Source organism: Streptomyces sp. NPDC027189 (assembly GCF_055566975.1).
Genome location: NZ_JBVHRI010000010.1, coordinates 227,700 through 285,370, shown reverse-complemented (window position 1 = coordinate 285,370; position 57,671 = coordinate 227,700). Strand labels below are relative to the sequence as shown.

General features: G+C 70.1%; 46 protein-coding genes and 1 pseudogene (1 of these 47 only partly in view). 16 read left to right on the top strand and 31 right to left on the bottom strand.

The window, feature by feature from the left end:
- The 16 genes from ACZ4RZ_RS25240 to ACZ4RZ_RS25165 all read right to left on the bottom strand — a co-directional run.
- Positions 1–61, bottom strand: the start of a protein-coding gene (locus ACZ4RZ_RS25240) for a sugar phosphate isomerase/epimerase family protein (protein ID WP_467747766.1). Its footprint begins 1,106 nt before the window's first position; only the first 61 of its 1,167 coding nucleotides appear in the window; it begins with the start codon at positions 59–61; its stop codon lies off the left edge, out of view.
- 189 nt (positions 62–250) lie between these two features.
- Positions 251–1,678, bottom strand: a complete 1,428-nt coding sequence (locus tag ACZ4RZ_RS25235) for a nucleotide pyrophosphatase/phosphodiesterase family protein (protein ID WP_467747765.1) — start codon at positions 1,676–1,678, stop codon at positions 251–253.
- Positions 1,675–2,844, bottom strand: coding sequence for a metabolite traffic protein EboE (gene eboE / locus ACZ4RZ_RS25230; RefSeq protein ID WP_467747763.1), 1,170 nt, complete (start codon positions 2,842–2,844; stop codon positions 1,675–1,677). Before eboE ends, ACZ4RZ_RS25235 begins: the two co-directional genes overlap by 4 nt.
- Before the next feature lie 3 nt (positions 2,845–2,847).
- Positions 2,848–3,696: a TatD family hydrolase gene (locus ACZ4RZ_RS25225; protein ID WP_467747762.1), complete on the bottom strand. Its 849-nt coding sequence runs from the start codon at positions 3,694–3,696 to the stop codon at positions 2,848–2,850.
- A complete protein-coding gene (locus tag ACZ4RZ_RS25220) occupies positions 3,696–4,469 on the bottom strand; it encodes an EboA domain-containing protein (RefSeq protein ID WP_467747761.1) in 774 nt (257 codons plus the stop codon). Before ACZ4RZ_RS25220 ends, ACZ4RZ_RS25225 begins: the two co-directional genes overlap by 1 nt.
- Entirely contained in the window at positions 4,466–5,389 is a 924-nt protein-coding gene (locus ACZ4RZ_RS25215) for a sugar phosphate isomerase/epimerase family protein (RefSeq protein ID WP_467747759.1), read from the bottom strand. The genes ACZ4RZ_RS25220 and ACZ4RZ_RS25215 overlap by 4 nt, the downstream gene beginning before the upstream one ends.
- Positions 5,386–6,642, bottom strand: a complete 1,257-nt coding sequence (locus tag ACZ4RZ_RS25210) for an SCO3242 family prenyltransferase (RefSeq protein WP_467747757.1) — start codon at positions 6,640–6,642, stop codon at positions 5,386–5,388. Before ACZ4RZ_RS25210 ends, ACZ4RZ_RS25215 begins: the two co-directional genes overlap by 4 nt.
- Positions 6,643–6,713: 71 nt before the next feature.
- Complete coding sequence (locus ACZ4RZ_RS25205; RefSeq protein ID WP_467747755.1) at positions 6,714–7,847, bottom strand: inositol-3-phosphate synthase; 1,134 nt, start codon at positions 7,845–7,847, stop codon at positions 6,714–6,716.
- Positions 7,848–7,973: 126 nt separating this feature from the next.
- Entirely contained in the window at positions 7,974–9,350 is a 1,377-nt protein-coding gene (locus ACZ4RZ_RS25200) for a ThuA domain-containing protein (protein ID WP_467747753.1), read from the bottom strand.
- A gap of 17 nt (positions 9,351–9,367) precedes the next feature.
- A complete protein-coding gene (locus ACZ4RZ_RS25195) occupies positions 9,368–11,866 on the bottom strand; it encodes a PQQ-dependent sugar dehydrogenase (RefSeq protein ID WP_467747752.1) in 2,499 nt (832 codons plus the stop codon).
- A 94-nt stretch (positions 11,867–11,960) separates the two neighbouring features.
- Entirely contained in the window at positions 11,961–12,965 is a 1,005-nt protein-coding gene (locus ACZ4RZ_RS25190; protein WP_467747750.1) for a sugar phosphate isomerase/epimerase family protein, read from the bottom strand.
- Between the two features lie 13 nt (positions 12,966–12,978).
- Entirely contained in the window at positions 12,979–14,184 is a 1,206-nt protein-coding gene (locus tag ACZ4RZ_RS25185) for a Gfo/Idh/MocA family protein (protein ID WP_467747748.1), read from the bottom strand.
- A 124-nt stretch (positions 14,185–14,308) separates the two neighbouring features.
- The gene (locus ACZ4RZ_RS25180) at positions 14,309–15,358 is read right to left on the bottom strand and encodes a substrate-binding domain-containing protein (RefSeq protein WP_467747747.1); all 1,050 of its coding nucleotides are present in this window, start codon (positions 15,356–15,358) and stop codon (positions 14,309–14,311) included.
- A gap of 20 nt (positions 15,359–15,378) precedes the next feature.
- The gene (locus ACZ4RZ_RS25175; RefSeq protein ID WP_467747829.1) at positions 15,379–16,368 is read right to left on the bottom strand and encodes an ABC transporter permease; all 990 of its coding nucleotides are present in this window, start codon (positions 16,366–16,368) and stop codon (positions 15,379–15,381) included.
- A 109-nt stretch (positions 16,369–16,477) separates the two neighbouring features.
- Positions 16,478–18,031 (bottom strand): sugar ABC transporter ATP-binding protein, encoded by a 1,554-nt coding sequence (locus ACZ4RZ_RS25170; protein ID WP_467747745.1) that lies wholly within the window; start codon positions 18,029–18,031, stop codon positions 16,478–16,480.
- Between the two features lie 116 nt (positions 18,032–18,147).
- Complete coding sequence (locus ACZ4RZ_RS25165) at positions 18,148–19,329, bottom strand: ROK family transcriptional regulator (protein WP_467747744.1); 1,182 nt, start codon at positions 19,327–19,329, stop codon at positions 18,148–18,150.
- A gap of 229 nt (positions 19,330–19,558) precedes the next feature.
- Here ACZ4RZ_RS25165 and ACZ4RZ_RS25160 point away from each other — a divergent pair, with 229 nt between their 5' ends.
- Positions 19,559–20,896 (top strand): low temperature requirement protein A, encoded by a 1,338-nt coding sequence (locus tag ACZ4RZ_RS25160; protein ID WP_467747742.1) that lies wholly within the window; start codon positions 19,559–19,561, stop codon positions 20,894–20,896.
- Positions 20,897–20,900: 4 nt separating this feature from the next.
- Here ACZ4RZ_RS25160 and ACZ4RZ_RS25155 read toward each other — a convergent pair whose 3' ends face one another.
- The 4 genes from ACZ4RZ_RS25155 to ACZ4RZ_RS25140 all read right to left on the bottom strand — a co-directional run bounded on the left by ACZ4RZ_RS25155 (position 20,901) and on the right by ACZ4RZ_RS25140 (position 24,263).
- Positions 20,901–21,578, bottom strand: coding sequence for a GntR family transcriptional regulator (locus tag ACZ4RZ_RS25155; RefSeq protein WP_467747740.1), 678 nt, complete (start codon positions 21,576–21,578; stop codon positions 20,901–20,903).
- Between the two features lie 158 nt (positions 21,579–21,736).
- The gene (locus tag ACZ4RZ_RS25150; protein ID WP_467747738.1) at positions 21,737–22,675 is read right to left on the bottom strand and encodes a beta-ketoacyl-ACP synthase III; all 939 of its coding nucleotides are present in this window, start codon (positions 22,673–22,675) and stop codon (positions 21,737–21,739) included.
- 159 nt (positions 22,676–22,834) lie between these two features.
- A complete protein-coding gene (locus ACZ4RZ_RS25145) occupies positions 22,835–22,963 on the bottom strand; it encodes an MFS transporter small subunit (protein ID WP_467747737.1) in 129 nt (42 codons plus the stop codon).
- On the bottom strand, positions 22,935–24,263 hold the full coding sequence (locus ACZ4RZ_RS25140; RefSeq protein WP_467747735.1) for an OFA family MFS transporter: 1,329 nt from the start codon (positions 24,261–24,263) through the stop codon (positions 22,935–22,937). The genes ACZ4RZ_RS25145 and ACZ4RZ_RS25140 overlap by 29 nt, the downstream gene beginning before the upstream one ends.
- Positions 24,264–24,516: 253 nt before the next feature.
- On the opposite strand from ACZ4RZ_RS25140, the gene ACZ4RZ_RS25135 reads away from it, so the two are divergent.
- The 4 genes and pseudogenes from ACZ4RZ_RS25135 to fdhD all read left to right on the top strand — a co-directional run bounded on the left by ACZ4RZ_RS25135 (position 24,517) and on the right by fdhD (position 27,929).
- Positions 24,517–25,488, top strand: a complete 972-nt coding sequence (locus ACZ4RZ_RS25135; RefSeq protein WP_467747733.1) for a 2-dehydropantoate 2-reductase — start codon at positions 24,517–24,519, stop codon at positions 25,486–25,488.
- A complete protein-coding gene (locus ACZ4RZ_RS25130; protein WP_467747732.1) occupies positions 25,485–26,888 on the top strand; it encodes a molybdopterin oxidoreductase family protein in 1,404 nt (467 codons plus the stop codon). The genes ACZ4RZ_RS25135 and ACZ4RZ_RS25130 overlap by 4 nt, the downstream gene beginning before the upstream one ends.
- Before the next feature lie 29 nt (positions 26,889–26,917).
- Positions 26,918–27,058, top strand: a pseudogene (locus ACZ4RZ_RS25125) (2Fe-2S iron-sulfur cluster-binding protein); the annotation flags it as partial.
- 7 nt (positions 27,059–27,065) lie between these two features.
- Positions 27,066–27,929, top strand: coding sequence for a formate dehydrogenase accessory sulfurtransferase FdhD (gene fdhD, locus ACZ4RZ_RS25120; protein ID WP_467747730.1), 864 nt, complete (start codon positions 27,066–27,068; stop codon positions 27,927–27,929).
- 115 nt (positions 27,930–28,044) lie between these two features.
- Here the strand turns inward: fdhD and ACZ4RZ_RS25115 are convergent, their stop codons facing one another.
- Positions 28,045–28,488, bottom strand: a complete 444-nt coding sequence (locus ACZ4RZ_RS25115; RefSeq protein ID WP_467747728.1) for a MarR family winged helix-turn-helix transcriptional regulator — start codon at positions 28,486–28,488, stop codon at positions 28,045–28,047.
- A 148-nt stretch (positions 28,489–28,636) separates the two neighbouring features.
- Here ACZ4RZ_RS25115 and ACZ4RZ_RS25110 point away from each other — a divergent pair, with 148 nt between their 5' ends.
- From ACZ4RZ_RS25110 to ACZ4RZ_RS25095, 4 genes are all read left to right on the top strand, one after another.
- On the top strand, positions 28,637–29,554 hold the full coding sequence (locus tag ACZ4RZ_RS25110; RefSeq protein WP_467747726.1) for a quinone oxidoreductase family protein: 918 nt from the start codon (positions 28,637–28,639) through the stop codon (positions 29,552–29,554).
- A gap of 239 nt (positions 29,555–29,793) precedes the next feature.
- Positions 29,794–30,036 carry a hypothetical protein gene (locus ACZ4RZ_RS25105; RefSeq protein ID WP_467747725.1) on the top strand — a complete coding sequence of 81 codons (243 nt, stop codon included), beginning with the start codon at positions 29,794–29,796 and terminating at the stop codon, positions 30,034–30,036.
- 89 nt (positions 30,037–30,125) lie between these two features.
- Complete coding sequence (locus ACZ4RZ_RS25100) at positions 30,126–32,039, top strand: exo-alpha-sialidase (protein ID WP_467747723.1); 1,914 nt, start codon at positions 30,126–30,128, stop codon at positions 32,037–32,039.
- Positions 32,040–32,049: 10 nt separating this feature from the next.
- Positions 32,050–33,288, top strand: a complete 1,239-nt coding sequence (locus ACZ4RZ_RS25095) for a hypothetical protein (protein WP_467747722.1) — start codon at positions 32,050–32,052, stop codon at positions 33,286–33,288.
- Here the strand turns inward: ACZ4RZ_RS25095 and ACZ4RZ_RS25090 are convergent.
- Positions 33,221–34,270: a bile acid:sodium symporter family protein gene (locus ACZ4RZ_RS25090; protein ID WP_467747721.1), complete on the bottom strand. Its 1,050-nt coding sequence runs from the start codon at positions 34,268–34,270 to the stop codon at positions 33,221–33,223. The genes ACZ4RZ_RS25095 and ACZ4RZ_RS25090 overlap by 68 nt on opposite strands.
- A 136-nt stretch (positions 34,271–34,406) precedes the next feature.
- Between ACZ4RZ_RS25090 and ACZ4RZ_RS25085 the strand changes: the two genes are divergently transcribed.
- The gene (locus ACZ4RZ_RS25085) at positions 34,407–35,288 is read left to right on the top strand and encodes a LysR substrate-binding domain-containing protein (protein WP_467747719.1); all 882 of its coding nucleotides are present in this window, start codon (positions 34,407–34,409) and stop codon (positions 35,286–35,288) included.
- A 42-nt stretch (positions 35,289–35,330) separates the two neighbouring features.
- Positions 35,331–35,864 (top strand): GNAT family N-acetyltransferase, encoded by a 534-nt coding sequence (locus tag ACZ4RZ_RS25080; protein WP_467747717.1) that lies wholly within the window; start codon positions 35,331–35,333, stop codon positions 35,862–35,864.
- Positions 35,865–35,919: 55 nt separating this feature from the next.
- Here the strand turns inward: ACZ4RZ_RS25080 and ACZ4RZ_RS25075 are convergent, their stop codons facing one another.
- The gene (locus ACZ4RZ_RS25075) at positions 35,920–36,900 is read right to left on the bottom strand and encodes an Lrp/AsnC family transcriptional regulator (RefSeq protein ID WP_467747715.1); all 981 of its coding nucleotides are present in this window, start codon (positions 36,898–36,900) and stop codon (positions 35,920–35,922) included.
- Positions 36,901–37,012: 112 nt separating this feature from the next.
- Here ACZ4RZ_RS25075 and ACZ4RZ_RS25070 point away from each other — a divergent pair, with 112 nt between their 5' ends.
- The 5 genes from ACZ4RZ_RS25070 to ACZ4RZ_RS25050 all read left to right on the top strand — a co-directional run bounded on the left by ACZ4RZ_RS25070 (position 37,013) and on the right by ACZ4RZ_RS25050 (position 45,510).
- Positions 37,013–38,497, top strand: a complete 1,485-nt coding sequence (locus ACZ4RZ_RS25070; RefSeq protein ID WP_467747714.1) for an MFS transporter — start codon at positions 37,013–37,015, stop codon at positions 38,495–38,497.
- Between the two features lie 336 nt (positions 38,498–38,833).
- The gene (locus ACZ4RZ_RS25065) at positions 38,834–40,660 is read left to right on the top strand and encodes an AMP-dependent synthetase/ligase (RefSeq protein ID WP_467747712.1); all 1,827 of its coding nucleotides are present in this window, start codon (positions 38,834–38,836) and stop codon (positions 40,658–40,660) included.
- 98 nt (positions 40,661–40,758) lie between these two features.
- Complete coding sequence (locus ACZ4RZ_RS25060) at positions 40,759–42,015, top strand: ABC transporter substrate-binding protein (protein ID WP_467747710.1); 1,257 nt, start codon at positions 40,759–40,761, stop codon at positions 42,013–42,015.
- Between the two features lie 22 nt (positions 42,016–42,037).
- A complete protein-coding gene (locus ACZ4RZ_RS25055) occupies positions 42,038–44,734 on the top strand; it encodes an ABC transporter permease subunit (protein ID WP_467747708.1) in 2,697 nt (898 codons plus the stop codon).
- The gene (locus ACZ4RZ_RS25050) at positions 44,731–45,510 is read left to right on the top strand and encodes an ABC transporter ATP-binding protein (protein ID WP_467747706.1); all 780 of its coding nucleotides are present in this window, start codon (positions 44,731–44,733) and stop codon (positions 45,508–45,510) included. Before ACZ4RZ_RS25055 ends, ACZ4RZ_RS25050 begins: the two co-directional genes overlap by 4 nt.
- On the opposite strand, the gene ACZ4RZ_RS25045 is transcribed toward ACZ4RZ_RS25050, so the two are convergent.
- From ACZ4RZ_RS25045 to ACZ4RZ_RS25010, 8 genes are read right to left on the bottom strand one after another with little or no spacing between them, the layout of a single operon-like run.
- Positions 45,507–47,534 (bottom strand): PQQ-dependent sugar dehydrogenase, encoded by a 2,028-nt coding sequence (locus ACZ4RZ_RS25045; RefSeq protein ID WP_467747704.1) that lies wholly within the window; start codon positions 47,532–47,534, stop codon positions 45,507–45,509. The genes ACZ4RZ_RS25050 and ACZ4RZ_RS25045 overlap by 4 nt on opposite strands.
- An 11-nt stretch (positions 47,535–47,545) precedes the next feature.
- Positions 47,546–53,134, bottom strand: coding sequence for a glycosyl hydrolase family 28 protein (locus ACZ4RZ_RS25040; RefSeq protein WP_467747703.1), 5,589 nt, complete (start codon positions 53,132–53,134; stop codon positions 47,546–47,548).
- An 11-nt stretch (positions 53,135–53,145) separates the two neighbouring features.
- Positions 53,146–53,925, bottom strand: coding sequence for a heparin lyase I family protein (locus tag ACZ4RZ_RS25035; RefSeq protein WP_467747702.1), 780 nt, complete (start codon positions 53,923–53,925; stop codon positions 53,146–53,148).
- 4 nt (positions 53,926–53,929) lie between these two features.
- Positions 53,930–55,156, bottom strand: coding sequence for a glycoside hydrolase family 88/105 protein (locus ACZ4RZ_RS25030; RefSeq protein WP_467747828.1), 1,227 nt, complete (start codon positions 55,154–55,156; stop codon positions 53,930–53,932).
- A complete protein-coding gene (gene pqqE, locus ACZ4RZ_RS25025; RefSeq protein WP_467747701.1) occupies positions 55,150–56,229 on the bottom strand; it encodes a pyrroloquinoline quinone biosynthesis protein PqqE in 1,080 nt (359 codons plus the stop codon). Before pqqE ends, ACZ4RZ_RS25030 begins: the two co-directional genes overlap by 7 nt.
- Positions 56,226–56,480, bottom strand: coding sequence for a pyrroloquinoline quinone biosynthesis peptide chaperone PqqD (gene pqqD / locus ACZ4RZ_RS25020; protein WP_467747699.1), 255 nt, complete (start codon positions 56,478–56,480; stop codon positions 56,226–56,228). The genes pqqE and pqqD overlap by 4 nt, the downstream gene beginning before the upstream one ends.
- Positions 56,477–57,292 (bottom strand): pyrroloquinoline-quinone synthase PqqC, encoded by an 816-nt coding sequence (pqqC, locus tag ACZ4RZ_RS25015; RefSeq protein WP_467747697.1) that lies wholly within the window; start codon positions 57,290–57,292, stop codon positions 56,477–56,479. The genes pqqD and pqqC overlap by 4 nt, the downstream gene beginning before the upstream one ends.
- 18 nt (positions 57,293–57,310) lie before the next feature.
- Entirely contained in the window at positions 57,311–57,454 is a 144-nt protein-coding gene (locus ACZ4RZ_RS25010) for a pyrroloquinoline quinone precursor peptide PqqA (RefSeq protein ID WP_467747696.1), read from the bottom strand.
- Positions 57,455–57,671 lie beyond the last annotated feature (217 nt).

Genomic DNA, 57,671 nt, shown 5'->3' with positions numbered 1-57,671 from the left:
TGACGCCGAGAGTGCGACGCAGGGCGTCGCCGGTTCCGGATTCGTCGTTGAACGCGGTCACGGTTTCTCTCTTTCGGATCGGTGTTCAGCGGTGGCGGGTGCCGAGCGGTCTGCCGCTCGGCACCAGGTCGGATGCCTGCCGAGCGCGCGCCGGACGCGTGCCGGACGCGTGCCGGACGCGTGCCGGACGCGTTGTCAGTGGCGCGTGTTTCACTTTCTGTAGTCGCTCGTCACGGCTTGTCAGGCCTCGTCAGGTGAGGCCGGCCAGGTCGAGCAGCAGGGATTTCACTTCGGTGGCCGCGACGCGGCCGGTGACTGCGCGGGGGGTGGAGCAGATGATGAGCGGACCTTCGTCGTCGCTCATGGGAAGGCGGCCGTGGCTGCCTCGAATAGGTGAGGGGTCCAGGGGCACGACCGCCATGCGGTAGCGCATGCCGAGCTTCTTGCGGGCCAGAGCCGTGGCCGCCTTCACCTTGACGTACGGGTCGAGGGGATCCATGAAGAGTTCGACCGGGTCGTAGCCGGGTTTGCGGTGGATCTCGACGAGCTGCGCAAAGTCGGGCGCGTGGGCGTCGTCGAGCCAGTAGTAGTACGTGAACCAGGCGTCCGGCTCCGCGACGGCGACGAGTTCGCCGGAGCGCGGATGGTCGAGGTGATGGGTCTTCTTGCCCTCGTCGTCGAGGAGTTGCTCGATGCCGGGCAGGTCGGCGAGCGCCGCCTTCGCGACCTCCAGGTCCTCGGGCCGTCGCACGTAGACGTGGGCGATCTGGTGGTCGGCGACCGCGAAGGCACGAGAGGCCATCGGGTCGAGGTACTCCATGCCGTCCTGCGTGTGCACTTCGAGGAGTCCGGCGCGACGCAGGGCGCGGTTGATGTCGACGGGGCGGTCCGCGCGCGTGATGCCGTACTCGGAGAGCGCGACGACGGTACGGCCTTCGCCCCTGGCGTCGTCGAGGAGGGGAGCCATGGCCGCGTCGAGGTCCGCGGCCGCCTGGAGGGAGCGCGGGTCGTCGGGGCCGAAGCGCTGCAGGTCGTAGTCGAGGTGAGGGAGGTAGCAGAGGGTCAGGTCCGGCCGACGGGTGCGGTTGATGTGCCGGGTCGCGTCGATGATCCAGCGGCTGGAGACGAGGTCGGCGCCGGGCCCCCAGAAGTGGAAGAGGGGGAACGTGCCCAATTTCTCGGTGAGTTCGTCGTGCAGAGCCGGGGGCCGGGTGTAGCAGTCGGGTTCCTTGCGGCCGTCGGCGTAGTAGACGGGACGGGGAGTGACGGTGATGTCGGTGTCGGCGCCCATGGCGTACCACCAGCAGATATTGGCGACCGTGTAGCCGGGGTGCGCGCGCCGCGCGGCGTCCCACAGCTTGTCGCCGGACACCAGGCCGTTGTGCTGACGCCACAGGAGTACGTCGCCGAGCTCGCGGAAGTACCAGCCGTTGCCGACGATGCCGTGCTCGCAGGGGTGGGTGCCGGTGAGGAAGGTGGACTGGGCGGCGCAGGTGACGGCGGGCAGGACGGTGCCGAGCGGGGCACGGGAGCCGGACTGGCCGAGGGCCTTGAGGTGCGGCATGTGGTCGAGGAGACGGGGGGTGAGGCCTACGACGTCCAGGACGAGGAGAGGGGTGGGACGGGAGTGCTCGCTGGAGTGCTCGGGCTGGCCTGTCGGTGCCGGCGGCTGGGTCACGGCAGCTCCTTGAGGCCGAGGTCGGTCAACAGGTCACGAGCGAGGGTGAGTTCGGCGGCGATGCCGTCGGCCAGCTGGGCGCGGGCGCGGGGGCGCAGCTCGGGCGGGAGGGTCTGCCAGGTGTAGGTCTCGACCTCCAGATGGCGGGTGAGCGGATGCGGGCCGCCGACGAGGTGGGCCAGCGCAGCCCGGAGTACGGGGAGTGTGGAGGTGAGGGGCGCGGCGGGGGCCGCGTGCAGCGGGACGTGGAAGTGAGCGCGCCATGGGGAGGCGTCGGGCAGGGCGTTGCCCGTCAGTGCTTCGCCGAGATCGTCGGTGCCGCGCAGGCCGGCGGATGTCCGGATGCGGGTCTGGTGCAGGAAGCGGGGTTCGTCGAAGGCGGCGAGGGCGGTGCGGACTTCGGGGAGATGGGGGTGTTCGGCGTGCAGGGCGGCTGAGAGCTGCGATTTGACGACGGGGACGCGGGCTTGCGCGAGCGCGTCCAGGGCGTGGTGCGGGTCTTCGAAGGAGGTGGCGAGGTGGCAGGTGTCGACACAGATGCCGATGCGCTCGTGGCCGATCGCGGTGAGCGGGGCAAGGGCGTCGGTGGTGGTCTCGACGATGCAGCCGGGTTCGGGTTCCAGGCCGACGCGGATGGAGCGGCCGGTGAGTTCGTGCAGGGCGTCGAGGCGTTCGGCCAGCGTGCTCAGCGCGGCGTGTGCGGTCGCGGACCGCTCGCCGTCGTACGCCGTGCGCCAGGCGAGGGGCAGTGTGGAGATGCTGCCCTCGGTGACGTCGTCGGGAAGGAGCTGGGCGAGGACACGCGCCAGGGAGGTCGTATGGGCGAGCCGCTCCGGGTCTGCCCAGTCCGGCTTGTAGACGCGGTACTTGACCTCTTCGGCGCCGAAGCCTTCGTACGGGAAGCCGTTGAGGGTGACCACTTCGAGGCCACGGCGGTCGAGTTCGGTGCGCAGACCGCGCAGCGCGGACGGGTCGCCGACCAGTGTGCGGGCGGCGTCCTTGGCGAGCCACAGTCCGATGCCGAGGCGGTCTCGTCCCAGGCGTCGGCGGACGGGTTCGCAGTGGTCGCGCAGCTGGGCGAGGACGCCGTCGAAGGTCTCGGCCGGGTGGACGTTGGTGCAATAGGCGAGGTGGACGGTGGAGCCGTCGGGGTGGCGGAAGCGCATGGCTCACTCCCCGCCGCGGAGGATCGAGTTGCCTTCGTGGGTGACGTCCGTCGTCGTGGCCCGGAGATTCAGCCGCCCGCTGAGCCCGTAGAAGGCCACGGGGTTGCGCCACAGCACCCGGTCGACCTCGTCGTCGGTGAACCCGGCCTTCAGCAGGGCGTCGCCGACCCGGCGGGTTTTGAGGGGGTCGCTTCTCCCCCAGTCCGCGGCCGAGTTGACGAGCACCTGCTCCGGCCCGTACTCCCGCAGGACCGCGACCATCCGCTCCTCGTCCATCTTGGTGTCCGGATAGACGGAGAAGCCCAGCCAGCAGCCGCTGTCCTTGGCCTCCTTGACGGTGGTCTCGTTGAGGTGGTCGATGAGGACCCGGTCCGGGGTGAGCGCGGACTCGCGGACAGCCTCCAGGGTGCGGCGCAGGCCGGCCAGCTTGTCGCGGTGCGGGGTGTGAACGAGCGCGGGCAACCCGTGGTCGGCGGCGAGCTGCAGCTGGGCGGCGAGCGCGGTGTCCTCGGCGGGGGTCATCGAGTCGTAGCCGATCTCGCCCACGGCAACGACCTGGTCCTTGACGAGATACCGGGGCAACTCGTCGAGAACGGGGACGCAGCGGGGGTCGTTCGCCTCCTTCGGGTTGAGGGCGAGCGTGCAGTGGTGGGCGATGCCGTACTGGGCGGCGCGGAAGGGTTCCCAGCCGAGGAGCGAGTCGAAGTAGTCGAGGAAGGAGGTGGGTGAGGTGCGGGGCTGGCCGAGCCAGAAGGAGGGCTCGACGACGGCGCGGACGCCCGCGGCGTGCATGGCCTCGTAGTCGTCGGTGGTCCGTGACGTCATATGGATGTGGGGGTCGAAGATGCGCATCAGGACTCCTTGCCGGAGGGGCCGGACGTGCCGCGGGCGCCGGGGCTTCGGGACGTGCCGGGGCTGCCGGACGTGCAGGTGGGGGTGGCCGAGGGCTCGGTCAGGGCCAGGACGCGGTACAGGTCCTCGGGTACGGGACGGCCCGCGGCGGCGCGTTCGTCGGCGTAGTCGCCGAGCATGCGGGCGAGTTCGGCGTCGGCGTGGGCGCGTTGGGGCAGGTCGGCCACCTCGTCGACGGGGACGCCGGTGAACAGGCACTTCAGGACGGCGTGGCGCCAGTTGTGGGGGTCCAGGTGCAGGGCGGCGTACGGGCCGACAGCGGCCGCGAGGAGTCGGGTGTCATTGGTGCGCAGCGCGTCCTCGACGAGCGGCAGTGCGTCGGGTCCCGGCACGAGGTGGGGCAGGGCGTGCAGGACGGCTCGGCGTTCGGCGGCGGTGCCCTGGCGGTAGACGCGGGTGAGTGCGTCCGGATCGGCGCGGGCGGCGTGCAGGAGGAGTACGCGTGCGGCGTCGGCGTACTCCGGCCCGCACCGGCGCCCGGCCTCGGCGATCCGCAACTCCCAGACGGAGATGGGGCCGTGGGTGCCGGGGTGGGCGGCCGCCTCGTCGAGGGCCTGGTCGAGCCAGGCGCGAGCCGCGCCGCCGAGATGGGTGTTCAGGCGGGCGTGCAGGGCGGCGAGGGCGGACTGGGCCCGGTGGCCGATCTGGCTGTGCCGAGTGCCCTCGATGTTGTGGCCGCCCTGGCTGTGCTGGGCTCGGTGCGGGTGGTTCACGGGGTTCTCCCTTCGGGGCCCTCGGGGATCGCCCGGGCCGCGCGGTGGAGGAACGGGAGGGACTGCTCGGCGAAATGGGGGCCCGCGTGGGAGTGGCGGGGCAGTTCGACGACGGTCAGGGCCTGGTATCCGGTGGTGGCCAGGGCTTCGAGTACGGGCGGGAAGTCGATCTCCCCGTCCCCGAACGGGAGGTGTTCATGGATGCCGCGGCGCATGTCCTCGATCTGGACGTGACGCAGCCAAGGGGCGGCGGCGCGTACGCAGTCGGCGAGAGGAAGGGGTTCGAGGCACTGGCAGTGGCCGATGTCGAGGGTGAGTCCGAGCGCGCCCGGATCGCCGAGTGTTCGGCGCAGGCGGTGGAAGTCGGCGAGGGTGGCGAGCAGGTGGCCGGGCTCGGGTTCGACGGCGAGGGGGACGCCGGCGCGGGCGGCGGCGTCCAGCACGGGGGCGAGCGCCTCGGCCAGGCGTTCCCACGCGGTGTCCGCGTCCGTGCCGGCCGGGGTGATTCCACTGAAGCAGTGCACGGCATGGGCGCCGAGGTCGGCGGCGACCTGGACGGCCCGGATGAGCAGACCGACGCGGCGCGCGCGGTCGTCCGGGGCGGGATCGAGGAGCGAAGGACCGTGTTTGCGCCGTGGGTCGAGGACATAGCGGGCGCCGGTCTCGACCGTGACACCCAGACCGAGCGCCGCCAGCCTGTTGGCCACCTTCCCAGTGCGGGCGGCCAGGTCCGGGGCGAGCGGATCCAGGTGCATGTGGTCGAGGGTCAGGCCCACGCCGTCGTAGCCGAGGTCGGCGAGGAGTGCGAGGGCGTCGTCGAGTCGGAGGTCGGTGAGGCCGTTGGTGCCGTAGCCGAAGCGGAGAGGCTGGGGGGCCGGGGCGGGGCCCGCGTGGTCGGCCGTGCGGGGGCTCGGGATCATGTGACGCTCACCTTCCTCGCGAACTTGCGGGCCGCTGGGGCGAGCGCGGCGGTCAGCAGGGCGGTGACGGGGGCGCCCGCGCGGGCGGCGAGGGTGGCCTGGAGGGGGATCATGGCGCGGATTCCGCCGCCGACGGCGCGTTGGGTGAGCGCAGGTGAGGGGTTCAGGGCGGCGTGGAAGAGCGGGCGGGCGGAGGTCGCCGCGTAGGCGAGGGTGAGGGCTGCGCGCAGCGTGTCTGTCACGGGGTGCGGGAAGGGGCCCGGGGCAGGAGCGGCACCGCGTGCCGGGCCGAGTCCCACGCCGGTACCGACGCCGGCCTGGTCCGGGCCCATCGAGGCGTCAACACGCCCTGGTTGCACGGCTGCTGGGTCATCGCCGATCGACCGGCTCGCACTTGCCGCACCGTTCGACAGACCCCAGGCCAGCACACCTGTCGTGGCCAGCGCGGCCAGCGGTGCCGCCGGCGAACCGCCCTGCGTCTCGCCGCGCGACACCGTGGTCACCGCGAGGGTGTGGGTGGCCAGGGTGAGAGCGGAAGGAAGGGCGCGGCGGGCGGTGCGAGTGACGGTGGTCGAGGCCCGGGGCAGGTCCTGGCCCTGCGCGGCACGTCCGGTGGTCGCCGGACCGAAGAGCCGGTCCCGGCCGCGAGCCGTACCGGCGGTGGCCGCGGCGCCGAGGAGTACGTCCAGGCCGCGCGCGGCTGCCATCGCCACAGGTCCGGCGGGGGTTCGTTTGAGCGTGAGGTCGTACGCCCAGACGGTGGCCGCGAGGGGCGCGGCGATCGCGAGGGAGGGGCGGCCGGCGCGGGCCGCCAGGGCGAGGCCCGCCGCGGTCAGGGCTCCGGCCGCAGCGAGTGCCTTGGCCGGGTGTATGCGGCCGGAGGGCAGCGGGCGGTGCGGACGTTCCACGGCGTCCTCGGCTCGGTCGGCCCAGTCGTTCAGGGCCATGCCCGCTTCGTACAGGCAGAGGGAGGAACCGATGGCGAGCAGGGTGCGGGAGTTCGGGCGGGCGCCTACGGCAGCGGCCCCCGCGAGGGCGTCTCCGGGGACGGTGAACAGAGCGGGCAGACGCAGAAGCTCAGCCCAGGCCCGGGCCTTCGCCCGCGTCCCCCGGCCCAGCCCGGCCGATGCGCCCGCCCGGACCGACCCGGCCGACCCACTCGCCCGGACCGACCCGGCCGACCCACTCGCAGGGGCCAACGCGGCCGACGCACCCGCCCCGGCCGGCCCGACCAGCGCGCTCCCCTTGGCCAACCCGGCCACCGCGCTCGCCACAGCCGACGCAGCCGACGAGCCCGCCTCAACCGCCCCAGTCCTCCACAACCTCACCGGCCCTCCCCAGCGAGGCCCCGAAGGCGTCCCGCGAACCCCGCCAGTGCCGCGTACTGCTCGCCCAGGGCCGAGGGGCTCTCCCCCATCGGGTCCTTGAAGTAGAAGCCGAGTTCGCTCAGCGGGCCGGTGAGGCCGGCCTCGTGGGCGCGGGTAGCCAGGCGGGCGAGGTCGAGGACGAGTGGGGCCGCGAGTGCGGAGTCGCAGCCCTGCCAGGTGGTCTGGAGGATCATGCGCGTGCCGAGGAAGCCGTCGAAGGCGATGTGGTCCCAGGCGGTCTTCCAGTCGCCGAGGGAGGGGACGTCATCGATGTGGGTCTCACCCTCGGGGGCCGCGCCCAGGGTGTCCGCGAGTACGCGCTCCTTGCCGGCGTTCTTGGCCCTGGCGGCGGCCGGGTCGGCGAGGGCGGCTCCGTCGCCGCCGCCCAGGAGGTTGGTGCCGGACCAGGCGCGGACCGTCAGCGCGCGCTGGGCGAACATCGGGCCGAGCACCGACCGGAGCAGCGTCTGGCCGGTCTTGCCGTCACGGCCCGCGTAGGGCAACCCGCTGGACTCGGCCAAGATCGCGAGGGCCGGGTGGTGCAGGCCCGTGGAGGGGGTGAAGTTCACGTACGGACAGCCGGCCCGCAGCGCCGCCGCCGCGTACAGCGAGCTGGGTGGCAGCGCGGTCCCGGCGGCAGCGGGCTCCGTGGAGGCCACGTTCACCACCACCGCCCGGGTCAGGCCGCAGCGGCGTATGAAGTCCCGTATGTCCGTGGCGAAGGCGTCCACGAGGTCGGCCTGCTCGCGGGTGTCGCCCGGGACGGGCCCGCCCGGGCTGATCTCCCGGTCGGCGGCCTCCAGTTCGGCCGCGATCGCCGACGGGAGGCCGTGCGGGAGCACGCCACCCGCGACCAGGGCCTCGGCCCGCTTCGGGAGCGGGCAGCCCACGGTGTCGTGGCCGCCGAAGACGAGAGACGAGAGGGCGGGCAGGTCGCAGTCGGCGAAGAGACCGGTTTCGGTGACCATGCCCGTGGAGGCGTGCAGCCCGGCGGTGACGGCCGCGCAGCCCGCGATGACGGTGGTGGCGACGGAGCCGCGCGCTCCGATCAGCCACACCCCCACCCGGGAATCGGAAAGGGACGCGGACATGGGCAGCCTCCTTGTCGTACGTCAGTCAGGAGATTCATCAGCCAGGAGTTGCAGCGGCCGGGAGATACGTCTCCCGGGAGAGGCGAGACGGCGGGCGGGAGTACGGCGCCTCCCGCCCGCCGCCGCTCAGTCGCCCGGCGAAGCCGTGTACGCCATGGGCTTCGAGGGCAGTTCCTTGATCCGGACGTTACGGAAGGACACCTGGTCGTCGGCTCCGTGGTTCTGGATGCCGACGTGCCCGTCGCGCAGGCTCCGTGCCGGATCGGTGTTGGTGAAATCGTTGATCTTCACGCCGTTGAGCCAGACGCGGAGCCGTTCGCCCTCCACGCGGATCTCGTACGTGTTCCACTCCCCCGGCGGGTTCAGCGCGCGGTCGCGCTGGTCGATGTCGGCGGACTGGAAGCTGTATACGGCCCCCGTGGTGCGATCGGGGGTGTCGGTCGCGTCGATCTGGACCTCGTAGCCGTTGTTCACGGCCGACCAGGGGTCGTCGGAGGCCGGGAAGCCCACGAAGACACCGGAGTTGTCGTCCCCGGCCACCTTCCAGTCCAGCTTCAGCGAGTACGAGCCGAAGCCCGCATCGGAACCGGAGTCCGAGCCGGCGTACCAGAGCATCCCCAGACCGCCGTTCGACGTCAGCGTGCCGTCGTCCGACAGCGAGAACGAACCCGGTCCCGCCTGCTTCCACGCCGACAGTGACTCCGCCGTGCCGTCGAAGAGCGGCCGGTAGCCGTTCTCCGGGCGGCAATCGGCCTGCGCGGCACCGATGGCGTACCGGATGCCGCCCAACAGGTGGTCACGGAAGGCCGGTTCGGCGTAGGACTCCTTGGTGTGGCCGCCCCCGGTGTAGAAGGCGCGGCCGCCCTGGTACTCCTGGCACCAGGCGATCGGATGGTCGCCGCTCATCGTGCCGCCGGTGTACGACGACTCGTCGAGCGAGGCCAGGACATGGGCCCGGTCCCGTGGATTGGAGCGGTAGTTGTACCACTCGTCCGTGCGGTCCCAGGCCTTCGGCAACCCCGAGGTCGCCGGGTGCGCCCGGTCCTCGACGTCGACCGTCGCGGGCTGGATCGCGGGGTGCGACTGGAAGTACGCGCCCGCGAGACCGCCGTAGAAGGCCCAGTCGTACTCGGTGTCGGCGGCCGCGTGGATGCCCACATAGCCGCCGCCTTGCTTGATGTACCGCTCGAAGGCGGCCTGTTGGGTGTCGTCGAGGACGTCACCGGTGGTGGAAAGGAACACCACGGCGTCGTAGCGGGCGAGGTTCTTCCTGGTGAAGTCGCCCGCGTCCTCGGTGGCGTCGACCGCGAAACCGCCGGTCGCCCCCAACTCGCGTACGGCCGCGATCCCTTCCGGGATCGAGTCGTGCCGGAAGCCGGCGGTCTTGGAGAAGACCAGGACCCGGCTCTCGTCGGCTCCCTTGGAGGCGGCCGGTCCCGACACACAGCCGATGAGCAGAGCGGCCGCGGCGCCCACCGTCAGCATCTGCGCTGATGTGCGCATGCCTGTCACACCTCCCGTCAGCTCGTAGTGAAGGTGAAGTCGTCCACGTCGTAGAGCGCGCCGGTTCCGCTCCCCTTGAAGACGAGGTAGAGCGTGGTGGTGCCGCGCGGCGCACCGGAGAGATCCGCGGTCACGTCCTGGAAGGTGTCCCAGCCTCCGGTCACCGGCACGGTCGCGGTGCCCAGCAGCCGGCCGGTGGCGGAGCCCGCACGGACCTCGAGGGTGCCGCCCGATCCGGCGGAGGAGATGCGTGCCGTGATCTTCGTAGCGTTGCTCAGGACGTACGGCTTGAAGGAGATCCAGTCGCCGTTGTTGATGTCGCCCACCGTCTTGCCGCCGTGTGCGGTGGCCTTCGACTGGACGGTGATGCCCGAGGCGTTGCCGTAGTGCTCGGCCTGGCGGTGCCTGGGCTGGGCGACACTCTGGTCGTGGCTGGTCAGCGCGGCCTGGCCGCCGCCTCCGCCGTCGGTGTACTCCGCGTCGAAGACTCCGAAGATGTTCGCGTCGTCGTCATGCCCGTTGCCCGCGCCGGTCTCGATGGTGCCGGAGCAGCCGTTGGCGGAGGTGATCAGGTGGCCGTGGCTGTCGTGGCCGAGGATGAAGTTGACCTTCACCTTGGCGCAGTCGATCGTCCCGTCCTCCGGGTCGGTCACCTTCACCTTGAAGGGCACGGCGTCCCCGAAGCTGAACAGCTGGCCGTCCCTGGGCAGTTCGAGCGTCACCTTGGGCGCGGTGTTGCCGACCACGACCTGCACGCTCGCGCTGCCTGTGCGCCCGCTCGCGTCCTTTGCCGTCACGGTCGCCGTGTACGTGCCGTTCTTCTTGTACGTGTGCGTCGGGTTCGCCGCGGTCGACTTGCCGCCGTCGCCGAAGTCCCAGCTGTAGGTGAGGGCGTCACCGTCCGCGTCGGACGAACCGGCCGAGGAGAAGCTGACCCTGAGCGGGGCCTGTCCCGAGGTGCGGTCGGCCGCGGCCTGGGCTACGGGTGAGTGGCCGTCGGTGGCGTTCTCGATGCGGTAGAGGCCCGAGTTCTCGTCACCGCCGAACCAGGCGGTGCCGTAGTCGAGGACGTACAGCGCGCCGTCGGGACCAAACGCCATGTCCATCACCTGGGTGCCCGTCCACGGGAAGGCGTTGATGGACTGCACGGTGCCGCTGCCGTCCGACACGATCCGCTTGATCCAGCGGCGGCCGAACTCTCCGGCGAAGAAGTTCCCGTCGTACGCCTGCGGGAACTTCACCGGCGAGTCGAGGGAGGCGTCGTAGTGGTAGACCGGGCCGCCCATCGGGGACTCCGAGCCGCTGCCGAACTCCGGGACGGACCCGCCGTCGTACGGGATCCAGGCGGGCTGGGCCGGGGGCAGGTCGGTGAGACCGGTGTTGTGCGGCGAGTTGTTCTTGGGCGCGTTGCAGTCGAAGCTCGAGCCGGAGGTCTTCGTAGCGAAGTCGTAGTCCACGAAGGCGTCGTTCTTGCCCGTGCAGTACGGCCAGCCGAAGTTGCCGGGGCCGGTCACGCGGGCGAATTCGACCTGGCCGCCGGGGCCGCGCGCCGGGTCGGCCGCGCCCGCGTCCGGGCCGTAGTCTCCGACGTAGACGATGCCCGTCGCCTTGTCGACGCTGAAGCGGAACGGGTTGCGGAAGCCCATCGCGTAGATCTCGGGGCGCGTCTTGTCCGTGCCGGGCGGGAAGAGGTTGCCGTCGGGTATGGAGTACGAGCCGTCGGCGTTCACCTTGATGCGCAGGATCTTGCCGCGCAGGTCATTGGTGTTGCCGGCCGAACGCTGGGCGTCGAAGGCCGGGTTGCGGTCGGCGCGCTCGTCGATAGGGGTGAAGCCGTCCGACTGGAAGGGGTTGGAGTCGTCCCCGGTGGAGAGGTAGAGGTTCCCCGCCGCGTCGAAGTCGATGTCGCCGCCGACGTGGCAGCAGATGCCGCGCGAGGTCTGTACGTCGAGGATCTTCTTCTCACTGGCGTTGTCCAGCGTGCCGTCGGCCTTGAGAACGAACCGCGAGAGGCGGTTGACGCCGTCGAAGGCCGCGAAGTCGGCGGCTGTGCCGGTCTCCGGGGCGTCGCCCGCCGGGGTGTTCAGGGGCGGCGCGTAGTAGAGGTAGATGTAGCGGTTGGTGGTGAAGCCGGGGTCGATGCCTACGCCCTGCAGGCCTTCCTCGTCGTGCGCGTACACGTCGAGCTTGCCCGCGATCTTGGTGTTGCCCGCCGCATCGGTGAGGCGGAGTTCGCCGTCGCGCGAGGTGTGCAGGACCGAGCGGTCAGGGAGCACGGCGAGCGACATGGGCTCGCCGACCTCGGGCTCGCCCTTGGCGAGGGTGACCTGCTGGAAGTCCTCGGCCGCGGCGGCCGTGGTGTCACCCGGGTCGGCGACGGCTGCGCCGGCCTGAGGTGCGGTGAGGGTGAGGGAAGCGGCCGCGAGCAGCGCACCGCTCAGCAGGGCGAGTGCCCCGCGGAGTCTTGGACGTCTCGAGTGGCTTGTGTTCTTCCTGTTGCTGGCGTTCGGGTGCACGAAATGCCTCCATGAAGGGGCTGGTCGTACTGGGCGGGTGCGATACGCCGGGGTGCGCCGTCACCCCGGAATGCGATGAACTCTCCGACGGGGCCTAGTCGTTGCCGCCGAATGCCGCGTCGAACGAAGCCGACGGCGGCTCGAAGTCGTATGCCTTGAGGCGGGTCAGGGCCTCGGGGGCGCCTTGGAGCCGGTCCATGCCGGCGTCCTCCCACTCGACCGAGATGGGGCCCGCGTAGTCGATGGAGCGCAGCATGCGGAAGACGTCCTCCCAGGGCACGTCGCCGTGGCCCGCGGAGACGAAGTCCCAGCCGCGGCGCGGATCGCCCCAGGGCAGGTGCGAGCCGAGACGGCCGTTGCGTCCATCGAGCCGCTTGCGGGCTTCCTTGCAGTCCACGTGGTAGATCCGGTCACGGAAGTCGTAGAGGAAGCCGACCGGGTCGAGGTCCTGCCACACGAAGTGCGACGGGTCGAAGTTCAGGCCGAAAGCAGGGCGGTGGTCAACTGCCGCCAGTGCCTTGTGCGTTGTCCAGTAGTCGTACGCGATCTCGCTCGGGTGGACCTCGTGCGCGAAGCGCACGCCCTGCGCGTCGAAGACGTCCAGGATCGGGTTCCAGCGCGTCGCGAAGTCCTCGTAGCCGCGCTCGATCATCGATTCGGGGGCGGGCGGGAACATCGCGACCAGGTGCCAGATCGCCGAGCCGGTGAAGCCGATGACGGTGTCGACGCCGAAGGCCGCTGCCGCGCGGGCGGTGTCGGCGATCTCGGCGGCGGCCCGCTGCCGTACGCCCTCGGGTTCGCCGTCGCCCCAGATGCGGGCCGGCAGGATCGCCTGGTGGCGCTCGTCGATGATGGCGTCGCAGACGGCCTGGCCGACCAGGTGGTTGGAGATCGCCCAGCACTTGAGGCCGTACTTGTCGAGGAGTGCGTGCCTGGAGTCGATGTACGCCGGGTCCGCGAGCGCCTTGTCGACCTCGAAGTGGTCTCCCCAGCAGGCGAGTTCGAGTCCGTCGTAGCCGAAGTCGCGGGCCAGGCGGCAGACCTCTTCGAGGGGCAGGTCGGCCCACTGGCCGGTGAAGAGCGTGAAGTTGCGCGGCATTCCCAAGGCCTCCTCAGACCGCGATGGGTGTGTAGACGGAGTTCTTCTCGGCGCTCTCCTCCACCGCCGCCAGCACGCGCTGCACCTGCAGCCCGTCGGCGAAGGACGGCACCGGTGAGCGGCCGGCCGCGATGGCGTGCACGAGATCGCGGGCCTGGTGCACGAACGTGTGCTCGTAGCCGAGGCCGTGGCCCGGCGGCCACCAGGCGTCCAGGTAGGGGTGGTCGGGCTCGGTGACGAGGATGCGCCGGAAGCCCGCGTGCGCGCCGGGTTCGGTGTGGTCGTGGTACGAGAGCTCGTTGAGCCGTTCCAGGTCGAAGGCCAACGAGCCGCGCTCACCGTTGAGTTCGATGCGCAGGGAGTTCTTCCGCCCGGTCGCGAAGCGGGAGGCCTCGAAGGAGGCGAGGGCGCCGGAGGCGAAGCGGGCGGTGAAGAGCGCCGCGTCGTCGACCGTGACGGTGCCTACGCCACCCGCCTCCGACACGGCGGACAGCCCGCTCGACGCTCCACCGGGCAGCGGCCGCTCCCGTACGAACGTCTCAGTGAGCGCCGAGACCCCGACGAGCGGCTCGCCCGCCAGATACTGCGCGAGGTCGACGATGTGCGCGCCGAGGTCACCGAGCGCTCCCGATCCCGCGAGCTCCTTGCGCAGGCGCCAGGTGAGCGGGAACTGCGGGTCCACCAGCCAGTCCTGAAGGTATGTCACCCGCAGGTGCCGCAGGGTGCCCAGGCGTCCCTCGGCGACCATCCGCCGGGCGAGCGATGTGGCGGGCACCCGCCGGTAGTTGAATCCGACCATGGCCAACTGGCCGCGCGTGAAGGCCTCTTCGGCCGCCGTCGCCATCGCGACGGCCTCCTCGACCGTGTTCGCGAGGGGCTTCTCGCACAGCACGTGCTTGCCCGCGGCCAAGGCGGCGACGGCGATCTCCGCGTGGCTGTCACCGGGGGTGCAGATGTCGACGAGGTCGACGTCGTCGCGGGCGATCAGGGCGCGCCAGTCGGTCTCGGCCGCCGCCCAGCCGTGCCGGTCCGCCATCGCTCGCACGGCCTGTCCGTCACGGCCGCAGACGGCGGCGAGGACCGGGCGGCGCGGCAGGTCGAAGACGCGGCCCACGGTGCGCCAGCCCTGTGAGTGGGCGGCGCCCATGAAGGCGTAACCGACCATGCCCACGCCCAATGGCGGCTTCTCGGCCTCGTCGCCCTGGTGCGGCTGTCCCATGCGGATGTCCTCCTCGTCGTCGTGGCGCGGTGGGGGGTGGGGCCTGACCCCGGTGGGACCTGATCCGGTGCGAACTGATCCAGTGCGAACTGATCCGCCGGCCAGGTCCCTGGGGCAGGGCGCATCACTTGAAGCCGGTGGCCATGTACTGCTGGACGTTGTCCTTGTCGACGACGGCCGAGTAGAGGGTGAGCGACGCCGGGATCTCGAACTCGGCGAGGCCGCCGATGCCCTTGCCCTGGCCGAGCGCGCGGGCGAGGTCGATCGCGGACGCGGCCATGGTCGGCGGATACAGGACGGTGGCCTTGAGGACGCTGTTGTCGGCGTCGATGGCCTGGAAGGCGGAGAGGGCGCCGGCGCCGCCGACCATCAGGAAGTCGTCGCGCCCGGCCTGCTTGATGGCCCGCAGCGCGCCCACGCCCTGATCGTCGTCGTGGTTCCACAGTGCGTCGAACTTCGACTGGGCCTGCAGGAGTTGGGCCATCTTGGCCTGCCCGGACTCGACGGTGAACTCGGCGGCCTGGCGGGCGACCTTCTTGATGTTCGGGTAGTTCTTCAGGGCCGCGTCGAAGCCCTGGGTGCGCTGCTTGGTGAGCTCCAGGTTGTCGAGCCCGGCGAGTTCGATGACGCGGGCGCCCTTCTTGTCCTTGAGCTTCTCGCCGATGTAGTGACCGGCGTTGAGACCCATCCCGTAGTTGTCTCCGCCGATCCAGCAGCGGTACGCCTGCGGTGAGTTGAAGATCCGGTCGAGGTTGACGACGGGAATGCCCGCGCGCATCGCCTGCAACCCGACCTGGGTGAGCGCCTTGCCGTCGGCGGGCAGCACGACCAGGACATCGACCTTCTTGTTGATCAGCGTCTCGATCTGGCCGATCTGCGCGGCCGTGTCGTTGGAGCCCTCGGTGATCTCCAGGGTGACGTCCGAGTACTTCTTGGCCCGGCTCTTGGCGTTGTCGTTAATGGCGTTGAGCCAGCCGTGGTCGGCCTGCGGGCCGGCGAAGCCGATGGTGACGTGCTTGCCGGGCTTGTCGTCGGCGGCCGGCTGGCTGTTCGCGGCCGTCTTCTCGTCCTTGGTGTCATTGCTGGTGCAGCCGACGAGGAGGGCGCCGGCCGAGACGGCGGCGGTCCCGAAGAGCAGTCCTCTGCGGCTCGTGAGGCTCGTGGGTTCTGGCATGGCGGTGGGCCCTTCCCGTGTCAGGTCGTGCTTGCTGTGCGCCGCTGGACCAGGACCGCGGCGACGATGATCGCGCCCTTGGCGATCTGCTGGACGTCGCTCTGGAGGTTGTTCAGCGCGAAGATGTTGGTGATCGTCGTGAAGATCAGGACACCGAGCACCGAGCCGGTGATGGTGCCGCGTCCTCCGCTGAGCAGAGTGCCGCCGATGATCGCGGCCGCGATGGCGTCGAGTTCGTACAGGTTGCCGTTGGTGTTCTGGCCCGAGCCGGACAGGATGATCAGCAGGAAGGCGGCGATGCCGCAGCACAGTCCGGAGAGCAGGTAGAGGTACAGCCGCTGGCGTCGTACGTCGATGCCGGCGAGCCGTGCCGCCTCCGCGTTGCCGCCGACGGCGACCGTGCGCCGCCCGAAGGTCGTGCGGTTGAGGATCAGCCAGCCGATGACCGTGACGACGGCGAAGACGAGCACCAGCGGCGGTATGCCGAGCACGTACGAGTCGCGCTCGCCGAGTTTCAGGATCCCGTCGATGGTGACGATCTGCGTCTTGCCGTCCGTGATCTGGAGGGCCAGGCCGCGGGCCGAGGCGAGCATGGCGAGCGTCGCGATGAAGGGGACCATCGCGCCGTACGCGATGAGCAGTCCGTTGACCAGGCCGCAGCCCACGCCGACGAGCACCGCGGTGAACAGGACACCCGCGAATCCGTACTCCTGTGTGGCGACGGTGGTCGCCCACACCGAGGAGAGGGCGACGATCGCTCCGACCGACAGATCGATGCCGCCGGAGGTGATGACGAAGGTCATACCGACGGTGACGACGCCGATCACCGACGCCTGGGTGAGGACGAGTTGGAGGTTGCGGGTGTCGAGGAACTCGTCGGGCTTGGTGACGCCGCCGATGACGATCAGGGCGGCGAGCACGCCGAGGAGCGAGAGGGTGCGGACGTCGGCCCGGATCGCCAGGGCGCGTGCCGGGCCACCCCGGCCGCGAACAGCCTCGGAATCGGCCACTCGTTCGGCCGCTGGTCCTGTCGGGTGCGGTTTGCTGAGCACGAGCAACTCCCGTCATATGACTGCTAAGTTGGCGACATGCCTTCGGGCAGCGGTCAGGTCTTGGCCGTCATGAGGTCGTTCCGCGGCCGAGTGAGAAGCCGTCTCCTTCGGGAGAGGGAGGAGTCACCACGAGGTCGAGTACGCGAAACTCGTCCAGTTCCCGCGAAGGGCCGGAGTGGATCACCCGGCCCTCGCGGAGAATCATCACCCGGTCGGCCAACCCCAGAACTTCGGGAATCTCACTCGAGACCAGCAACACGGCGAGGCCTTCGTCGGCGAGCCTGCGGATGACCGCGTACAGCTCGGCGCGGGCACCGACGTCGACCCCGCGGGTCGGTTCGTCGAGGAGCAGGACGCGGCAGCCGCGCAGCAGCCAGCGCGCCAGGACGGCCTTCTGCTGGTTGCCGCCGGACAGCGTCCGGATGGGCACCGACGGGTTGTCGGGGCGCAGGGAGAGCTCGCGGGTCGCCGCCCGCGCCGCACCGCGTTCGGCACTCCGGTCGATCCAACCCCCGTGCGCGAAGCGGGACATGGAGGACACCGACACGTTGCGGGTGACGGACTCCAGCATCAGCAGGGCCTGTGCCTTGCGCTCCTCCGGGGCGAGTCCGAGTCCGGCACGGACGGCGGCGCGTACGCTGCCGGGGCGCAACGCCCGTCCGTTGACGCTGACTCGACCGGCCATCGGCTTCCGTGCCCCGTAGATCGTCTCCAGGATCTCGGAGCGCCCGGAGCCGACGAGCCCTGCCAGGCCGACGATCTCACCGGGGCGCAGGTCGAGGTCGAGTGGCGCGAACTCCCCGGCACGGGCCAGTCCTTGGACCTTGAGCACGGGCTCACCGGGTGGCCGTGACCGGGGCCGGTCCGGGAAGACGTACTCGACATTGCGCCCCGTCATCAGCGCCACGACCTCACGCGTCGGCGTGGACTTCGCGGGCAGTCCGCCCGCCACCGCGCGCCCGTCCTTCAGCACGGTGACGCGGTCGCCGATGCGGCGGATCTCCTCGAGACGGTGCGAGATGTAGACGACGGCGACGCCGTCCGCGGTCAGATCGCCCACGATGCGGAAGAGGTTGTCGACCTCGTCGGGGTCGAGGGCCGCGGACGGCTCGTCCATGACGATCAGGCGTACGTCGTGGGAGAGCGCCCGGGCCATCGAGACGATCTGCTGCTGGGCCGCGGACAGCTCCCCGACGAGCCTTCCGGGGTCGATCTCAGGATGCCCAAGTCTCTTGAGCAGGCTGGCAGTTGACGATCGTGCCGCCTTTCCCCGCACGACGAAACCGGCGGCCGTGGGTTCATGTCCGAGGTGGACGTTCTCGGCCACCGACAGGCCCTCCACCAGGTCGAGCTCCTGGTAGATGGTGGCGATGCCGAGGCGCATGGCGGCGATCGGCGACCTGAGGGTGACCTGTTCGCCGCGCCAGCCGATGGTGCCCTCGTCGGGCTGGTGGGCGCCGGCCAGGACCTTGATGAGCGTGGACTTTCCGGCGCCGTTCTGGCCGAGCAGACAGTGCACTTCGCCGGCCTGGACGTCGAGGTCGACGCCGTCGAGGGCCCGGACTCCGGGGAACGACTTGGTGATGCCGGACATGGTGAGCAGCGGTGGTTCTGGTGCCATGGCGGTTCCCCTTGGCGGGCGTGCGGGCCGGTTGCAGGGCAGGGCGCTTACACGAGCAAGCATGTTCAGGGCGTGGCAGAGCAGGGCGCTGTGCTGGTGATCTACGGATGACGTGATTACGCGGGTGAGAACAGGTGGTCGCTGATCAGCCGGGCCCCGCCGATCACGCCGGCGGTCGGGCCCAACTCCCCGAGAACGATGGGCAGGTTGCCGGTCGCCAGAGGCAGCGACTGGCGGTAGACCTGGGTACGGATCGCGGCGAGCAGCGTGTGGCCGAGGCCGGTCACACCGCCGCCGATCACCACCAGGCCGGGGTTGAAGAACGACACGAGTCCGGCGATGACCTGACCCGTACGGTTGCCGCCCTCGCGGATCAGATCGAGCGCGGTGGCGTCGCCCGCGGCGGCCGCGGCGGCGACGTCGACGGCGCTCAGGGCGCCGTTCGTCTCCAGACGCGTGGCGAGTTCCGCCGAGCGGCCCTGCTGGGCCGCCTCCACGGCGTCGCGCGCCAGTGCGGCACCGCTGAAGTGGGCCTCCAGGCAGCCCCGGTTGCCACAGGCGCACGGACGTCCGTCGGGCACGGCCTGGATGTGCCCGATGTCGCCCGCGCTGCCCGTCGTACCGCGGTAGACCTCACCGCCGACGACGATGCCGCAGCCGATGCCCGTGCCGATCTTGACGCAGAGGAAGTCGCCCACGGAGCGTGCGACGCCCGCGTGCTGCTCCCCCATGGCCATCAGGTTCACGTCGTTGTCGACCATGACCGGGCAGCCGAGTTCCTGGCTGAGCGCCTCACGGACCGGGAAGCCGTCCCAGCCGGGCATGATCGGCGGGGCGACCGGGACGCCCTCGGGAAAGCGGACGGGCCCCGGTACGCCGATTCCGGCGCCGTCGAACCCTTCAGCGAGCCCCGAAGCCCTCAACTTGGCCGCCATGGACAGGACTTGCTCAAAGACGGCGACCGGGCCCTCGCGTACGTCCATGGGCTGGTTGATGTGCCCCAGGACTTCCAGTTCCGCGTTGGTGACGGCCACGTCGATCGAGGTGGCGCCGATGTCGACGCCGAGGAAGCGCAGGGCCGGTGCGAGTCGGATGTTGTGGGAGCGGCGGCCGCCACGGGATGCGGCGAGTCCGTCGGCCACCACGAGCCCGGTCTCCAGGAGCCGGTCCACCTCGACGGCCAGCTTCGACCGCGAGAGGTCGATCTGATCGCCCAGCTGGGCCCGGGAGTTGGGGCCGCCGTCACGCAACAGGCGCAGCAGCCGGGCCTGGTGCGCGTTCGCGGGTCGTGCCGTCATACGTCTCACGAGCCCCTCCCCGCCTCAATCGGCCTGCGTCTGTCAAGTTCCGGCCACTTCACCGGTCTTGCTTTCGAGGGGAACGTAGCAGCGGCTGCCGCGAGTGGGAAGAAGTCGCACACGAATTGCCGCCAACTTTCTCCACTCGCAGGACAAAGGGAGGTCCGCACACCACGAGGGAGGTCGCCTACATACGATCTGCGCAGCGATCGGTTTCGGGGGGGACCTCATGAGCACGGCAGAGGACGAGGCAGGACACCCGGCCCTGGACACGGCAGGACGCACGACCGGGGACGAGACGGGGAACGCGGCCGGGGACGAGGCGGGACCCACGGCCGTGGACGGGACGGGGAACGCGACCGTGGAAGAGGCCGGGCGCACGGCCGTGGACGAGGCCGGGCGCAGAGTCAGCACCCTGGAGCTCTTCTTCGACCTGGTCTTCGTCTTCACGCTCACCCAGCTCACCGTGCTGCTCACCGCCGACCTGTCGTTCGCGACGGCGGCGCGCATCGCGCTGATCTTCGTGGTGCTGTTCTGGATGTACGGCGCGTACGCGTATCTCACCAACCAGGTGCCGCCCGACCGGCCTTCCCGACGGATCCTCCTGATGCTGGGCATGGGCGCGTTCCTGGTGTGTGCGCTCGCCATCCCGCGGGCCTTCGACGACGGCGGAGTCGTCTTCGGCCTCGGCTTCCTGGCCGTCGTGCTCGTGCACAGCGCGCTCTACACCCGTAGCCACGGCCGCGATGTCGTCTGGTACGCGGTGCCGAACTCCCTGGCCGCGCTGTCGGTCACGGCGGCGGGGCTGTTCGACGGACTCGCCGCCGACGGGCTGTGGCTGCTCGCGCTGGTGCTGCAGTTCGTCACGCCCTTCTTGGCGGAGCACGGTCCACGGCGCCGGGACGGGCGTGAAGCCGCCTTTCTGCGCACGCAGTTGGGCGGTCTCGACCCGGCGCACTTCGTGGAGCGACACGGGCTGCTGCTGATCGTCGCGTTCGGCGAGTCGGTCATCGCGATCGGTATCGGCATCGGTGATCTGCCGCTGACGGTGGGCCTGTTCGGCGGGGCCTTCCTCGCCCTCGCGCTGGCGATCGCGCTGTGGTGGACGTACTTCGTGCGCGACGAGCACGGTGCGGAGGCCGTGTTCTCGGCGACCCCGCCGGACCGGCGCTGGCGCCTGGCGATGAACGCGTACTACTACGCGTTCCTGCCCATGCTGCTCGGCATCGCCTATCTCGCGGCGGGCGTGAAGAAGACCCTCGGGCATCTCACCGAGCATCTGCACTCCGGCCCGGCCCTCGCACTCGCCGGCGGGGTGGCCCTCTTCCTCTCCGGCGACGTGGCGTTCCGCGCCGTGCTGCGGCTGTTCCCGGTGAGCTTCCGCGCGGCCGCGGTGCCCGTCACCCTGGCCACCGCGCTGCTCGGCGTCCGGCTGTCGGCGGTCGCCGAACTCCTCGCGCTGGTGGGCGTGTTGGTGGCGATGCTGGGGGCGGAGGCGCGATGGTCACCGTGCCGGGCCGGCGCGGACGCTCCGCAGAGCCCCGATTCGCCGACGGCCGTGGCCTGATCCGCTACTTCTCCCGCTCGTGGTACATCTTCCGCGTGTGTTCCGTGTGGGCGCGCATGACCGCCGTGGCGCGCTGCTCGTCGCGGTCCGCGATCGCCGCGATCAGCTCACGGTGCTCGATCCAGGACTGGTGGCCGCGCTGCCGGGCGACCGGTGTGTAGTACCAGCGGACCCGCCGGTCGACCTGCGCGGCCAGCTCGGCGAGGACCGTGTTGCCCGCGAGCTCCATGACCTTGGCGTGCAGCCGGGCGTTCATCGCGACCGCGCCGTCCACATCGTCGGCGGCCACCGAACGCTCACCCTCCTCGCAGAGCTCCTCGAGCGCGGTGATGGCCTCGGAACTCGCGTTGGCGGCGGCGAGCCGGGCGGCCTCGGCCTCCAGGAGCGTACGGACCGTGAGGAGCTGGTCCGCCTCCTCCTCGGTCGGTTCGTGCACGAACGCGCCCTGGGCGGGCCGCAGATCGACCCAGCCCTCGGTGCTGAGGCGCTGCAGTGCCTCGCGCACGGGCTGCCGGGACACCCCGAGGTGCCCGGCGAGTTCGCTCTCGACGAGGTGCTGGCCCGGCTGGAGGGCGCGGGTGGTGATGAGTTCGAGCAGCGCCTCGTAGACGCGGTCGCGGAGCGGGCCGGGCCGTTCGAGCTTGGGCACGGCACCCTGCGGCAGTCCTGTCGTCGACAACATGACGGTCCCTCCTGGGCAGCGCCGTCGCTGCAATATGAAAGCCAATTATGAATTGTCTTTCGCCTACAGTCTACGGCGCACAAACGCCAGGAGACACCGGAGTTGGGCTCGTCACACCTGGGCGTACCAGGGGGCGTACGAGGGAGGGTACGAGCAGTTCACGGGCAGCGGACGACCTGTCCCGCGTACGACAGATTCCCGCCGAAGCCGAAGAGCAGGACGGGGTCGCCCGAGGAGATCTCCCCGCGCTCGACGAGCTTGGAGAAGGCGAGCGGGATGCTCGCGGCGGACGTGTTCCCGGAGTCGGTGACGTCCCGCGCGACGACGGCGTTGACCGCGCCGATCTTCACGGCGAGCGGCTCGATGATGCGCAGGTTCGCCTGGTGCAGGACGACTGCGGCAAGGTCCTCGGGGGCGAGGCCGGCGCGCTCGCAGGCCTGGCGGGCGATGGGCGGGAGCTGGGTGGTGGCCCAGCGGTAGACGCTCTGCCCCTCCTGGGCGAACCGCGCGGGCGTGCCCTCGATCCGGACGGCGTGCCCCATCTCGGGCACCGAGCCCCACAGCACGGGCCCGATCCCAGGCTCGCCGGAGGCTTCGACCACCGCGGCCCCGGCCCCGTCGCCGACGAGCACACAGGTCGTACGGTCGCTCCAGTCCGTCACGTCGGACATCTTGTCGGCGCCGATGACCAGCGCGCGGGTCGCGGCACCGGCCCGCACGGCGTGGTCCGCGGTGGCCAGCGCGTGCGTGAAGCCCGCGCAGACGACGTTGACGTCCATGGCGGCCGGCGACGGGATGCCGAGGCGGGCGGCGACCCGCGCGGCCATGTTCGGGGAGCGATCGACGGCCGTGGACGTGGCGACCAGGACGAGGTCGATGTCGCCCGGGGTCAGGCCCGCCGCCGCGAGCGCCTTGGCGGCGGCGTGCGCGGCCAGCTCGTCGACCGGCTCGTCGGGCCCGGCGATGTGGCGCGTGCGGATGCCCACCCGGCTCCTGATCCACTCGTCGCTGGTGTCGACCAGGCCCGCCAGGTCCTCGTTGGTGAGTACCTTGGCGGGCTGGTAATGGCCGACGGCGGCGATCCGTGAGCCGTTCATGAGTGGTCCCCCTCGTTGCCTTGGGTAGCGGGATCCACCAGTCTGATCAGTGACTCACGGGTACGACGGCAGGTGATGCCACAGGAATGGGACGCCAGGCTTGTCGGCTTCTGTCAGACCCTCGGACGCCCGAACACCTCCAGCACACATGCCCAGGCATCACCCCGTGAACAGCTGCTTGGCCTTCAATACCAGCTCGTACAGGCCATAGCACAGGGGCACGCCCACCCACAGCCAGGCGAACGCGATCAGATTCCGCCTACTGGGCGGACTGCTCTCGCTGGACATCGACGGCCTCCCTCGGTGCGGGAATGTGGTGCCGGACATGGACGGGTCGTACCAGCTCGTTGGCGACGAAGCCGACCGCGAGCAGGCCGATCATGATCAGGAAGGAGAGGCCGTACAGGGACGAGCCGTGCTTGCCCGCCTCCTCCTGGTGGTCGGCGATCCAGTTGACGATCAGCGGACCGAGGACGCCCGCCGTGGACCAGGCGGTGAGCAGCCGGCCGTGGATCGCACCGACCTGGTAACCGCCGAAGAGGTCCTTCAGGTACGCGGGAATCGTCGCGAAGCCGCCGCCGTAGAACGAGAGGATCACCAGCGCGCAGATGATGAACAGCGGCTTCGAGGAGTCCCCGAACCAGGCGATCAGCGCGTACATCAGCGCGCCCACCCCGAGATAGACCCGGTAGATGTTCTTGCGTCCGATCAGGTCGGACGTCGACGACCAGCCGATCCTGCCGGCCATGTTGGCCGCCGACAGCAGCGCGACGAATCCGGCGGCCGCGGAGACGGACACCGGCGTGGACGTGTCCGCGAAGAAGTCCGTGATCATCGGCGCGGCCTTCTCCAGGATGCCGATGCCCGCGGTCACGTTCATGCAGAGCACGACCCACAGGCACCAGAACTGCGGGGTGCGCACGGCGTTCCTGGCGGAGACCTGCACGCCGTCGAGCGCGCTCGGCGCGGACGCGACCGGCTTCTCGCCACGCGGCACCCGCACCAGCAGCACACCGAGCGACATGAAGACGGCGTACGTCAGTCCGTGCACGAGGAAGGCCAGCGCGATGCCGGAGGAGTCGGAACCGAACGACTTCAGCATCTGCGTGGACCACGGCGAGGCGATCAGCGCGCCGCCGCCGAAGCCCATGATCGCGATGCCGGTGGCCATGCCGGGCCTGTCCGGGAACCACTTGATCAAAGTGGAGACGGGTGAGATGTAGCCGATGCCGAGGCCGATCCCGCCGACGAAGCCGTAGCCGAGGACGATCAGCCAGTACTGCTCGGTGGCGGCGCCGAGGGAGGCGATCAGGAAGCCGGAGGAGAAGCAGACGAGGGCGACGGTCATCGCCCAGCGCGGCCCGTTGCGCTCGACGAGCGTGCCGCCGAACGCGGCGGACAGGCCGAGCATGACGATGCCGAGCTGGAAGGGCAGCGCGCTCTGGGTTCCGCTGAGGCCGAGCGCGGATTCGAGCGGCGGCTTGAAGACACTCCAGGCGTAGGCCTGGCCGATGGAGAGGTGGACCGACAGAGCGGCCGGCGGGACGAGCCAGCGGCTCCAGCCGGGCGGTGCGACAGGGGGACTCATGATCCCGAACGATAGGAAGCGGTTCCCCGAGGGGGAACCCGCACAACCGAAACTGGTCGACCGTATGCGATGAGCGGTACCCCTGGCGCGACGAACGGTCGGCGGGGCCCGGCGAACGGTCTCCTGAACGTCGCGCGAAAGACCCCCGAGTGGGACCCAGCCCTTGCTGCAAGTCATTCCATCCTGTAGACAATATTTCGTCGACAGAGTTCGGCAGTTCCTCGGTACCCTCGACCGAACGGAGCGCCACACAGTGAAAGTCGCCGTTCTCGGCGCCGGTGCGATCGGCGCCTACGTCGGCGCCGCGCTGCACCGCGCAGGCGCCGATGTGCACCTCGTAGCCCGTGGACCGCATCTGGCGGCCATGAGGCAGCACGGAGTCAGAGTCCTCAGCCCGCGCGGAGACTTCACCGCGCGCGCCCACGCCACCGACGACCCGGCCGAGATCGGTCCGGTCGACTACGTCTTCCTTGGCCTGAAGGCCAACTCGTACGCGGCGTGCGGGCCGCTGATCGAGCCATTGCTGCACGACACCACGGCGGTCATCGCCGCCCAGAACGGCATCCCCTGGTGGTACTTCCACCGGCACGGCGGTCCGCACGACGGCCATCGCATCGAGAGTGTGGATCCGGACGGCGCGGTCAGTGCGGTGCTCGCGCCCGAACGGGCCATCGGATGCGTGGTCTATGCCGCGACCGAGCTGGAGGGACCGGGCGTCGTACGCCATCTCGAAGGCACCCGGTTCTCCATCGGCGAGCCCGACCGCTCCCTCTCCGCGCGCTGTCAGGCGTTCAGCGAGGCCATGCAGGCCGGCGGGCTCAAGTGCCCGGTCGAGCAGGACCTGCGCAACGACATCTGGCTCAAGCTGCTCGGCAACATCTCCTTCAACCCGATCAGCGCGCTGGCCCGCGCGACGATGCGGCAGATGTGCCTGCACGGCGGAACGCGCAAGGTCATCGAGATCATGATGACCGAGACGCTCGCGGTCGCCGAGGCCCTCGGCTGCAAGGTGGGCGTCTCCATCGAGCGGCGCCTGGCCGGCGCCGAGCGCGTCGGCGACCACCGCACCTCCACGCTCCAGGACCTGGAGCGTGGCAAACCGCTCGAACTCGACGTGCTGCTCGCGGCCGTCGTGGAGCTGGCGGAGATCACCGAGGTCCCGGTGCCGACGCTCCGAACCGTGCACGCCATCTCGGATCTGCTCGCGCTGCGGACCGCGGCATGAGCGGACACACCCCGGAGGTCTCCGCCAGGCTCACACACCCCCTGGTCCGGGACTCGCGCGACGAACCCTTCCGGCAGGCCGACTGGGACGAGGCGCTGACCCGCGTCGCCCAGGGGCTGAGCCGGGCGCGCGGCGCCTTCGGAATGTTCTCCCGCGCTCCCGCGACGAGTGAAATGAACTACGTGGCAGGGAAGTTCGCGCGTGTCGTCATGGGCACGAACCACGTGGACTCCCGCAACGGGCTTGTGCTGAACGCCGGCACCGACGTCCCGATGGCCCACGCGATCGGCCGGGAGATCATCCGGGCGGGCCTCGCCGACCACGCCCACATCGAACGGACGACGACGGGCTTCGAGGAGTACCGGCAACTCGTCGAGCCCTGGACCCCCTCGCTCGCCGAGAAGGTGACGGGCGTACCGGCCTCCGCCATACGGGAGTTGGCGCGCGCGTACGCCCGCGGCGAGCGCGCCCGGCCGCGCTGGACGCCGGGCGGCACGGAGCACCACAACGGCACGGACACCGTGGGCGCGCTGAGCAATCTGTCCCTGCTGACCGGGCGCGACCACGGGCCGAGCCCGACGGAGATGTTCGAGGCCATGGAGGAGGGCACACTCAAGGCCGTCTACTGCGTCGGGGAGGACCCGGTGCAGTCGGCGGCCGACAGCGAGCGGGCGATACGGCGGCTGCGCGGCCTCGACTTCCTCGTCGTGCAGGATGCCTTCCTGACGAGGACGGCGGAGTCGGCGGACGTCGTGCTGCCCGGGACCGGCGGGTGGGCGGAGACGGACGGCACAGCCCCCCGCAGCGAGCGCCGAGTTCAGCGGGTCCGCACGGCGGTCACCCCGCCGGGCGAGGCCCGCGACGACATCGACATCATCCGCGACCTTGCCACGCGCCTCGGCCACGACTGGAAGTACGCGGACGCCGAGGCCGTCCACAACGAGCCGCGTCCGAAGCCCCCGGGCGAGCCGGATCTGCGCACGCCCTTCCGGCTCGTCCGGCACGACCCACCGGTCGACCTGACGGACGAGCGGTACCCGATCCGGCTCACCACGGGGCGCCGCCTCGACTCGTACAACACCGGTGCGCAGAGTGGCAGTTCCGTGTCCCCATCACGGCGCGGCGAGTGCGTCGAGCTGTGTCCGGAGGACGCGGAGCACTACGGCGTGGTCGTCGGCGAGGAGGTCCAGGTCCGCTCACGGCGTGGCTCGGTCATTGCGCCCGTGTGGGTGGACACGGCGCTGCGGCCCGGGCTGGCGTTCACGACCACGCACTTTCCGGACGAGGTGGACACCGACCGGCCGACGACCCAGGCGAACTGCCCGATCGTGGGGACGGCGGAGTTCAAGGCCTCGGCGATCCGGATCGAGAAGCTGCCCGTCCCGGCGGTACGGAGGTGAGGCCGGACACGGACCCGCGCCTCCGCCGCGGAGCGGACTGCGACCTCACCCTGCACGTGCAGGACAATGAGATCGTGAAGGTCACCTCGCCGCACCGCGACCCGGTGACCCACGGCAATCTCCGCATCAAGGGCCGATTCGGCCACCAGCACGTACAGAACCGGGGCTGATCAGGACATGGGACGAGTCACGGAACGACGCAAGGTGATCCGCATCCGGGACGGGGCCGTGAACACCCGCCCGGACACGCTCGTCGCCGAGGAACCACTGGAAATCCGCCTCAACGGCAAACCCCTCGCCATCACCATGCGCACGCCGGGCGACGACTTCGCGCTCGCCGCGGGCTTCCTGGTCAGCGAGGGGGTCCTGGGCGAGGCCGACGAGCTGCAGAACATCGTGTACTGCGCGGGCGCCACCGTGGACGGCTCCAACACGTACAACGTCGTCGACGTGCGGACGGCGCCCGGCGTCGTCATCCCCGACATCACGCTCGAACGCAATGTGTACACGACGTCCTCCTGCGGCCTGTGCGGCAAGGCGAGCCTGGACGCGGTCCGTACGACGGCCCGCTGGACGATCGACGACACGGCGGGCGACACCACTCCCCCGGTGCGGCTGGAACCCGAGCTGCTCGCGAGCCTCCCCGACCGGCTGCGGGCGGCCCAGCGGGTCTTCGACCGGACCGGGGGCCTGCACGCGGCGGCGCTGTTCACGGAGGAGGGCGAGCTCCTCGACATACGGGAGGACGTGGGCCGGCACAACGCGGTCGACAAGCTGGTCGGCCGCGCCCTGCAGAACGGCACGCTCCCGCTCTCCCGGACGGTCCTGCTGGTCTCCGGGCGGGCCTCCTTCGAGCTGGCGCAGAAGGCGGTCATGGCGGGCATCCCGGTGCTCGCGGCGGTCTCGGCCCCGTCGTCCCTCGCGGTCGACCTGGCCGCGGAGACGGGCCTGACCCTGGTCGGCTTCCTGCGCGGCGCCTCCATGAACGTGTACGCGGGCGAGCACCGCATCGCCCTGCGGGCCGCGGCCACCCAGGGCTGACCGGCTCCCCGCGACACGGCGGCGGGGCCCCGAACGGCGGGGAGCGCCCCCTGCGCCGGAGGGGCCCCGCCTCAGCCCGTCCGCGCCTGGGCCTGTGCGTGCCTGGGCCCCCGCCTCAGCCCGCCGGTGGCTCCGTGCCGGAAATCCGCGTCAACAAGCCCATGAACTGCTCCCGCTCGGCCGCCGAGAGCGGTGCCAGCAGGGTGTCGTTCGCCTCGCGGGCCGCGGTCTCGCAGCGCTCCAGCAGGCGGGCACCCTCCTCGGTGAGGGACACCGCGTTCTTGCGGCGGTCCTTCGGATCCGGCTCGCGGACGACCAGACCGGCGGACTGAAGGTCGTTGAGAATCCCGACCAGGTCCTTGGGGTCGAGCTGGATGGAGCGGCCGAGCTCGGCCTGGGCGACGGGACCGAGATCGCAGACGGCGGAGAGCACCACGTGGTGCCACATCTTCACGCCCTCGGCGGCCAGGGCCTCGGCGACGAGCGCACGGCCACGGGCGGCGGCCCGGCCAAGCAGCCAGCTGGGGTGGGCACGGATCGCGGACAGGGGGGCGGACATGCCGCCAGGGTAGCCAATAACCGTTGGACACCCCAACGATTACCCCGATACCGTTGGGATTCCCAATGACTTCGACTGCTTCCGACTGCTTCCGGCTGCTTCCGGCTGCTCTCGACTGCTCTCGACTGCTCTCGACTGTGGAGGTGCGATGCGTCGCGTCCGGTACGAGCACACCGGCGGCCCGCTGTTCCTGGAGAACGTTCCCCTGCCCACCGCAGGGCCCGGCGAGCTGCTCGTCCGCACCGAGGCGATCGGCGTGACCCTCCCCGTCGTGCGGAAAGTCACCGAGGCGGCCGAGCCGATCGCGCTCGGCGGCGAGATCGCCGGGGAGGTCGTCGCCGTCGGCGAAGGCGTCACCCGTTTCAGAGCGGGCGACCGCGTCACCGGACTCTGCTTCGGGCACGGGTACGCCGACTGCGCTCCCCTGCTCGAAGCCATGGCCACACCTGTCCCCGAGAGCGCCGGCGCCGTCGACGCGGTCGCCCTCGTCCGCAGCGGTCTGGTCGCGCTCGGCGCCCTGGAAGCGGCGCGCCCCGCACCCGGTGAGTCCGCGCTCGTCACGGCGGCGGCCGGCGGTGTCGGGCACCTCGCCGTCCAGCTCGCCCGTCTGCGGGGCGCGTCGCGTGTCGTGGGCGCGGTGTCCGCTCCCGGGAAGGCGGAGTTCGTACGGGGGCTCGGCGCCGACGCGGTGATCACGTACGACACCGCCGACTGGGGCGCCTCCGTCGACTACGCCCTCGACGCGGTCGGCGGCGACCTGCTCACCCCGGCCATCGCCGCGCTCGCCCCGGGCGGGCGGCTGGTCGCGTACAGCTCGGGCGGCGGGAGCATCCAGGCGTACGACCTCCTCGTGGGCGCCAAGTCGGTGACCGGCTTCCAGATGGCGCGGATCGCCCGCGGGGAGCCGGAGTTGTACGAACGGTGGCGGCAGGAGCTGTGGCGGCGGTTCACGGACGGCACACTGACGCCCGCCGTGCACAGGGAGTTCGCACTGGAGGACGCCGAGAAGGCGCACCAGGTGATCACGTCGCGGAGCAACCTCGGCAAGGTGGTACTGCGGCCCTGACCGATGGAGGGCACGGCCCTGACCGATGGACGGCACGGTTCCGACCGGTCGACGGCACGGCGGTACTGCGCCAACTGCCGACGGACGGCAGGGCCGAACAGCAGCCATGACGCTCCGTCACCGCCCGTCCGGAGTACCCGACGCCGCCCGCACATCCCCGCGCGCCCCGGCTCGTTACTCCTGGCGAGTTCCATCGCGCCACGTCCGCGCGGCCCGTCGTCCAGGTAGGAGGCAGTTGCTTGGATGCCGGCACCACCCTGCTCGGCTCGTTCTTGGCCTGCGCGGTCGTGCTGGGCACGGCTGTCGTGGCGTACTTGGAGAAGCGGGGCGAGAACACCCGACGCCCTCGTCTGCCGCAGGAGTGCAGCGGGTCCGGCGCCAACTCCCCAGCCGGGGGCCGCACTTCCGGTGCTGCCGCCCCCGTGGCGTCGACGGGATCCGGCATGAACACGACCGGTGCACGCTTCTTGTGGGGTGCCTGAAAGCCCAAGTAGCGTCTGTGACGCGAACGTTGGACGTGGGATGTCCAGAGTATCCGGATTGCCCAGACGCATGAAGGGCAGGTCGCACCATGCCGTCAAGTCTCCGCGCACGTCTGAGATTCACTCCTCAAAGACGTCTCAGATCCACCCTCACCGCCGTCCTCACCGCCGCTCTCACCACCGCCGCGCTGCTCGCGCTGCCGAGCCCGGCGGGAGCCGAACAGGCTTCCGCCACAGGTGAGTTCGAGCAGCAGGTGCTCTTCAAGGCCTCCCAGGATCCGGGTTACGCCTGCTTCCGCATCCCAGCCGTCGTGAAGACGACCGAGGGCACGCTGCTGGCATTCGCCGAGGGGCGCGTCCTCAACTGCGGTGACGCGGCCGACATCGACATCGTGGTCAAGCGCTCCACCGACGGCGGGCACACCTGGGGACCCCTCCAGGTCGTCAACGAGGGCGGCGGCGACACGCACGGCAACCCCGCGCCCATCGTGGACCGCGAGACCGGCCGCATCCTGCTGGCCGAGACGTACAACACGGGTCGTACGGACAGCGCGAGTTGCTCCGTGCCCTGTGACCGCACCCCGCACCTGCAGTACAGCGACGACGACGGCCACACCTGGTCGCAGCCGCGCGACCTGAGCGACGAGATCCTCCCGGCCAACTGGAATTCCTGGTACGCCACCGGGCCCGTGCACGGCATCCAGCTGACCCGGGGCCGACACGCGGGACGGCTCGTCTTCGGCGTCAACACCGAGACGTGGAACGGCAGTCGGGTCACCGCGAACAACGCCGCGCTCATCACCAGTGACGACGGCGGCGACCACTGGGACATCGGCGCGACCGACTCCTGGCCGATCGCCGACGACGGCACCTTCCGCCAGAAGCCGTCCGAGATGGCGCTCACCGAACGCACCGACGGCTCCGTCCTCGTCAGCGGGCGCGAGCAGGACGGCACCGACCTCGGCCACCGCACACAGGCCGTCAGCCGCGACGGCGGCGACAGCTTCATGACCCCCTTCCGCGACATCCCCGACCTCTACGCGCCCCAGGTACAGGGCTCCACCCTGCGCCTCGGCGACCGGATCCTGCTGTCCTGCCCCGGCGACCCCGACCGCCGCCGGACCATGATGATCCGCTCCTCGTACGACGGCGGGCGCACCTGGGACAGCGTGGACCGCGGCACGGTGGTCACCACGGACTGGTCCGGGTACTCGGACATGGTCCGCGTCGACGGCGACACGGTGGGCCTGATGTACGAGGGCGGCGCGGTCGACGCACGCGACGAGATCCGCTTCGCCCGGTTCACCGAGGACTGGCTCAAGCCACGCCGTGGCCCGGACCCGACGACGGCCGATTTCGCGGGCACCCAGCGGGCCGCGGTCCTCGGCGGCGCCCAGGAGACGGACGGGGTGTTCGGCGACGCGCTCGCCTTCGACGGCACCGACGACGCCGTCCGGCTGCCGTATCAGGACCGACTACCGCTCGGGACGAAGGACTTCACGGCGTCCTTGTGGTTCCGCTACACCGCCACCACCGGTGAGCAGCCGCTGCTGTGGATGGGCGGGATCGGGACGACACAACCGCAGGTGTGGCTGCGCGGCGAGCCCGCGTCCAACCGGATCACCGGGCTGATCACCACGAGGAACGGCGCGTCGGCCCCGACAACGGCGTCCGTGCGCTCCACGGGCGCGTACAACGACGGCCAGTGGCACCATCTGGCGCTGCGCCGCGGCGGCGGACAGCTCACGCTGTTCGTCGACGGTACGACGGTCAGCACCGCCGACGTGCCCGGATCGGTCAGCCGCAACTCGCCGTTCGGGGTGCACATCGGCCAACGGATGGACAGCCGGGCGTTCTTCACCGGTGCGATCGACGACGTACGGGTCTACGACCGGGCGTTGAGCGACGACGAGCTGGCGGCGGCGCCCGAGCAGCCCTCACGGAAGGCGACCCGGGACACGGTCCTGTGGCTGCCCATGGACCATGTGAGCGGAGACTACTAACGTCCCGTCCGTGCCCGACGACGCACGAGCACGACGGCAGAACGGGACCGGGCTGGGCATTCTGCTGGCCCTGGTCTGCGCGGCCGTGCTGCTCACCGCCCTCCCGGACCACGACCGGGAGGGCGGCGGCGCGTGCACGGCTCGTACGCTCAGGTCCTGGACCGCGAACGCGAAGTACACCGGCGAGTTCGCCCGGTACGGCGACGACGCCGACCGCACCGACGACTGGACCGGCGGCGACGGCACCCACTCGGTGCGGCTGCCAGACGGCCGGGTGCTGTGGCTGTTCTCCGACACCTATCTGGGCCTGGTGCACGCGCCGCCGAACCCGGTCGGAGAGTCGTACGCCTGGCGGGACACGAGCGCTCCCCTCGTGCGCAACTCGGCCGTCGTGATGTCCCGCGAGGGCCGGCTGCGGACGACACTTCCCGCACCCGTGTTCCCGGACCCGGGGCCGCAGCAGTGGCGCTGGCCGGTCGCGGCCCGCGTCGAGCCCCGCTCCCCCGGCTCCTCGGAAAACGTCGTCCGCGTCCTGCTGTGGACCCGTACCACGGGCCAGGCCCCCTGGATCTACGGCGTGCCCACCTCGACCGAGGTCGCCACGCTCTCGCTGCCGGATCTGCGCCTCGAAGGCATCACCACGGTGTTGGACCAGCGTTCCGTCCCGGACGCTTCCCAGCGAGTGCTGTTCGGTACCTCCGCGGTCGACGTGGGCGACTGGACCTACGTCTTCGGCGGCGACGACGGGCAGGCCGCCTCGCGCCCCGCCTCGAAGGCTTACGTCGCGCGGGTGCCGCGCGGCAGGCTCGCCGAGCCGGGGGCCTGGGAGTACTCGGACGGCTCGGGGTGGACGGTGCGGGCGCGTCCGGCGCCGGTGCTCGGGGACGGGCAGCGCACGGGCGTGGGCAGCGCGTTCACGGTGGTGCGCGACGGAGGCACGTACGTGCTGTTCACGATGGCGGCCGGCACCGCGGGCCTGACGACGATCACCTCGTACTGGGCGTGCTCGCCGACCGGCCCCTGGCACGGGCCCACCCGGAGCTTCAGCCCCTCGCTGCCCCGAGGTGACGTGGCGGCGTACAACCCGCAGGCGCACCCGGAGCTGAGCAACGGGGACCGGATCGTGCTCAGCTACGACGTCAACTGGCTGGACGCGACGGGCGCCGCGGCGCAGACGAACCTCAGCCGGAACGTGTCCCTGTACCGACCGCGATTCGTGACTCTGCGACTGGGGGAACCGGGGTCGTAGCCGCCTCGGCGGCCTCGGGGTCGTGGGCACGGCGCCGGGCGATCACCGCGCACACCATGAGCTGCATCTGGTGGAAGAGCATCAGCGGCAGCACGGCGAGCGAGGCGTGCGCGCCGAACAGCACGCTGGCCATCGGGAGACCGGAGGCGAGGGACTTCTTCGACCCGGCGAACTGGATCGCGATCCGGTCCTCCCGGTTGAAGCGCAGTACCTTCGCGCCGTACCAGGTGAGCGCGAGCATCACGGCGAGCAGCGCGGCCTCGACGACCAGGAGTCCGGCCAGCCGGACGGGGCTCACCTGGTGCCAGATGCCCTGCACCATGCCCGCGCTGAACGCGGCGTAGACGACGAGCAGGATCGAGCCGCGGTCGACGTACCCGAGGACCTTCTTGTGCCGCGTGATGAAGCCACCGATCCAGCGGCGCAGCACCTGCCCGGCGACGAACGGCACCAGCAGCTGCAGCACGATCTTGACGAGCGCGTCCGCGGAGAAGCCACCGCCGCTGTTGCCCAGCAGGGACGCCGCGAGCAGCGGGGTGATCACGATGCCCGCGAGCGAGGAGAAGGAGCCCGCGCAGATCGCGGCGGGCACATTGCCCCGCGCTATGGAGGTGAACGCGATCGACGACTGGATGGTCGACGGGACGAGGGTGAGGAAGAGGAGGCCGGTGTACAGGTTGGGTGTCAGGAAGACCGGCTCCAGGCCGCGAGCGGCGAGGCCGAGAAGCGGGAAGACCACGAAGGTACAGGCCAGGACCGTGCTGTGGAGCCGCCAGTGCCTGAGCCCCTCGACCGCCTCACGAGTGGACAGGCGCGCCCCGTAGAGGAAGAACAGGAACGCGATCGCGGCCGTGGACGCGCCCGAGGCGACGTCGGCGCCCGTACCCCGCGCCGGGAAGAGGGCGGCGAGGCCCACCGTCCCGAGCAACAGCAGGATGTACGGGTCGATCGGCATCCAACTCGGCCACTGCAGGCGTTTCAACGGTGCTCCACTACTCGGTTCTGTGCGTCGTCGTACGAGGTCGGGTCGTGCCCTCTCCATCCTCCTCCTCCGACCCGAAATCGGGAATCCTTCATACCGCTCTGACTGTCATCGCGATTCGCGATAACCTAACGGCATGTACGACCCGGCCCAGCTGCGTACCTTCCTGGCGGTGGCCCAGACCCTGAGCTTCACCCAGGCCGCACGGCGCCTCGGGCTGCGGCAGTCCACGGTCAGCCAGCACGTACGCCGTCTCGAAGACACCGCCGGGCGGCAGCTGTTCGCCCGGGACACGCACTCCGTGGAGCTCACGGAGGACGGCGAGGCGATGCTCGGCTTCGCGCGCCGGATCCTGGAGGTGCAGGAGCAGGCGACGGCGTTCTTCACCGGGACACGGCTGCGCGGCCGGCTGCGCTTCGGCGCGTCCGAGGACTTCGTCCTCACCCGGCTGCCGGAGATCCTGGAGGGCTTCCGGTACGACCACCCCGAGGTGGACCTGGAGCTGACGGTCGAGCTCTCCGGCACGCTCCACGAGCAACTCGCGGCGGGCAGGCTCGACCTGGTGCTGGCGAAACGGCGGCCCGAGGATCCGCGCGGCGAGCTCGTCTGGCACGACCGCCTGGTGTGGATCGGCGCGGAACGGCTGCGCCTGGACCCCGACCGCCCGGTCCCCCTGATCGTCTACCCGCCCCCGGGCATCACCCGCGCCCTCGCCATGGAAGCCCTGGAACGCCAGGGCCGCCCGTGGCGCATCGCCTGCACCAGCGGCAGCCTCAACGGCCTCATCGCGGCCGCCCGCGCGGGCCTGGGCGTGATGGCCCACTCTCGCGGACTCGTCCCGCCGGGGCTGGTCCGCGTACCGGAGCGGGCGGGACTGCCGGAACTCGGCGAGGTCGACTTCGTCCTGGTGCACGGGCGGCGCCGGACGTCCGCACAGGAAGCGGCGGACGCGCTGGCGGCGGCGATCCTGAGTGGCGGCGTCCGACTGCACCGGGGACCGACGGGACCGCGAAGCTAGGCGTTTTGCTCGGCATGGGAAGCGAAAGGGCAGGATGGGGCCATGAGCGAGATCCGCACCCCCCGTCTTCTCCTGCGCCGCTGGCTGGATGACGACCTCGTCCCCCTGTCCGAGATCCACGCCGATCCGGAGGTGATGCGCTGGATCGGTGACGGTACCCCGCGCTCCTTGGACGAGACCGCCGAGGACATCGAGGCGTGGGAGGAGGAGTGGGACGAGGAGGGCTTCGGGATCTTCGCCGTCGAGCTCCTCGGATCCGGAGAGCTGGCCGGAGCGGTGGGCCTGTACGTTCCGGACTCCCCGCCCGAGGTCGCGGGCCAGGTGGCGATCGCCTGGCGGCTGGGGCGGGCGTTCTGGGGGCAGGGGTACGCGTCGGAGGCGGCGCAGGCCACGCTCGAGTTCGCTCTCCAGGACCGCGGTCTCGACCGGGTCGTCGCCGTATGCCGGACGAGCGACACCGCGTCCGCGAATGTGCTGGGCAAACTCGGTATGGGGGCGGAGAGCACGGCGCAGGACGCTCAGACGGGGCACGATCTGCGGGTGTACGGGATCGATCTCACGGAGTTCCAGGCCTAGGGTTCTCCCGCACATTGCGCCGGCACCTGCGCGAGCGCGGCATGGCACCAGACACCTAGCGTGCCGGCCTCGTGTAGGTGAGCTGCTTGACCCTGCGCAGGAAGGGCGTCGTCTCGACGTGCTGCACGCCTTCGAGGCGGCCGAGCCCCTCGCTCAGGTAGGCGTACAGGCCCGCCGTGTCCCGCGCGATGGCGGTCACGACGATGTTGGAGGAGCCCGCTGTCGCGGAGGCGAAGGCGATGTCGTCGTGGGTGGCGAGGGCCTGGCCGACGGAGTGCAGCGCGGCCGGGACGGCGGTGATCCACAGGCAGGCGGCGAGCGGGTAGCCGAGGATCTCGGAGTGGTACTCGACGTCGATGTACACGGCCCCTGAGGCGATCAGACCGGCCAGCCGGCGTTTGACGGCGGACTCCGAGCGGCCGGTGACCCGCTGGAGCTCGGGGTAGGTGGCGCGTCCGTCCTGTTCGAGGGCAGCGAGCAGCGGCTCGTCCTCGGGGTCGATCCGGGCGGGGCCGGTGAAGCCGGGCGGCTCGGGGCGCAGCGCGGCGATCTGGTCGTCCGTCAGCACGGTGAACTTGCCGAGCCACCCGTTGGGTCCGCCGAAGAAGCGGTGCAGCAGCTGGTGGGCGCGGATCTCCATGATGCTGGGGGTGCGCGGGAGCTTGCCGAGCAGCAGGTCGTCGTGGTCACCGGGGCTGCGGGGGCGCGTCATGCAGACCACCTCGGTACCGCCCGAGGCGAGTCCGATCCAGGCGGTGTCGGGGCGCTTGGCCAGCGCCTCCGCGATGGCCCCCGCATTGTCGGGAGCGCAGCGCAGCCGCAGCATCCATTGGTCCTGGCCCAGCGCTTGGGCGTCGCGGACGGCGACGACGCGGAGCCCGCCCTCGGCGCACAGCCTGCGGTAGCGCCGCGCGATCGTCTGGTCGGAGACGCCCAGCACCGCCGCGATCCGGCTGAAGGGCGCCCGGCCGTCCAGCTCCAGCGCCGCCAGCAGCTGCAGATCGAGCTTGTCGAAGGTATGGGATTCCATCTCCATGGGGCCCGTCCTTGTCGGATTCCGTCGATCGGGCGTCGGAAACCGCCGCGATCATCCGGCACGACCTCATCGTACGGAGGCATACGCATCCGTGGCACAAGGAGTTGAGGACATGCGTACATGGGGGCCGCTCACGGCGGTGTGCCTGGGCACGTTCATGTTGCTGCTGGACGTGACGATCGGGATCGTCGCGCTGCCGGACATGGCGCGGGCGCTGGACGCGTCGCTGAGTGATCTGCAGTGGGTGATCGACGGGTACGCGCTCGCGCTCGCCGCGCTGCTGCTGGGAGTTGGGGCCGCGGCCGACATCCTCGGCCGCCGCCGGGTGCATGTGGCGGGCGTCGTGCTGTTCGCGGTGGCGTCGCTGCTGTGCGGGCTGGCGTCCGGGCCCGGCATGCTGGTCGCGGCGCGCGGACTGCAGGGCGTGGGCGCGGCGGCGATGTTCGCGACGACACTGCCCTTGCTCGGCTCGGTCTACCAGGGACGGCAGCGATCGGCGGCGCTCGGGGTGTGGGGCGCGGTCAGCGGCAGTGCGGCCGCGGTCGGGCCGGTGCTCGGCGGGCTGCTCACCGAGGGGCCCGGCTGGCGGTGGATCTTCTTCGTGAACCTGCCGGTGAGCGTGGCGTCGGTGTGGCTCACGCTGAAGGTGGTGCCCGAGTCGCGCGGTCCGCGCGGCATGCGCATCGACTGGGCGGGCACGGCGGCGTTCGCGTTCTTCGCGGGGGCGACGACGTACGGGGTGGTACGGGCCGGGTCCGACGGATGGACGTCGGCGCTCACGACGGGCTCGTTCGCGCTCGCGGCCCTCTCACTGGTCGCGTTCGTCCTCGTCGAGCGCCGGGTGGCCCATCCGCTGCTCGATCTGTCACTGCTGCGCAAGCCCGCGTTCGTGGGCGTGATGGTGGGCGCGCTCGCCTTCAACGGTGCGGCGTTCGGTGTCATCCCGTATCTGTCGATCTGGATGCAGACGCTGCTGGACATGAGCCCGGTGCGCGGTGGGCTCACGCTACTGCCGATGACGGGAGCCTCGGTGGCGGTCGCGATCCTGGCCGGGAAGCTGCTGCACGGGGTTCCGGCGCGGCTGACGATAGGCGGCGGGCTGCTGCTGATCGGCTCGGGCGTGTTCTGCCAGGCCGTGCTGGACGCGGGCGCGAGCTGGACGGCGCTGGTGCCGGGCCTGGTGCTGGTGGGGATCGGCACCGGGTTCGTCTCCCCCGCGATCGCGGGCGCCGCGCTCGCCGCGGTGCCGCCGGAGCGGGCAGGTATGGCGGGCGGCGCGGTCAACACGGTCCGCCAGCTCGGCTACGCGCTCGGGGTCGCCGTCTTCGGCACGGTGCTGACCTCCCGCATGCAGGACACGCTGTCGCACGACGCGGCACACACACTGGCGGGCGGCGGTGCCGGGGCGCTGCGGGGCACGCTGTCCGAGCACACGCTGCGGGCCGCCTTCGCTTCGGGGCTCAACACAGCGTCGCTGGTGGCGGGTGTGACGGGAATGATCGCCGGAGCGCTGGTACTGATGTTGGTGCGGACACCGCGTCCTGCGGCGAGCGAGGCCGTGGCACCGGCAGAGACGGTGACGGCGTCTCGCCGGTGACGCCGCGAGGGCGCCGAGCCGGCCCGGGTCCACCGGGAGCGGCTCGGCACCCTTTGTGCAGGCCTCCCGGGGCGGCACGGCTCCCGGAAGCGGATGCTCCAAGTCCGGTATCCGGGGGCCCGCGCACCGTCGTCGGGTCGTACAGATTCCGTGGAGATTACGGGCCGGAAACCTACGGAACCGTAAGCGATTCTGTCCGGCCCTTCCCCTTGTGCGGGCATTTCCTCGACTGACCAGTGCATACGCCGCGGCCCCCGGCGGTCCGACCCCCCTCCCGCCCGACGGCCAGGTGGGGTAGCTTTCACGGCGCTGTGCGGAGCGCCACAAGGAGCGGGATTGCGCGAGTTCACCAACCCTCCGTTGGCGTCGGCGCCGCCGGTGGGCGGCCTGGCCGACGTTGTGTTCGATCATGCCCTGGAAGACCCGCTGCACATCGCTCTCGGCCGCAAGGACGAGCGGGGGCAGTGGCGCGACGTGACGTCCGCCGAGTTCCGCGACGAGGTGCTCGCCCTTGCCAAGGGCCTGCTGGCCCAGGGGATCCGGTTCGGGGACCGCGTCGCGATCATGTGCCGTACGCGCTACGAGTGGACGCTCTTCGACTTCGCCCTGTGGACGGTCGGCGCCCAGGTCGTGCCCGTCTACCCCACCTCCTCCGCCGAACAGGTCTTCTGGATGCTGTACGACGCCGAGGTGTCGGCCGTCATGGTGGAGCACGAGGACCACGCGATGACCATCGCCACGGTCGTCGACCGGCTGCCGCAGCTGCACAAGCTGTGGCAGCTCGACGTGGGCGCCGTGCAGGAGCTGTACGAGGCCGGCGCGCACATCGACGACGAGGTGGTCCAGCGGCACCGGCGCGCGGTCACGCCCGAGTCGACCGCGACGATCATCTACACCTCCGGCACCACCGGCCGCCCCAAGGGCTGTGTGATCTCCCACGCCAACTTCATGTTCGAGGCGGACACCGTCATCGAGCGCTGGGAGCCCGTCTTCCACTCCAAGCGGGGCGACGAGGCGGCCACGCTGCTGTTCCTGCCGCTCGCGCATGTCTTCGGGCGGATGGTGCAGGTCGCCGCCTTCCGCGGGAAGGTCAAGTTCGGGCACCAGCCGCAGCTGAACGCGGCGGCCCTGCTGCCCGACCTGGCCGCGTTCCAGCCGACCTTCTTCCTGGCCGTGCCGTACATCTTCGAGAAGGTCTTCAACGCCGCCCGCCGCAAGGCCGAGAAGGACGGCAAGTCGGGCCCCTTCGAGAAGGCCGTCGAGGTCGCCGTGCGCTACGCGGACGCCGTCGAGTCGAAGGCCTGGGGCCTCGGGCCCGGCCCCTCCGCGAGCCTGCGCATGCAGCACCAGTTCTTCGACAAGGTCGTCTACTCCAAGGTGCGTGCCGCGATGGGCGGCCGGGTCAAGCACGCGATGTCGGGCGGTTCGGCGATGGACCGGCGGCTCGGGCTGTTCTTCGCGGGAGCCGGCGTCTCCATCTACGAGGGATACGGGCTCACCGAATCCACGGCGGCCGCGACCGCCAACCCGCCCGAGCGCACCCGGTTCGGCACCGTCGGCCAGGCGATCCCGGGCACGACCGTGCACATCGCGGACGACGGCGAGATCTGGCTGCGCGGCGACAACGTCTTCCAGGGCTACCTCAACAACCAGAAGGCCACCGACGCCACCCTGCACGACGGCTGGCTCGCCACGGGTGACCTGGGCTCCCTCGACGAGGACGGCTATCTCACCATCACCGGGCGCAAGAAGGAGATCCTGGTGACCTCCGGCGGCAAGAGCGTCTCGCCGGGGATCCTGGAGGAGCGGGTGCGCGACCATCCGCTGGTCGCCCAGTGCATCGTCGTCGGCAACGACCGGCCGTACATCGCGGCACTCGTCACCCTCGACTCCGAAGCCGTCGAACACTGGCTCCAGATGCGCGGCAAGCCGCAGTTGTCGCCCGCCCAGTTGGTGCGCGACCCGGACCTGGAAACCGAGGTGCGGCGCGCGGTGGTCGCCGCGAACACGCTGGTCTCGCAGGCCGAGTCGATCCGTACGTTCCGGATACTGGCCCACCAGTTCACCGAGGAGCACGGGCTGCTGACGCCTTCGCTGAAGCTGAAGCGGAAGGCGATCGAGAAGGCGTACTCGACGGAGGTCGAGGCGCTGTACCAGGCCTGAGGAATTTCTGACGGCTCATCACTTACCGATGCGTCAGATATTGACGGGTCGTCAGATTCAACCGAGACTTTCGGTCACCCGATTGGAGGGGGACCGACGTGTCGCGACCGATCCGCACCATCACCGCCGCCGTGGCCGCGCTGCTGCTCGCCACCACCGCCTGCAACTCGGCTGCCGATGGCGGGAGTTCGGACAAGGCGGGAAGCTCCGTACGCGGAGTGACCGACGATTCCATCAAGGTCGGCGGCATCGTCTCGATGACGACCGCCACCGGGTACTCCAAGAAGGACACCGACCTCGGCGCGAAGGCCCGGTTCGACCGGGCGAACGCGGACGGCGGGGTGAACGGCCGGAAGATCGACTACCTCGGCGCCGAGGACGACGGACAGGACCCCGCCAAGAACCTCGCGGCGGCACGCAAACTCGTCCAGCAGGACAAGGTGTTCGCGATCGCGCCGATGAGTTCGACGACCTTCTCGGGAGCCGACTTCCTCCAGCAGCAGAGGGTACCGACGTTCGGCTGGGGCACCCTGCCCTCCTTCTGCGGGCCGACGTACATCTACGGCTTCGGCGGCTGCATGGTGCCGATGCCCGGCGGCACCATCTCGCAGACCTGGCCGGAGGGGCTCAAGCAGGTGACGGGCGGCTCGCAGGGCAAGTCCGTGGCGATCCTCGCCAATGACAGCGACGCCGGCACCTTCGCCATCCGCACCTACCAGCAGAGTTTCGCCTCGGCGGGCTACAAAGTGACCTTCGCCAAGTCGTCCGTCCCCGCGGGCGCCGTGCCGAGCGACTGGTCGGCGTACACCAAGGAGATCCTGCGCAGCAACGGCGGCAAGGCCCCCGACGCCGTCGTCTCCGTGATGCAGACCCCGTACAACATCGGCCTGTTCACGGCGCTCAGGCGCACCGGATACGACGGCGTGCTCACCGACCCCACCGACTACGACCCGTCGCTGCTCGCCAAGAGCGCGACGAAGAAGGCGCTCGACGGCGTGCACATCCTGCTGTCGTTCCAGCCGTTCGAGCAGGACAGTGCGGCGATGCGGCAGTTCAAGGAGGACATCAGGAAGGCGGCCGGCAAGAGCGTTCCTTTGAACATGCACATGATGACCGGGTACATGAGCGCAGACCTGTTCCTCGCGATCGCCGAGAAAGCGGGCAAGGACCTGACGGTGGCGTCCTTCCAGAAGGCGGCGGGCGCCTTCTCCGACACGGGCACGATGGTCGGCGACCGCGCCGAACCCAGGGGTCGGAAGGAGTCGTTCGGCTGCGGGGCGCTCGTCCAGCTCAAGGGCGGGAAGTACGTCGTGTCGGCGCCGTTCAAGTGCTACTCGCCCATTCCCTTCAAGTAGGGGCTTCTGAAGGGGGCTTGGGATGTCGGACCTGTTGGGATTCGTGCTGAGCGGACTGGTCTCCGGCGCGCTGTACGCCCTGCTCGCGACCGGGCTCGTGCTGTCCTACTCGGCCTCGGGACTGTTCAACTTCGCCCACGGCGCCACCGCCTACCTGTGCGCGCTCACCTTCTACGAGTTGCACTCCGGCCTCGGCCTCCCCTCGGTTCCGACGGCGTTGCTCCTTGTGGGTGTCGTGGCGCCCGCGCTGGGCTGGGGCCTGGATCGGCTGATGTTCCGCAAGCTGGCGCGGGTCGGCGAGACAGCCCAAATCGTCGCCACCATTGGGTTGTTGGTGGCGCTGCCCGCACTGGGGCTGTGGATCGTCGAACTCCTCCAGGACGCGGGCGTGTCCGTCAAACCCGCCGAGAACCAGTTCGGGCTTCCGGGGGTCGGACCGAGCCCGGCCACGTCGTGGCAGCTGATGGACGGTGTCGGCGTCGACTCCGACCAGTTGATCACCTGGGTGGCGACCGCCGTGGTCGCCATCGGGCTGTGGATCCTGATGCGGCACACGCCCCTCGGGCTCAAACTCCGGGCGGCGGTGGACAATCGCCCGCTCGTGGAGCTGCGCGGAATGAGCGCGGACCGGCTTTCGTCGATCGCCTGGATGCTCTCGTCGGCGCTCGCCGGGCTCGCGGGTGTGCTCGCCACTCCTCTCCTCGGCCTGTCCGCCCACGACTTCACGCTCTTCCTCTTCGTCTCGGCGACGGCCGCGGTCCTCGGCCGCTTCGCGTCCATTCCGCTGGCCTTCGCCGGCGGCCTGGGGCTCGGGGTGCTGCAGAACCTGATCGCCGGGTATGCGACGTTCGCCGAGCGGATCACCGGTTTCCGTACGGCCGTTCCCTTCCTGATTCTCTTCGCCGGGCTGCTGGTGCTGACGCGGCGACAGCGGACGGCGGGCACGGCGGCGGCCGCCGACGCGCCGCCGGTCGACTACTTGGCGGGCCGGTCGTGGGTACGGCGCTGGGGCCCCTGGACGGCCGCCGGGCTGCTGCTGGCCCTCGCCTTCTACACGGTCACGACCCCCTTCTGGAGCGGCATTCTCGCCCAAGGGCTCGCCCTCTCCCTGGTGTTCGTCTCGTTCACGGTGGTGACGGGGCTCGGCGCGATGGTGTCGCTGGCGCAGGCGACATTCGTGACGGGCGCGGCGCTGGTGGCGGGGCTGCTGATGAGCCATGGCTGGCCCTTCGTGGCGGCCACGGCGGTCGGGACCTGCGCGGCCGCCGTACTGGGCGCCCTGGTGGCGCTCCCGGCGCTGCGGCTCGGCGGGCGTTCGCTCGCCCTCGCGACCCTCGCGCTGGCCTTTCTCGCCGACCAGGTCCTGTTCCAGATGGGCTGGTTGAGGAACGGCGACACGGGCTGGGCGATCCCGAGACCCGTCTTCGGACCGGTGGACCTGGGCGACGACCGCGCGATGGGCGTGGCGATGATCGTGCTCGTCGCGCTGGTCGTGGCGGCGCTCAGCGCGCTGCGGGACTCGCCGTCCGGGCGCGCGATGCTCGCGGTCCGCTCGGCCCCGGCGGCGGCGATGGCCTCGGGCGTGTCGGTGATCCGCACCAAGCTCATGCTGTTCACGCTGTCGGCGGGGCTCGCGGGCTTCGGCGGCGTGATGTACGCGTCCTACAGCACCCGCATCACCGCGACCGACTTCACCGCGATGACCGGGCTGATCTGGCTCGCGGTCGTCGTGGCGGCGGGGGTGCGCCGCCCCCAGTTCGCCGTGGTCGCGGGCCTCGTCTACGCCGTCGTACCGCATCTGCTGTCGGACTACGTCACCCAGTCCGTCCATCTGCCGGTGATCCTTTTCGGCCTGGCGGGGCTGGCGCTGGCCAATGACCCGGACGGCTACGCGGCGGCCGTCTCCACCCGCCTGCACCGCAGGCGCGCGACCACGCCACCACCCGCGACGGTCGCGGCACCCTCCCCGTCATCCCCCGAAGCCGCCCTCGAACTCCGCGCCGTACACGCCGGATACGACGGCGCCGCCGTCCTGCGCGGCGTCGACCTCGCCGTCCGCCCCGGCGAGATCCTGGCCCTCCTCGGACCGAACGGCGCCGGCAAGTCCACCATCTGCCGCGTCGCCGCCGGGCTCCTGGCCGCGCTCACCGGCCGGGTGTACGTCGCCGGGCGCGACGCCACGCGCGAGCGGGCCGTCGGACGGTCACGGGCGGGGATCGTGCTGGCGCCCGAGGGACGCGGGATCTTCCCGTCCCTCACCATCGAGGAGAACCTCGCCCTGCACCTGCCCGCGAGGGACGAACGCGACGCCGTGTACGCGCGCTTCCCCGGTCTCGCGGCGCGCCGTGGCGTCCTCGCCGGCTCACTCTCCGGCGGCGAACAGCAGATGCTCGCGCTGGCGCCACTGCTTCAGCGCCCGCCGAAGGTGCTCATCGCGGACGAGCCCTCGCTCGGCCTCGCCCCGCGCGTGGTCGACGAGGTGTTCCGGCTGCTGACCGAGCTCAAGGAGGCGGGGACCGCGCTGCTGCTCGTCGAGGAGAAGGCCGCCGAAGTCCTCGGGGTCGCGGACACGGTCGCCTATCTCGCTCAAGGACGGGTGACGTGGTGCGGTCCGCGCGCCGAGGTGGAGGCGGACGGGCTGACGGAGGCGTACTTGGGGATCGCGGCCTCGCCCCAGGGGACGCCCCGGTCATCGGCCAAGGGGGTGCCCCAGTCATGAACGCACCCGTACTCGAGGCCGTCGGCATCGGCGTCCGCTTCGGCGGCGTCCGCGCCCTCGACGGAGTGGACCTCGCGCTGCGCCCCGGCGAGGTGTGCGGACTCATCGGCCCCAACGGCGCCGGAAAGACCACCCTCTTCGACACCGTGTCGGGCATCCGCCGCCCCGACGAGGGCCGCATCCTCCTCGACGGGACCGACATCACCCGCCGCTCCCCCGTCTGGCGCGCCCGCCACGGCATGCGCCGCACTTTTCAGCGGCAGCAGCTGTTCGGTCAGCTCACCGTGGCCGACAACCTGGTGGTGGCCCAGGAGTGGCGGGGTGGCGGGGGCGGCCTCGCAGCGGATCTGCTGGCGGCGCCCACCCGGCGTCCCTACGAGAGGAAGCGCAGGGAACGGGCGGACGTGGTGCTCAGGAGCTGCGGCCTGGAGGAACTCGCGGGCGGCTACGCGGGAGCCCTGCCCGTTGGCCGGGCCCGGATGGTCGAGCTGGCGCGCGCGGTCGCGGACCCGCCCAGGGTGCTGTTGCTGGACGAGCCCGCGAGTGGGATGACAGATGATGAAATCCGTCATCTGTTGTCTGTCATCCGTCATCTGTCGATTGAAGAAGGCTGCGCCGTCCTCCTTGTCGAACACAACGTCGCCTTCGTCATGGAACTCTGTGCCCGTGTCGTCGTTCTCGACCTCGGCCGCGTCCTCGCCGAGGGCACGGCCGCCGAGGTACACGCCGACCCGAAGGTCAGGGACGCCTACCTCGGCGCCGCGCCCGCCGACTAGTTGATGCTCACCCGGAAGATCTTGTCCGAGCCGTCCGCCGCACCTCCGTTGTTGTCGCAGTTGGTGGTCGAGAGCCAGAGCTGATCGGCGCCGGGGACCTTGGTGACCGTGCGCAGACGGCCGTACGTGCCCACGTAGTAGGCGGTCGCCGTGCCGACGTTCTCCGTGTCGCCGTTGATCGGGATGCGCCACAGTCGCTCACCGCGCAGGGACGCCATGTAGATGACGTTGCGGACGATGGCGATACCGCTGGGTGAGGCCTCGGAGACGTTCCAGGTCTTCTTGGGGTTGGTCATCCCGGAGACGCTGCACGTGCCCTCACAGGTCGGCCAGCCGTAGTTGGCGCCCGGCTTGATGAGGTTCAGCTCGTCCTTGGAGCTGTCGCCGAACTCGGCCTCCCACAGCCGTCCGTTGCGGTCGAAGGCCAGCCCCTGCGGGTTGCGGTGGCCGTAGCTGTAGACGTAGTTCCCGAACGGGTTGCCGGGAGCCGCCTTGCCGTCCGTCGTCATGCGCAGGATCTTGCCGTTGAGGGAGTTCTTGTCCTGCGCGAGGGCGGGCGTCTGGGCCTCACCGGTCGAGACGTACAAATAGCCGTCGGGGCCGAAGGCGAGCCGCCCGCCGTTGTGGTAGCGGTTCTTCTTGATGCCCTGGAGCAGGATCGTGTAGCCGGTCAGCGAGCTGCCGTTGTACGTCATGCGGACGACCCGATTGCCCTCGGACGCCGTGTGCATGAAGTAGACGTAGTGGTTGGTCTCCCACTTCGGATCGACCGCCACGCCCAGCAGGCCGCCCTCACCGTTGGTCGTCACCGCGTTGGGCACGGTCCCGACCTGTGTCTTCGTGCCGTCCTTCGTGACCTTCCAGACGCGGAAGTCGTCCCGCTCGGTGACCAGGGCGGTCTGGCCGTCGGGCATCCAGTACGTGCCCCACGGAATCGTCCAGCCGCTGGAGACCGTCCCGATCGACGACGGGACACCGCCGTCCGTGGCGCAGGCCTTCGTCGTGAAGGTGACGGTGTTGCTCTGCGCGGAGACGTTGCCCGCCGCGTCGCGCGCCACCACATTCAGGGTGTACGGGCTGTTGCAGGCCAGCCCGGTGAGCGTCGTCGACGTGCCGGTGACGCTCTTGTACACGGTCGTGTCACTGCGCACGTCGTACCCGACGACCGCCTTGTCGTCCGTCGAGGCGCCCCAGCTCAGGTCGACGCCATTGGCGGTGACGTTGGACGACGTGAGGGTGCCGGGCTTGGTCGGCGGGGTGGTGTCGGAGCTCGGCGGGGTGGTGCAGTCCACGACCGGGCTGGCCTGCGAGGCATTGCCGGCCGCGTCCCGGGCGATGACCGTCAGGTTGTAGGTGGTGCGCGGGCTCAGCCCGGTGAGCGCCTTCGAGGTCGCGTCACCCGGCGCCTCGCCGAGCTTGTTGCCGTGTTCGTAGATGTCGTACGCCGTCACGCCGACGTTGTCCGTCGAGGCACCCCACGCGAGGGTGAGGCCGTCCTCCGTGACCGCGGAACAACTCGGCTGGCCGGGGCGGCTCGGCGCCTGGGTGTCGGCCGCCGCTCCGATGCCGATCCGGTCGAGGTTGGGGCCGCCGTTGGCCGTGGTGGCCGTCGCGCGGATCTTGTTGGAGCCCGCGTTCAGGGAGACGTCGAGACTCTTGGTCGCCCAGGTGTCCCAGTTGGTGGTGGCCGGGAAGGAGACACCGGTGGCGACCACCGTTCCATTGACGGAGATGTTCATCGGCCGGTCGGTGGTCGTGCCGTTGGCGTACCGCAGGGCCAGTGACGAGGTGCCCGCCGAGGCCGCGCTCACCGTGAACTCCACGTACGAGCCGGTGGTGTTGGTGTAGTCGACGAAGCCGGTGCCCGTGTAGCCGGTGTGGTTGGAGGCCACCGTGCCCTGCGAGATCACGGCGTCCTCGGCCTGGTAGTCGGTGGCCGCGCGGGCCGCCGAACCGGTCAGTCCGACCAGCGGCACGGCCAGGGCCAGGGAAACGCACCAGGGAAGCGCTCTTGTGAGTTTCATGGTTGATCCCCTCAGCCCGTGTATTGGGCGAAGACCTTGAGGTAGTCGTACGGCTGCTGCGAGACGCCGCTGCAGGAGTCCCCGTCGGAACCGGAACCGCAGGCCCGGTCGCGGTTCACGGACCAGTAGGTGAGGCGCGCGATGTGATGCTGCTGCGCGTAGGCGAGCATGGTCTTGAAGTCGGCCACGCGGACCCGTTCACCGGAGTCGTCGGTCTTGCCGTTCATCGACGACAGGCCGATGTGCGCGTACGTCGTCGCGTCGCTGTATCCGTACGCCGACTTCACCCGCGCCTTGAGGCCTTCCATGGCCCGTGTGGTCAGCGTGCCCATGTTGGTGGTACCGCCGCCGAAGTCGAACGGCATGATGCACCAGATGTCGTTCGCCAGACCGGAGTTGGCGCCCCGCTTGATCATGTCGACGCCGGTGGAGTCCGGCCCGCTGGTCGTCGTACCGAAGGTGATGATGGTCTTCAGACCGGCCTTGTTGGCCTTCACGATCTTCAGCGCGTCGATCACGCGCTGCCGCACCGTCGCGTTGTTCCACTCGGTGTTCTCGATGTCGATGTCGATGACCTTGAGGCCGTAGGCGTTGATCACCTTCTGGTACGCGCCCGCGAGCGCCGAGGCGCTGGAACACTTCTCGCCGAGTTTGGCACCGCTCCAGCCGCCGACGGAGACGATGACGTCACCGCCGGCCGCCCGGATCGCGTTGATCTTCGCCTGGTCGTTTCCGCCGGTCAGCGGGCGCGACCCGTCCCACTTCGGGTTGCAGGAACCGTCGGACAGAATGAAGGCGAGCGTGAACCACTTGACGCCGGTCGCCGACATCACGGAGGTGGGGTTCTGCGGGTTGCCCCAGCCGAGGTACTCGTACGGGGCGACGGCCATTCCGGGAGCCGCAGCAGAAACGTTCACTTGATGAACCGAGTTCACAGCCATCGCGCCGCTGACCGGATCCACAGCTTTCGTGGCGCTCACCGGCTTCACACGGATCAGCCGTGTTTCTCCCGGTCGCAGCGTCGCGCTGTACGAGTTCGCGATCACGCCCTTGTGGGAGCCCGACCACAGGTCCGTGACGTCGCCGGAGCCCGTGAAACCGACCTGCGACCAGTTCACACTGACCGCGGTGTTGCCGGACGTACCGGTGTTGAACAGTGCCACGACATAGTCGCCGCTGTTCTCCTTCTTGCTCCAGACCTGCTTGACACCACTGTTCACAACCCGTTTCGCGGCGACGCCGTCCTGGTCGACGCCGATGAGCCGGTCATTCGTCAGCATCGCCTTGTCGACGGAGTCGACGTGCGTGAGGTCGGTGCCGAGCAGCAGCGGCGCGGCCGCCATCGCCCACAGGGTGAAGTGGGAGCGGCGCTGATCGGCGGTGAGTCCTGCCTGGTCGCCGTTGCCGACCTCCAGGGAGTCGAGGTCGTTCCAGCCGCCCGGGCCGGCGTACGGCTGCCAGTTCGCCGCCGAGGTGAAGCGGGCGGAGACGTGCGACCAGTCGGTCAGCGGATAGCCGCTGCCGTTCGGGCCCGAACCGCAGTAGCACTCGACATCGCCCTGAGTGCGCCAGCTGTTCGCCAGCGAGCGCCAGGTGGAGGCGTTCGCGATCGGGAGGTTGTTGGACAGGGCGAAGTTGATCGGCCGGCCCGTCGCCCGCAGCGCCTTGTCCCAGGCCTGGACGTCGGGGATGTCGGCGCTGCCCACCCCGTCGATCTTCAGGTAGTCGACTCCCCAGGAGGCGAACTGCCTCGCCCACGAGTTCACGAACTCCTGAGCGCCCGGCTTCCCGTAGTCGATGTAGTACATGTTCTTGCAGTTGTAGTTCTTCTCGGTCTTCGACGTGTCCGCGATATCGGCCGCGTGATACGACGTCCCCTCGATCGGGGTGTTCTCGGTGACCGCGTTCTTGGCGATGCCCGGTGTCACATAGAAGCCGAACTTCAGTCCCTTGGAGTGGATGTAGTCGGCCAGCGCTTTGATTCCGGAGGGGAATTTGGCCGTGTCGACGGTCCAGCGGCCATAGGAGTCGACAACGAATCCGTTCGCGTCGCACTTCTGCCAGAAGTCGTCGAGGTTGACGTACACGAAGCCGTGGTTCTTGAGGCCGCTCGCCACCAGGGCGTCGGCCTGCGCCTTGATCTTCGCCTCGGTGGGCCAGCGGCGGACGAAGCTCCAGCTGCTCCAGCCCATCGCGGGCCGGACGGACTGGCCGTTGTCCGAGTAGGGCCCGACCGCCGCCCCCGCCGCTGATGCGTACGAGGAACCGGCCGTGGGTGCCGGTGTGGCGTACGACGTCCCGATCCACGTCTCGTCGATCCGCAACCGCTTGTAGCGGGTCGAGTCGGTGGACGCGGCCCAGGTGGAGTCGACTTCGAGGCGTACGTACCGGGCATCGGCCGCCGTCAGGTCGATGCCCTGAATTCCGCGGCGACTTGGCAGTTGCCCGGTCTTCACCGCGCTTCCCCAGCTGGAGCCGTCGTTGCTGAGGAACACCTTGTACGCCTTGATCCGCGCCGACTGTTCGGTGTCGGAGCGCGCGTAGGCGACGGAGTCCTCGCGCTGGTTCAGCCCGATGTACTGGACCTTCTTCGCCGAGCCGAGGTCGAAGGTGAGGTTGACCGGCAGGGCCTTGTTGTTGTCCCAATACGTGAGGTAGTTGCCGTCCGAGGCTGCCGAACCCTCATGCCCGCTCGCCGAGGAGCCGGCGCTGACCGTGACCCCGGAGAGGATGCCCTGCCGTCCCGCGGTCGTGACCCTGAAGACGGTGTCGTACGGGTCCCAGTTGCCAAGGCCGCTCAACGTGAGCACTCCGCCGGACTGCGACCACGAAATCGCCGCTCCAGTACGGAGGTTGGTCACGGACGCGATCCGGTAGCCGTTGTCGCGGATACGCAGCGTGCTGGTGGACGGCGGCGTCAGCACGTGCACGTACTGGAGGTTGGGGTCGCTCTTGCTGATCGTCGTCACGCCGTGGGCACCGTCGTTCCAGAAGCCGGGCTTGAGGCCGCCGTACATGTAGCCGCCGCCCTCGGTTCCGTGCAGGGACTGCCAGATGGGGTCCAGGTAGGAGTCGGCGAAGTTGTTGAAGGCGGCCTGGTTGCTCGGGAACTTGCCGTTGACCTGGGCGGTCTCGGCCATCAGCGCCTTCACGGACGATCCCGCGTTGGTGATCAGCCGGCCGAGGGTGAGCATCTTGTCGACGGAGGGGTTCGAGCCGTCGTACCACCAGGCTCCGCTCGACGGGAGCTTGAAGTCGGCCTCGGTCAGCCGGGGTTGGGCCGTGTAGACCGCCTGGGGGTAGTCGTACGGCGGGGTCATCCCCGTCTTCTGCTCATTGCTGATCATGTCCATGATCGGCGTGTCTTCGTTGTTGTTGCTCAGCGTGTAGTTCGGGCGCTTCTGCTGAATCTGCGCGTAGAGGTTGTGGCTCTCCCAGTACGCGTTGTCGTTGTCGATCCAGAAGCCGCCGAGTTCGGGATAGCGGTCCATGACCTCGAAGAAGTTGTCGTACGAGAAGCGGCCGAAACCGTCACGGGTGGTGAGGTCCACGTTCGTGCCCTTGTAGGCGGAGTACGCGGCCGAGTCGAGCCATTCGTGACCGCCCTCGTTGTGCCACTGGGGGTCGTCGGTCATATAGAGGATGACCTTGAGGCCCTTGGCCTTGGCCGCGGTGATCAGTTCGCCGAGGAAGTCGCGGTGGGTGGAGCAACTGCCGGGGATCTTCGACGGCCAGGGGCGGGCGTAGCCGAGCCGGCTGTGGAAGGTGGCGAGGACGAGGTACTGGGTGTGCAGTTTCTGGGCCTCCTTCACCCAGTAGTCGGGGGTCCAGCCGCCGCTGGTGACGTCGTTCTCCCAGGCGGTGCAGCTGGTGTGGGCGGGGGCGGTGCGTTCACCCCAGTGCAGGAAGAGGCCGCCGACGGAACCCCGGAGGAACGCCTGACGGGGGTTCTCCACGTCGAGCGGCTTCGCGGCAGCGCTCCCGGCGACGGGCCTCTTCGCGGCCGCACTCTCCACATCCGCGCTCTTCGCGGCCACGCTCTCCGCAGTCGCGGTCTTCGCGGTCGCCGTCTTCGCGGCCGCGCCCTTGACGGCCGTACCGCAGCTCTCGCTCGACCCGGCGCTGGAGACTCGCAGAGCCCCGCCCGACGTGTTGTGACTGTCCGTCAGGCAGTACCCCGTGACGCTCTGGAACCCCATGTCATGTGGCGAGTTGCTCCCGCGCTGTGCAGTGAAACGGTTGAATCTGATCCCGCTGGCCGAGTTGGCGATGACGGCAGGACGTCCGTCGCTCGCCGCGAACTTCACCGAGCTGTCCGTGAAGGTCACGTCGTCCGCGTTGTGCAGGTACCAGCCGTACGCGGGACGCGTGCCGATGGCCTTCGGGTTGTAGTCGTTCGGGTCGTTGCTCGGCACGGCGGTGGACATGGTCCCGTTGCCGCCGGGCACGGTGATGTTGACGTTGGTGAAGGTGACCCCGTTGATCCGGTGGCCGCTCTCGCCCCACAGGGTCGGGCTGAAGGACGGGCTCGACCCTGTCGCCGTGATGTTGTCGTAGGTGATGTCGCTGATGGAGCCGATGCCCGGACTGTTGCCGCAGCGCTTGCGTGTGCCGATCTTCTGCATGATCGGCGAGTGGACGTTCGTCATCGTGATGTCGCGGTAGTGGACGTCCGAGATCTTCGCGCCGTCCATCGAGACCATGCCGAGCCCGGATTTGTTGGATCCCTCGATGCGGATCTTCGCGAACTGGTAGTCGGAGAAGTCGCCGCAGGTCTCGGAGCCGAACATCAGCGCGTTGCAGCACACCGCCGACAGATAGGAATCGCTCACCCGTACATGGCCGTTGGGCAGCTTGGCCCCGAGCGCGTAGTCGCTCTTGAAGACGAGCGCGTCGTCGTTGGCCTTGATGTTGGCGTTGGTGACGGTGACATTCGTCGTGCTGATGATGTTCCAGCCGTCACGGTCGCTCGCGGTGTCGATGGTCAGGTGGTCCGAAGTGACGTTCGTACAGCCGTTGATGAGGGCCGCGAAGTGGCCGCCGCGGCGCAGGGTGAGCCCGTCGCCGATGCGCAGGCCGTTGCAGCGAGTCAGGGACAGGATCTTGTCGGCCTCGCCGGACTTGGGGTTGCCGGTGATGAGGTTGCCCAGGCCGTCGATGACGCCCTCGCCCACGAAACCGATGTTCGTGAGCCGGTCGCCGTAGATCATCGCGTTGTGGAAGTGGCTGTGCCCGTAGTCCTGGTAGGCGTCGTTGGGGTTGTCCTCGGGCGGGTCGTACGTGTCCGCGCTGGAGCCCTGGATGGTCGCGCCCTTGTCGACCTGGAGCGTGACCTGGCTCTTCATGTGGATGGTGTTCTTCGACTTGTACTTGCCTGCGGGGAAGCGGACCGTGCCGCCGCCCGCGGAATTCGCTGCCGTGATGGCCTTGTTGATGGCAGAGGTGTCATTGGTGGAGCCGTCGCCCTTGGCTCCGTAGTCGCGTACGTCGAAGACGCCGGCCCGGGTCGTCGGTGCGGCCGCGAGGGCCTGGGGGTGTGTCAGGCCGAGAACCACGGCGAAGGCGAAGAAGAGCGTCGTCACCCAGTGTGTGCGTTTCATGTGACGGGTCCTCACACCAGTTGGTAGCCGCGGAGATTGGTCAGCAGCAGGTAGCAGTCCTGCAAAGACCCGGAGGTGTCGCCCAGGGAGCGGTAGATGCCCCACTTGGGACGCACTCGGTCGGCCAGGAAGGTGTCGACGCCCGTCTTCGACTTGTCGATGACCGTGGTCGAGCCGTTCCTGAGGATCCAGCGGACCGAGCCGGCCGAGCCGTTGCCGACCTTGATCTGGAAGTCGACGTCGATCCATTTGTTGTGCAGCGGATCCAGGTCCGTACGGCCGACGAGAATGTCGTCGATCGCCAGCTTCAGCTCGATGGTCTGCACTCCGTTCACGCGCCGCAGCGACTGCACGACGATCGGCGAGGTGCCGTTTCCGGGCTGCTTCATCTGCATGATGTGGGTGAAGGTGGTCGTCGCCTTCAGCGAGCTCGGGATGTACATCGAGTACGTGAGCCGCCAGGTCTGGCCCTCGGTCCACTTCAGATAGTTGCTGCCGCTGCCGTTGCGCAATCCGGTGACCTCCTGGCGCTGCCGGTCGGTCGACGTGTCCCGGTCGACCTTGTGCATGTTGAAGCGCCAGTTGTCGCCGGTCGCGTAGATGTGTGGCTGTCCGGCCGGGTGCGAGTCGGCACGGTCGTCCTCGACGGTCTCGAAAGCGCCGAGTCCGTTGCCGCTCGCCGAGGGGGCCCACTTCTGCTGCCAGGAGGCGGCATGCGCCGCTGTGGCGCTCGAGAGGCCGACCGCGCCGCCGAGTGCGGCGCCGAGCAGCCCTCTCCTAGACGTGCTCATGACACTAATCACCTCGCAACTGTTCGTTCATGATCAGAAAGGCGCCGAGGCCGTGGAAGTCGTTCGTGGCCCGGGTGCGGGCGACGTAGTACGCGTAGTCGCCGACGTTCGTGCCGATCGAGATGTCGGTGAGAAGGGTGCGGCCGTCGGAGCCGGTCGAGACCCTGGCGAGGACGCCTTGGTAACCGCGCCGGGCGACAGTGGCGTAGTGCCCGTCCAGGTAGCCCTGTTGGACGCCGCGCGAGAGGGCGTAGGTGAACATGCTGGAGCAGGACGTCTCGGTCCAGTTGTCGCTCCTGCCGCCCTTGTCGATCACCTGGAACCAGCGCCCGGTCGCCGGGTCCTGGTACTTCTCCAGGCCGACCGCCAACTTCCTGAAGATGTTGATGAGTTGGGTCCGACGGGGATGGTTGACCGGGATCGCGTCCAGCACATTGACGATCGCCATCGAGTACCAGCCGACCGCCCGGCACCAGTGCTCGGGCGCGAGCCCCGTCTGCGGATCGGCCCAGCTCGCGGTCTTCGACTCGTCGTACGCGTGCTTCAACAGGCCGCTCGGGACCTGGAGATGGCTGCCGTAGACGTACAGCTGCTTGGCCGCCTCGTCGTTCGCGTACGTCGCGTCCCCGAACTCCTTGCCGTACTCGACGAGGAACGGGTTCACCATATAGACGCCGTCGGCCCAGAGTTGATGGGCCCGGCTGCTGGTGTCGGCGTGCCAGAAGCCGCCGTCGGCGGTACGCGGGTAGGTGGTGAGCCGGTCGCGGATCTTCTTCGCCGCCTTGCGGTAGCGGTCCTGACCCGTCTCGTGGTGCAGGATGGTCAGCAGTCGGCCGGCCTGCATGCTGTCGAGGCTGTTGAAGCTCTGGTTGATCGTCCCGTCGCTCTTCACGAAGCGGTCGACGTAGGTCTTGATGTACGTGAGATAGCGGGCGTCGTGCGTGCGCCGATAGGTGAGGTACTGGCCGTAGAGGTAGAGACCGACCGGGTACGACCAGCCGCCGATCGTGCTGGGCGAGTAGCGGGCCATGGTCGAGTCGATCAGGGCGACCGACCAGTCGGGAACGGCGACCGGGGACCGGTCGCGGGCGGTGATCCGGGAGCCGTCGGGCGCGGCGATCTGCTGAGGCCCGGCCATGGCAGCCTGGGGCGCGGTCGCGGATACCGTCATCAGGCCCGCGGTGGCGAGCGCGCCCGCGAGCAGCGCCGCTCGCAGTCGTCGTCTCATGATCCTCCCTCTCGGTAGGCGTAGGCAGAGGCCGTACGCGGGCTGTCGTCGACGAGCGTGCGTACGAGGTGGTGGTCGGGGGCGTGGCGGCAGGCCGGGTCGGTGCGCGTGGCGTCACCGGTGAGCGCGTAGGCCTGGCAGCGACAGCCGCCGAAGTCGCTGACGCGCAGGGCGCAGGTGCGGCAGGGGTCCCGCATCCAGCCCTCGCCGCGGTAGGCGTTGAAGGCCTTCGACTCGCGCCAGATCCAGTCGAGTTGGTGGTCCCGCACGTTCGGCGGGTCGAGGTCGGGGAGGCTCGCCGCGGCCGGGCACGGAAGCACGGTGCCGTCCGGGGCGACGGTGAGGGAGACGGCTCCCCAGCCGCCCATGCACGGTTTCGCGATGCCGTCGAGGTAGTCGGGTGCGACCCAGATCAACTCCAGGGCACCGATGAGCTGTTCACGGCGGCGGGTCACGATGACGCGGGCCCGTTCGACCTGGTCGCGGGTCGGCAGCAGGGCCGCGCGGTTGCGTAACGCCCAGCCGTAGAACTGGGTGTTGGCGAGCTCGATCCGCTCAGCGCCCCAGTCGAGGCCGAGCGTGATCAGATGGTCCAGGGCATCGATGTTGGCGCGGTGGAGCACGACGTTGAGGCCGAGCGGGAGTCCGGCCGCGCGCACCAGGCGTGCGGCACGTTCCTTGGCGGCGAACGAGCGTGCGCCCGCGATGGTTTCGGCGGCAGCGGGATCCGCGTGCTGCACGGAGAGCTGGACGCAGCGCAGTCCGGCGTCCCGCAGTTCCGTGAGCCGCCGCTCGTGCAGGCCCACTCCGCTGGTGACGAGCTGGGTGTAGAGCCCGGCGGCGTCCGCGGCCTCGACGATAGCGGTGAGGTCCCGGCGGAGCAGCGGTTCGCCGCCGGAGAGATGGGTCTGGACGACGCCCAGGTCGGCGGCCTGGCGCAGCACGTCGGCCCATTGCCCGGTGGTCAGCTCTCTTGACCGACTGATCAGTTCGACGGGGTTGGAGCAATACGCGCAGCGCAGCGGACAGCCGTGGGTGAGTTCGGCGAGCAGGGCCCAGGGGGGAGCCACGGTCACTGGAGCCAGCCCTCCTTTCGCAACGCCGCGAGGAATGCGGGGACTTCGTCGGCGACCGGCGCGCCGGGGAACCGTTCGCCCAGCTCGGCGACGATCTCGGGCACCGCGCGACTGCCGTCGCAGAGCCGCACGACGCTGCCCGCGGTGCCGCGCAGGACGACGACTCGCTCGGGGAGGAGGAGCAAGTCGGCTTCCCTGACATGGTTGTGACGGAGCATCACGGACCGGGAGAGGGCGGGGCGCCAGGTCATGACCCGCTCACCGGGTCGCGCGGCACGTCGGCGTGGTCCACTCCGCCGCCCTGATCCACGCGGTCGCCCTGGCCCACCCGGCCGCCCCGGCCCTCTCCGCCGCCATGGTCCACGGCGTCCAACAAGGCCCACAGCACCTCGCACTTGAACGCCAGCGCGGCCACCGCCCGCTCCTGCTGTTCCCTGGTGCGGGCCCAGGCCTGGACGAGTGCGAGGGCTTCCTCGCTGTCCCGGCCACCCTGGCCGATACGGGCCCGGAAGTAGGCGAGCCCGTCGGCGTCGATCCAGGGATAGTGCCGCTCGAAGGCGGCGATCCTCGTGCGCATCAGCCCGGGCGCCGACAGCTCGGTGAGCGAGGCGGCGACCGCGTCCAGTGCCGGTCGCCGGCGGCAGAAGGTGACGTAACCCTCGACCGCGAACCGTACGCCGGGCAGCACCCGGGACGCGTCCCACAGTGTCGGACGGTCGAGGCCGGCCGCCTCGCCGAGCCGCAGCCAGCGTTCGATGCCGCCCTCGCCGTCGGCCGTTCCGTCGTGGTCCTGGATCCTGCGCAGCCAGGCACGGCGCAGCGCGGGCTCGTCGAGCTTGGCGGCGATCAGGGCGTCCTTGACGGGGATGTGGCGCTGGTAGTGGAAGCGGTTGGCGATCCAGCGGCGCAGCTCGATGGGCGTCAACTCGCCTTGGTGCATACGGATGTTGAAGGGGTGCCGGTCGTGGTAGCGCTCCTTGACGACGGCGCGCAGCCGCTCGGTGAACTCAGTGGTTCGCCAAGGGGCCGCGGCACCGTCGGCGCGCGCGGTTGTCGCGGTCATGGTTCGACCACCGGTGGTCTAGCGCTCACCGAGGGCGTACGCGGTGACCTCCAGGGCGGTCTCGACGACGAGATACCCGGGGGTCTCCCAAACCCTTTCCTCCGATGTTTCCCGAATGGTCGGTTGCGTGCAGGAGGCCTCGAGAGCCAGATGTTCGTACATGTGTGCGTACCCGCTTTCCTGATGGGTGGGGGGTGTGAAGCCCAGACAGGTGTGGTGGGGCCCAGAAAGGCACTGGCGTTCACATGCGTGCACTGAGTTCATGAGAGCGTTCAGTGACGTGATACAGAGTTGCGGGGTGACGGGATCCGGTCAATGGTCCGGACCGAGAAGGTCGGATCCATTTCCGGCCAACCTCCGCTCGGGGCAAGGACCGACG

Excerpts from the sequence above, each read along its gene's own strand:
- ACZ4RZ_RS25035 (WP_467747702.1), bottom strand. The coding sequence starts at position 53,925 with ATGAGCACGTCTAGGAGAGGGCTGCTCGGCGCCGCACTCGGCGGCGCG.
- ACZ4RZ_RS25180 (WP_467747747.1), bottom strand. The coding sequence starts at position 15,358 with ATGCCAGAACCCACGAGCCTCACGAGCCGCAGAGGACTGCTCTTCGGG.
- ACZ4RZ_RS25130 (WP_467747732.1), top strand. The coding sequence starts at position 25,485 with ATGAGCGGACACACCCCGGAGGTCTCCGCCAGGCTCACACACCCCCTG.
- ACZ4RZ_RS25040 (WP_467747703.1), bottom strand. The coding sequence starts at position 53,134 with ATGAAACGCACACACTGGGTGACGACGCTCTTCTTCGCCTTCGCCGTG.
- ACZ4RZ_RS25185 (WP_467747748.1), bottom strand. The coding sequence starts at position 14,184 with ATGGGACAGCCGCACCAGGGCGACGAGGCCGAGAAGCCGCCATTGGGC.
- eboE (WP_467747763.1), bottom strand. The coding sequence starts at position 2,844 with ATGCGCTTCCGCCACCCCGACGGCTCCACCGTCCACCTCGCCTATTGC.
- ACZ4RZ_RS25160 (WP_467747742.1), top strand. The coding sequence starts at position 19,559 with ATGAGCACGGCAGAGGACGAGGCAGGACACCCGGCCCTGGACACGGCA.
- ACZ4RZ_RS25050 (WP_467747706.1), top strand. The coding sequence starts at position 44,731 with ATGAACGCACCCGTACTCGAGGCCGTCGGCATCGGCGTCCGCTTCGGC.
- pqqC (WP_467747697.1), bottom strand. The coding sequence starts at position 57,292 with ATGACCGCGACAACCGCGCGCGCCGACGGTGCCGCGGCCCCTTGGCGA.
- ACZ4RZ_RS25190 (WP_467747750.1), bottom strand. The coding sequence starts at position 12,965 with ATGCCGCGCAACTTCACGCTCTTCACCGGCCAGTGGGCCGACCTGCCC.
- ACZ4RZ_RS25145 (WP_467747737.1), bottom strand. The coding sequence starts at position 22,963 with ATGTCCAGCGAGAGCAGTCCGCCCAGTAGGCGGAATCTGATCGCGTTC.
- ACZ4RZ_RS25075 (WP_467747715.1), bottom strand. The coding sequence starts at position 36,900 with ATGGAGATGGAATCCCATACCTTCGACAAGCTCGATCTGCAGCTGCTG.
- ACZ4RZ_RS25170 (WP_467747745.1), bottom strand. The coding sequence starts at position 18,031 with ATGGCACCAGAACCACCGCTGCTCACCATGTCCGGCATCACCAAGTCG.
- ACZ4RZ_RS25155 (WP_467747740.1), bottom strand. The coding sequence starts at position 21,578 with ATGTTGTCGACGACAGGACTGCCGCAGGGTGCCGTGCCCAAGCTCGAA.
- ACZ4RZ_RS25085 (WP_467747719.1), top strand. The coding sequence starts at position 34,407 with ATGTACGACCCGGCCCAGCTGCGTACCTTCCTGGCGGTGGCCCAGACC.
- ACZ4RZ_RS25150 (WP_467747738.1), bottom strand. The coding sequence starts at position 22,675 with ATGAACGGCTCACGGATCGCCGCCGTCGGCCATTACCAGCCCGCCAAG.
- ACZ4RZ_RS25110 (WP_467747726.1), top strand. The coding sequence starts at position 28,637 with ATGCGTCGCGTCCGGTACGAGCACACCGGCGGCCCGCTGTTCCTGGAG.
- ACZ4RZ_RS25205 (WP_467747755.1), bottom strand. The coding sequence starts at position 7,847 with ATGTCCGCGTCCCTTTCCGATTCCCGGGTGGGGGTGTGGCTGATCGGA.
- ACZ4RZ_RS25100 (WP_467747723.1), top strand. The coding sequence starts at position 30,126 with ATGCCGTCAAGTCTCCGCGCACGTCTGAGATTCACTCCTCAAAGACGT.
- ACZ4RZ_RS25215 (WP_467747759.1), bottom strand. The coding sequence starts at position 5,389 with ATGATCCCGAGCCCCCGCACGGCCGACCACGCGGGCCCCGCCCCGGCC.
- ACZ4RZ_RS25010 (WP_467747696.1), bottom strand. The coding sequence starts at position 57,454 with ATGTACGAACATCTGGCTCTCGAGGCCTCCTGCACGCAACCGACCATT.
- pqqD (WP_467747699.1), bottom strand. The coding sequence starts at position 56,480 with ATGACCTGGCGCCCCGCCCTCTCCCGGTCCGTGATGCTCCGTCACAAC.
- ACZ4RZ_RS25080 (WP_467747717.1), top strand. The coding sequence starts at position 35,331 with ATGAGCGAGATCCGCACCCCCCGTCTTCTCCTGCGCCGCTGGCTGGAT.
- ACZ4RZ_RS25070 (WP_467747714.1), top strand. The coding sequence starts at position 37,013 with ATGCGTACATGGGGGCCGCTCACGGCGGTGTGCCTGGGCACGTTCATG.
- ACZ4RZ_RS25115 (WP_467747728.1), bottom strand. The coding sequence starts at position 28,488 with ATGTCCGCCCCCCTGTCCGCGATCCGTGCCCACCCCAGCTGGCTGCTT.
- ACZ4RZ_RS25200 (WP_467747753.1), bottom strand. The coding sequence starts at position 9,350 with ATGCGCACATCAGCGCAGATGCTGACGGTGGGCGCCGCGGCCGCTCTG.
- ACZ4RZ_RS25140 (WP_467747735.1), bottom strand. The coding sequence starts at position 24,263 with ATGAGTCCCCCTGTCGCACCGCCCGGCTGGAGCCGCTGGCTCGTCCCG.
- ACZ4RZ_RS25225 (WP_467747762.1), bottom strand. The coding sequence starts at position 3,696 with ATGCGCATCTTCGACCCCCACATCCATATGACGTCACGGACCACCGAC.
- fdhD (WP_467747730.1), top strand. The coding sequence starts at position 27,066 with ATGGGACGAGTCACGGAACGACGCAAGGTGATCCGCATCCGGGACGGG.
- ACZ4RZ_RS25055 (WP_467747708.1), top strand. The coding sequence starts at position 42,038 with ATGTCGGACCTGTTGGGATTCGTGCTGAGCGGACTGGTCTCCGGCGCG.
- ACZ4RZ_RS25165 (WP_467747744.1), bottom strand. The coding sequence starts at position 19,329 with ATGACGGCACGACCCGCGAACGCGCACCAGGCCCGGCTGCTGCGCCTG.
- ACZ4RZ_RS25045 (WP_467747704.1), bottom strand. The coding sequence starts at position 47,534 with ATGAAACTCACAAGAGCGCTTCCCTGGTGCGTTTCCCTGGCCCTGGCC.